The sequence below is a fragment of the Halorubrum tropicale genome, from assembly GCF_001280455.1.
Lineage (GTDB): Archaea > Halobacteriota > Halobacteria > Halobacteriales > Haloferacaceae > Halorubrum > Halorubrum tropicale.
The window spans coordinates 57,672-114,510 of record NZ_LIST01000008.1; the positions used below are offsets into that span (position 1 = coordinate 57,672).

56 protein-coding genes and 7 pseudogenes (2 of these 63 only partly in view) are annotated in these 56,839 nt (G+C 54.9%); 29 read left to right on the top strand and 34 right to left on the bottom strand.

The genetic code is table 11. The features are described 5' to 3' along the window. From AMR74_RS15430 to AMR74_RS15445, 4 genes and pseudogenes are all read left to right on the top strand, one after another. Positions 1–929, top strand: the 3' portion of a protein-coding gene (locus AMR74_RS15430; protein WP_053772944.1) for a hemolysin family protein. It extends 448 nt beyond the left edge of the window; only the last 929 of its 1,377 coding nucleotides appear in the window; its start codon lies beyond the left edge, outside the window; the stop codon is at positions 927–929. Between the two features lie 41 nt (positions 930–970). Beyond that, a complete protein-coding gene (locus AMR74_RS15435; protein WP_053772945.1) occupies positions 971–1,420 on the top strand; it encodes a universal stress protein in 450 nt (149 codons plus the stop codon). An 18-nt stretch (positions 1,421–1,438) separates the two neighbouring features. Continuing rightward, the gene (locus tag AMR74_RS15440) at positions 1,439–2,503 is read left to right on the top strand and encodes an isocitrate/isopropylmalate dehydrogenase family protein (RefSeq protein ID WP_053772946.1); all 1,065 of its coding nucleotides are present in this window, start codon (positions 1,439–1,441) and stop codon (positions 2,501–2,503) included. Between the two features lie 77 nt (positions 2,504–2,580). Next, positions 2,581–3,405: pseudogene (locus AMR74_RS15445) on the top strand (IS5 family transposase). A 925-nt stretch (positions 3,406–4,330) separates the two neighbouring features. On the opposite strand, the gene AMR74_RS15450 reads toward AMR74_RS15445, so the two are convergent. The 3 genes from AMR74_RS15450 to AMR74_RS15460 all read right to left on the bottom strand — a co-directional run bounded on the left by AMR74_RS15450 (position 4,331) and on the right by AMR74_RS15460 (position 6,400). After that, positions 4,331–4,753, bottom strand: a complete 423-nt coding sequence (locus AMR74_RS15450; RefSeq protein ID WP_053772947.1) for a hypothetical protein — start codon at positions 4,751–4,753, stop codon at positions 4,331–4,333. 145 nt (positions 4,754–4,898) lie between these two features. After that, on the bottom strand, positions 4,899–5,288 hold the full coding sequence (locus AMR74_RS15455) for a Rieske (2Fe-2S) protein (RefSeq protein ID WP_053772948.1): 390 nt from the start codon (positions 5,286–5,288) through the stop codon (positions 4,899–4,901). Positions 5,289–5,290: 2 nt separating this feature from the next. Beyond that, the gene (locus AMR74_RS15460; RefSeq protein ID WP_053772949.1) at positions 5,291–6,400 is read right to left on the bottom strand and encodes an amidohydrolase family protein; all 1,110 of its coding nucleotides are present in this window, start codon (positions 6,398–6,400) and stop codon (positions 5,291–5,293) included. A 267-nt stretch (positions 6,401–6,667) separates the two neighbouring features. On the opposite strand from AMR74_RS15460, the gene AMR74_RS17730 reads away from it, so the two are divergent. Beyond that, the gene (locus AMR74_RS17730) at positions 6,668–7,459 is read left to right on the top strand and encodes an IclR family transcriptional regulator (protein ID WP_077152382.1); all 792 of its coding nucleotides are present in this window, start codon (positions 6,668–6,670) and stop codon (positions 7,457–7,459) included. 515 nt (positions 7,460–7,974) lie between these two features. Here AMR74_RS17730 and AMR74_RS15470 read toward each other — a convergent pair. The 4 genes and pseudogenes from AMR74_RS15470 to AMR74_RS15485 form a co-directional block, all read right to left on the bottom strand. Continuing rightward, positions 7,975–8,342, bottom strand: a pseudogene (locus AMR74_RS15470) (calcium-binding protein). Between the two features lie 121 nt (positions 8,343–8,463). Next, a pseudogene (locus tag AMR74_RS15475) lies at positions 8,464–8,766 on the bottom strand (deoxyhypusine synthase family protein); the annotation flags it as partial. 279 nt (positions 8,767–9,045) lie between these two features. Then, on the bottom strand, positions 9,046–10,926 hold the full coding sequence (locus tag AMR74_RS15480) for a cation:proton antiporter domain-containing protein (protein ID WP_053772952.1): 1,881 nt from the start codon (positions 10,924–10,926) through the stop codon (positions 9,046–9,048). A 286-nt stretch (positions 10,927–11,212) separates the two neighbouring features. Next, positions 11,213–12,823 (bottom strand): SufS family cysteine desulfurase, encoded by a 1,611-nt coding sequence (locus AMR74_RS15485; protein ID WP_053772953.1) that lies wholly within the window; start codon positions 12,821–12,823, stop codon positions 11,213–11,215. A 299-nt stretch (positions 12,824–13,122) separates the two neighbouring features. Here AMR74_RS15485 and AMR74_RS15490 point away from each other — a divergent pair, with 299 nt between their 5' ends. Then, complete coding sequence (locus tag AMR74_RS15490; protein WP_053773001.1) at positions 13,123–14,004, top strand: M48 family metallopeptidase; 882 nt, start codon at positions 13,123–13,125, stop codon at positions 14,002–14,004. Between the two features lie 59 nt (positions 14,005–14,063). Continuing rightward, positions 14,064–15,341: a hypothetical protein gene (locus AMR74_RS15495; protein WP_053772954.1), complete on the top strand. Its 1,278-nt coding sequence runs from the start codon at positions 14,064–14,066 to the stop codon at positions 15,339–15,341. 118 nt (positions 15,342–15,459) lie between these two features. Here the strand turns inward: AMR74_RS15495 and AMR74_RS18725 are convergent, their stop codons facing one another. Further along, positions 15,460–16,005: a hypothetical protein gene (locus AMR74_RS18725; RefSeq protein WP_139043025.1), complete on the bottom strand. Its 546-nt coding sequence runs from the start codon at positions 16,003–16,005 to the stop codon at positions 15,460–15,462. Between the two features lie 783 nt (positions 16,006–16,788). On the opposite strand from AMR74_RS18725, the gene AMR74_RS19245 reads away from it, so the two are divergent. The 4 genes from AMR74_RS19245 (at position 16,789) to AMR74_RS17745 (ending at position 19,436) form a co-directional block, all read left to right on the top strand. Then, positions 16,789–17,013 carry a hypothetical protein gene (locus AMR74_RS19245; protein WP_077152383.1) on the top strand — a complete coding sequence of 75 codons (225 nt, stop codon included), beginning with the start codon at positions 16,789–16,791 and terminating at the stop codon, positions 17,011–17,013. Between the two features lie 222 nt (positions 17,014–17,235). After that, positions 17,236–17,874, top strand: a complete 639-nt coding sequence (locus AMR74_RS17740; RefSeq protein WP_077152384.1) for an ArsR/SmtB family transcription factor — start codon at positions 17,236–17,238, stop codon at positions 17,872–17,874. Positions 17,875–17,946: 72 nt separating this feature from the next. After that, positions 17,947–18,912, top strand: a complete 966-nt coding sequence (locus tag AMR74_RS15500; protein WP_053772955.1) for a hypothetical protein — start codon at positions 17,947–17,949, stop codon at positions 18,910–18,912. 242 nt (positions 18,913–19,154) lie between these two features. Beyond that, positions 19,155–19,436 carry a PadR family transcriptional regulator gene (locus tag AMR74_RS17745; RefSeq protein ID WP_077152385.1) on the top strand — a complete coding sequence of 94 codons (282 nt, stop codon included), beginning with the start codon at positions 19,155–19,157 and terminating at the stop codon, positions 19,434–19,436. Positions 19,437–19,585: 149 nt separating this feature from the next. Here AMR74_RS17745 and AMR74_RS17750 read toward each other — a convergent pair whose 3' ends face one another. Together AMR74_RS17750 and AMR74_RS19665 are read right to left on the bottom strand one after the other, a co-directional pair. After that, positions 19,586–19,996 carry a TRAM domain-containing protein gene (locus tag AMR74_RS17750; protein ID WP_082356901.1) on the bottom strand — a complete coding sequence of 137 codons (411 nt, stop codon included), beginning with the start codon at positions 19,994–19,996 and terminating at the stop codon, positions 19,586–19,588. A 55-nt stretch (positions 19,997–20,051) separates the two neighbouring features. Next, on the bottom strand, positions 20,052–20,204 hold the full coding sequence (locus AMR74_RS19665; RefSeq protein WP_240471198.1) for a phage terminase large subunit family protein: 153 nt from the start codon (positions 20,202–20,204) through the stop codon (positions 20,052–20,054). A gap of 117 nt (positions 20,205–20,321) precedes the next feature. Between AMR74_RS19665 and AMR74_RS15515 the strand changes: the two genes are divergently transcribed. Then, a complete protein-coding gene (locus AMR74_RS15515) occupies positions 20,322–20,930 on the top strand; it encodes a TetR/AcrR family transcriptional regulator (protein WP_053772958.1) in 609 nt (202 codons plus the stop codon). A 99-nt stretch (positions 20,931–21,029) separates the two neighbouring features. Here AMR74_RS15515 and AMR74_RS17755 read toward each other — a convergent pair whose 3' ends face one another. Beyond that, the gene (locus AMR74_RS17755; RefSeq protein WP_240471200.1) at positions 21,030–21,986 is read right to left on the bottom strand and encodes a squalene/phytoene synthase family protein; all 957 of its coding nucleotides are present in this window, start codon (positions 21,984–21,986) and stop codon (positions 21,030–21,032) included. Positions 21,987–22,268: 282 nt separating this feature from the next. Here AMR74_RS17755 and AMR74_RS17760 point away from each other — a divergent pair, with 282 nt between their 5' ends. Beyond that, positions 22,269–23,018 carry an SDR family NAD(P)-dependent oxidoreductase gene (locus AMR74_RS17760; RefSeq protein WP_077152387.1) on the top strand — a complete coding sequence of 250 codons (750 nt, stop codon included), beginning with the start codon at positions 22,269–22,271 and terminating at the stop codon, positions 23,016–23,018. A 208-nt stretch (positions 23,019–23,226) separates the two neighbouring features. Here AMR74_RS17760 and AMR74_RS15520 read toward each other — a convergent pair whose 3' ends face one another. Then, positions 23,227–23,556, bottom strand: a complete 330-nt coding sequence (locus AMR74_RS15520; protein ID WP_053772959.1) for a hypothetical protein — start codon at positions 23,554–23,556, stop codon at positions 23,227–23,229. 909 nt (positions 23,557–24,465) lie between these two features. On the opposite strand from AMR74_RS15520, the gene AMR74_RS19840 reads away from it, so the two are divergent. Together AMR74_RS19840 and AMR74_RS19845 are read left to right on the top strand one after the other, a co-directional pair. Continuing rightward, positions 24,466–25,098: an IS630 family transposase gene (locus AMR74_RS19840; RefSeq protein ID WP_077152388.1), complete on the top strand. Its 633-nt coding sequence runs from the start codon at positions 24,466–24,468 to the stop codon at positions 25,096–25,098. Next, positions 25,056–25,475, top strand: coding sequence for an IS630 family transposase (locus tag AMR74_RS19845; protein WP_053772962.1), 420 nt, complete (start codon positions 25,056–25,058; stop codon positions 25,473–25,475). The genes AMR74_RS19840 and AMR74_RS19845 overlap by 43 nt, the downstream gene beginning before the upstream one ends. 33 nt (positions 25,476–25,508) lie before the next feature. On the opposite strand, the gene AMR74_RS19250 is transcribed toward AMR74_RS19845, so the two are convergent. From AMR74_RS19250 to AMR74_RS19680, 3 genes are all read right to left on the bottom strand, one after another. Continuing rightward, complete coding sequence (locus AMR74_RS19250; protein ID WP_167551929.1) at positions 25,509–25,667, bottom strand: hypothetical protein; 159 nt, start codon at positions 25,665–25,667, stop codon at positions 25,509–25,511. Positions 25,668–25,857: 190 nt separating this feature from the next. Continuing rightward, the gene (locus AMR74_RS19675) at positions 25,858–26,115 is read right to left on the bottom strand and encodes an IS110 family transposase (protein ID WP_276203083.1); all 258 of its coding nucleotides are present in this window, start codon (positions 26,113–26,115) and stop codon (positions 25,858–25,860) included. Between the two features lie 9 nt (positions 26,116–26,124). Continuing rightward, entirely contained in the window at positions 26,125–26,349 is a 225-nt protein-coding gene (locus AMR74_RS19680) for a hypothetical protein (protein ID WP_053772964.1), read from the bottom strand. 291 nt (positions 26,350–26,640) lie between these two features. Here AMR74_RS19680 and AMR74_RS15550 point away from each other — a divergent pair, with 291 nt between their 5' ends. Then, positions 26,641–27,147, top strand: a complete 507-nt coding sequence (locus AMR74_RS15550) for a metal-dependent hydrolase (protein WP_053772965.1) — start codon at positions 26,641–26,643, stop codon at positions 27,145–27,147. A gap of 53 nt (positions 27,148–27,200) precedes the next feature. Here AMR74_RS15550 and AMR74_RS17775 read toward each other — a convergent pair whose 3' ends face one another. From AMR74_RS17775 to AMR74_RS17780, 3 genes and pseudogenes are all read right to left on the bottom strand, one after another. Continuing rightward, positions 27,201–27,482 (bottom strand): helix-turn-helix transcriptional regulator, encoded by a 282-nt coding sequence (locus AMR74_RS17775; protein WP_077152389.1) that lies wholly within the window; start codon positions 27,480–27,482, stop codon positions 27,201–27,203. A 156-nt stretch (positions 27,483–27,638) separates the two neighbouring features. Continuing rightward, positions 27,639–28,418: a transcriptional regulator TbsP domain-containing protein gene (locus AMR74_RS15555; protein WP_053772966.1), complete on the bottom strand. Its 780-nt coding sequence runs from the start codon at positions 28,416–28,418 to the stop codon at positions 27,639–27,641. Between the two features lie 185 nt (positions 28,419–28,603). Further along, a pseudogene (locus AMR74_RS17780) lies at positions 28,604–28,890 on the bottom strand (transposase); the annotation flags it as partial. Between the two features lie 138 nt (positions 28,891–29,028). Here AMR74_RS17780 and AMR74_RS17785 point away from each other — a divergent pair. After that, positions 29,029–29,421, top strand: coding sequence for a DoxX family membrane protein (locus AMR74_RS17785; protein ID WP_077152390.1), 393 nt, complete (start codon positions 29,029–29,031; stop codon positions 29,419–29,421). Between the two features lie 299 nt (positions 29,422–29,720). On the opposite strand, the gene AMR74_RS15560 is transcribed toward AMR74_RS17785, so the two are convergent. Continuing rightward, entirely contained in the window at positions 29,721–30,890 is a 1,170-nt protein-coding gene (locus AMR74_RS15560) for an AI-2E family transporter (protein WP_053772967.1), read from the bottom strand. A 213-nt stretch (positions 30,891–31,103) separates the two neighbouring features. Between AMR74_RS15560 and AMR74_RS17790 the strand changes: the two genes are divergently transcribed. The 3 genes from AMR74_RS17790 to AMR74_RS15570 all read left to right on the top strand — a co-directional run bounded on the left by AMR74_RS17790 (position 31,104) and on the right by AMR74_RS15570 (position 33,917). Then, positions 31,104–32,273, top strand: a complete 1,170-nt coding sequence (locus AMR74_RS17790; RefSeq protein ID WP_082356903.1) for an NAD-binding protein — start codon at positions 31,104–31,106, stop codon at positions 32,271–32,273. Positions 32,274–32,565: 292 nt separating this feature from the next. Further along, the gene (locus AMR74_RS15565) at positions 32,566–33,267 is read left to right on the top strand and encodes a hypothetical protein (protein WP_053772968.1); all 702 of its coding nucleotides are present in this window, start codon (positions 32,566–32,568) and stop codon (positions 33,265–33,267) included. A 62-nt stretch (positions 33,268–33,329) separates the two neighbouring features. Beyond that, on the top strand, positions 33,330–33,917 hold the full coding sequence (locus AMR74_RS15570; protein ID WP_449272055.1) for a hypothetical protein: 588 nt from the start codon (positions 33,330–33,332) through the stop codon (positions 33,915–33,917). A gap of 866 nt (positions 33,918–34,783) precedes the next feature. On the opposite strand, the gene AMR74_RS15575 is transcribed toward AMR74_RS15570, so the two are convergent. Beyond that, positions 34,784–37,255, bottom strand: a complete 2,472-nt coding sequence (locus AMR74_RS15575; protein WP_053772970.1) for an efflux RND transporter permease subunit — start codon at positions 37,253–37,255, stop codon at positions 34,784–34,786. 3 nt (positions 37,256–37,258) lie between these two features. Further along, positions 37,259–38,890 (bottom strand): COG1361 S-layer family protein, encoded by a 1,632-nt coding sequence (locus AMR74_RS15580; protein ID WP_394348196.1) that lies wholly within the window; start codon positions 38,888–38,890, stop codon positions 37,259–37,261. 202 nt (positions 38,891–39,092) lie between these two features. On the opposite strand from AMR74_RS15580, the gene AMR74_RS15585 reads away from it, so the two are divergent. Continuing rightward, positions 39,093–39,785 (top strand): TetR/AcrR family transcriptional regulator, encoded by a 693-nt coding sequence (locus AMR74_RS15585; RefSeq protein WP_053772971.1) that lies wholly within the window; start codon positions 39,093–39,095, stop codon positions 39,783–39,785. Positions 39,786–39,965: 180 nt separating this feature from the next. Here the strand turns inward: AMR74_RS15585 and AMR74_RS17795 are convergent, their stop codons facing one another. Both AMR74_RS17795 and AMR74_RS17800 read right to left on the bottom strand, forming a co-directional pair. Continuing rightward, a complete protein-coding gene (locus AMR74_RS17795) occupies positions 39,966–41,645 on the bottom strand; it encodes a histidine kinase N-terminal 7TM domain-containing protein (protein WP_321163990.1) in 1,680 nt (559 codons plus the stop codon). An 86-nt stretch (positions 41,646–41,731) separates the two neighbouring features. Further along, the gene (locus tag AMR74_RS17800) at positions 41,732–42,532 is read right to left on the bottom strand and encodes a UbiA family prenyltransferase (RefSeq protein ID WP_240471206.1); all 801 of its coding nucleotides are present in this window, start codon (positions 42,530–42,532) and stop codon (positions 41,732–41,734) included. A gap of 371 nt (positions 42,533–42,903) precedes the next feature. Here AMR74_RS17800 and AMR74_RS19685 point away from each other — a divergent pair. After that, positions 42,904–43,044, top strand: a pseudogene (locus tag AMR74_RS19685) (hypothetical protein); the annotation flags it as partial. A 489-nt stretch (positions 43,045–43,533) separates the two neighbouring features. Beyond that, positions 43,534–44,418 (top strand): annotated as a pseudogene (locus AMR74_RS15600) (IS1595 family transposase). Between the two features lie 45 nt (positions 44,419–44,463). Here AMR74_RS15600 and AMR74_RS18240 read toward each other — a convergent pair. Next, a pseudogene (locus AMR74_RS18240) lies at positions 44,464–44,915 on the bottom strand (IS5/IS1182 family transposase); the annotation flags it as partial. 113 nt (positions 44,916–45,028) lie between these two features. Then, positions 45,029–45,691 carry a hypothetical protein gene (locus AMR74_RS15605; RefSeq protein WP_053772974.1) on the bottom strand — a complete coding sequence of 221 codons (663 nt, stop codon included), beginning with the start codon at positions 45,689–45,691 and terminating at the stop codon, positions 45,029–45,031. Between the two features lie 16 nt (positions 45,692–45,707). On the opposite strand from AMR74_RS15605, the gene AMR74_RS15610 reads away from it, so the two are divergent. Continuing rightward, complete coding sequence (locus tag AMR74_RS15610; protein WP_053772975.1) at positions 45,708–46,172, top strand: CPBP family intramembrane glutamic endopeptidase; 465 nt, start codon at positions 45,708–45,710, stop codon at positions 46,170–46,172. A gap of 58 nt (positions 46,173–46,230) precedes the next feature. Here AMR74_RS15610 and AMR74_RS15615 read toward each other — a convergent pair whose 3' ends face one another. After that, positions 46,231–46,827, bottom strand: coding sequence for a TetR/AcrR family transcriptional regulator (locus AMR74_RS15615; protein ID WP_053772976.1), 597 nt, complete (start codon positions 46,825–46,827; stop codon positions 46,231–46,233). Positions 46,828–47,056: 229 nt separating this feature from the next. Here AMR74_RS15615 and AMR74_RS15620 point away from each other — a divergent pair, with 229 nt between their 5' ends. Continuing rightward, a complete protein-coding gene (locus AMR74_RS15620; protein WP_053772977.1) occupies positions 47,057–48,487 on the top strand; it encodes an alpha/beta hydrolase in 1,431 nt (476 codons plus the stop codon). Between the two features lie 52 nt (positions 48,488–48,539). On the opposite strand, the gene AMR74_RS19970 is transcribed toward AMR74_RS15620, so the two are convergent. The 7 genes from AMR74_RS19970 to AMR74_RS15645 all read right to left on the bottom strand — a co-directional run bounded on the left by AMR74_RS19970 (position 48,540) and on the right by AMR74_RS15645 (position 51,470). Further along, on the bottom strand, positions 48,540–48,650 hold the full coding sequence (locus AMR74_RS19970; protein ID WP_205625975.1) for a 2-oxo acid dehydrogenase subunit E2: 111 nt from the start codon (positions 48,648–48,650) through the stop codon (positions 48,540–48,542). Continuing rightward, entirely contained in the window at positions 48,647–48,814 is a 168-nt protein-coding gene (locus AMR74_RS19975) for a hypothetical protein (protein WP_205625976.1), read from the bottom strand. The genes AMR74_RS19970 and AMR74_RS19975 overlap by 4 nt, the downstream gene beginning before the upstream one ends. Positions 48,815–48,835: 21 nt before the next feature. Further along, on the bottom strand, positions 48,836–49,450 hold the full coding sequence (locus AMR74_RS19445) for a 2-oxo acid dehydrogenase subunit E2 (protein WP_205625977.1): 615 nt from the start codon (positions 49,448–49,450) through the stop codon (positions 48,836–48,838). A 576-nt stretch (positions 49,451–50,026) separates the two neighbouring features. Continuing rightward, positions 50,027–50,248 carry a hypothetical protein gene (locus AMR74_RS15630; protein WP_053772978.1) on the bottom strand — a complete coding sequence of 74 codons (222 nt, stop codon included), beginning with the start codon at positions 50,246–50,248 and terminating at the stop codon, positions 50,027–50,029. A gap of 23 nt (positions 50,249–50,271) precedes the next feature. Then, complete coding sequence (locus AMR74_RS15635) at positions 50,272–50,691, bottom strand: hypothetical protein (RefSeq protein WP_053772979.1); 420 nt, start codon at positions 50,689–50,691, stop codon at positions 50,272–50,274. 17 nt (positions 50,692–50,708) lie between these two features. Beyond that, positions 50,709–51,104 (bottom strand): HVO_A0114 family putative DNA-binding protein, encoded by a 396-nt coding sequence (locus tag AMR74_RS15640; protein WP_053772980.1) that lies wholly within the window; start codon positions 51,102–51,104, stop codon positions 50,709–50,711. Positions 51,105–51,173: 69 nt separating this feature from the next. Beyond that, positions 51,174–51,470 carry a toxin-antitoxin system TumE family protein gene (locus AMR74_RS15645; protein WP_053772981.1) on the bottom strand — a complete coding sequence of 99 codons (297 nt, stop codon included), beginning with the start codon at positions 51,468–51,470 and terminating at the stop codon, positions 51,174–51,176. Between the two features lie 127 nt (positions 51,471–51,597). Here AMR74_RS15645 and AMR74_RS19255 point away from each other — a divergent pair, with 127 nt between their 5' ends. Then, positions 51,598–51,765 (top strand): hypothetical protein, encoded by a 168-nt coding sequence (locus tag AMR74_RS19255; RefSeq protein ID WP_167551931.1) that lies wholly within the window; start codon positions 51,598–51,600, stop codon positions 51,763–51,765. A gap of 178 nt (positions 51,766–51,943) precedes the next feature. Here AMR74_RS19255 and AMR74_RS15650 read toward each other — a convergent pair whose 3' ends face one another. Further along, positions 51,944–52,225, bottom strand: coding sequence for a helix-turn-helix transcriptional regulator (locus tag AMR74_RS15650; protein ID WP_053772982.1), 282 nt, complete (start codon positions 52,223–52,225; stop codon positions 51,944–51,946). A gap of 1,202 nt (positions 52,226–53,427) precedes the next feature. On the opposite strand from AMR74_RS15650, the gene AMR74_RS17820 reads away from it, so the two are divergent. The 3 genes from AMR74_RS17820 to AMR74_RS15660 form a co-directional block, all read left to right on the top strand. Further along, on the top strand, positions 53,428–53,697 hold the full coding sequence (locus AMR74_RS17820; protein WP_077152393.1) for an AbrB/MazE/SpoVT family DNA-binding domain-containing protein: 270 nt from the start codon (positions 53,428–53,430) through the stop codon (positions 53,695–53,697). A gap of 15 nt (positions 53,698–53,712) precedes the next feature. Continuing rightward, positions 53,713–54,063 carry a type II toxin-antitoxin system PemK/MazF family toxin gene (locus tag AMR74_RS17825; RefSeq protein ID WP_077152394.1) on the top strand — a complete coding sequence of 117 codons (351 nt, stop codon included), beginning with the start codon at positions 53,713–53,715 and terminating at the stop codon, positions 54,061–54,063. 505 nt (positions 54,064–54,568) lie between these two features. Next, a protein-coding gene (locus AMR74_RS15660; RefSeq protein WP_053772984.1) for a hybrid sensor histidine kinase/response regulator crosses the window boundary here: on the top strand, positions 54,569–56,839 show its 5' portion. 228 nt of this gene lie beyond the right edge of the window; only the first 2,271 of its 2,499 coding nucleotides appear in the window; it begins with the start codon at positions 54,569–54,571; its stop codon lies off the right edge, out of view.

Below are 56,839 nucleotides of genomic sequence, written 5' to 3' on the forward strand. Positions count from 1 at the left end.
CTTGGGCGTTGCGTATTGCCAAGCCGCTAAAACTCAGTGAGTACCTCCTCCTCCCGCTGGTCGTCCTGTTCGACTACCTCACACGAGTAATAAACAGAGCCACGGGCGGACACACGTCCATCGAAACCTCCTACGTCACACGCGAAGAGATCCGAGAAATGATCGAGACCGGTGAACGAGAAGGTGTCCTCGACGAAGATGAACGCGAAATGTTCCAGCGTATCTTCCGGTTCGACAACACCATCGCGAAGGAGGTAATGACACCGCGTCTCGACGTCACTGGCGTCAGCAGCGACGATGATCTCAACGAAGCGATAGTGACCTGTATCCGGAGCGGACACCAGCGGCTCCCCGTATACGAAGGGAGCCTCGACAACATCATCGGTGCTGTAACGCTTTCCGATCTCGTCCGAAGTTGTCAGTGTGAGGATGGTAGCCCTGAAAGTATCGATCACTATATCGAGGAGGTTCTCCATGTGCCGGAAAGCAAGAACGTGGACGACCTGTTCGAGGAGATGCGTCGCGAGCCGGTCGAGATGACCGTTGTCAAAGACGAGTTCGGAACCACGGAGGGGATAATCACCACTGAAGACCTCGTCGAAGAGATCGTCGGTGATATGATCGATGCCGAGGAGGAAGAGCCGATCACGGTACTTGATGAGACGACTGTCGTTGCGCAGGGAGATGTGAACGTCGAAGCACTCAATGATGTACTTGACACTGACCTCCCGGAAGAAGGAGAGTTCGAGACGATTGCAGGATTCGTCTTCAACCGAGCCGGTCGCTTGGTTGAAACGGGGGAGTCATTCACCCACCGCAATCTCGATATCAGGGTTGAACGAGTCGATGCTAACCGTATCAGGCAAGTTCAAATCACAGAACGGTACGACGAATCGTCTACAAACCAACCGGTGGAGTCACGGACCTGAGTCCGCTGAACTTCACACCAAATTAAAAACGGAGTAAACAGATGACGATACTCACCGCAATTGGAGAAGAACTACACACAAACAAGCTACTCGAAGTTGGGTACGACCTCGCGACGACGTACGACGAGCAACTGGAGGTCTTCCATGTCATTCCGAAAGAAGATTTCAACAGCCACAAGTCAGCGATCAAAGACTCACCGGGTTCCGAGAATTTCACAATCAGTCGAGAGGCTGAAAGTGCTGCCGAGATCGCCCGACAGGCCGTTCACGAATCCCTTGACGAGTACGACTTCGATCGAATCGAAACCCGTGGGAGTGTAGGCGATCCGACTGAGAAGATATTGGCTGAAGTCAGTCACAGTGATCCCCGCTTCCTCGTCATTGGGGGGAAGCAACGGTCACCCGTCGGGAAAGCTATCTTCGGGAGTACGGCACAGAGTTTGCTACTGAACGCGTCTTGTCCGGTCGTTTTGGCAAGTAAAGAAGAGTAGACCAATAGCAGGTTCACGATGATTAAGTTAGGCGCTCTCGATGGTGATGGAATTGGTCCGGAAATCGTTTCGGCCGCAGTTCGTGTCGTTGAGGCGACAGATCTTGATGTAGAGTTCATAAACTATCCAGTCGGGTGGGAAGCATACGAGGAGTACGACTCGACGGTTCCGCAGGTCACGCTCGATGGACTCAAAGAATGTGACGGTTGGCTACTTGGGCCAATATTTGCGGGCGAGTATCCAGAAGACGATCTCGCAGATCGTAACCCGAGCAGCACACTTCGACAGGCGTTCGATCTCTATTCGAACGTCCGCCCGATTCGCTCGTACACCGACACCGGTTCCGGAGAGATTGATATCACGATCTTCCGACAGAACACGGAGGGCTTCCTCGCCGACCGCAACATGCACGTCGGCGACGGCCGGTTCATGCCAACCGGGGACGTTGCGCTGTCGGTGCGCGTGGTCACACGACAAGAGAGCCGACGCATCGCGGAGGCTGCCTTCGCCTACGCGGCTGAGCGCGATATAGATGTCACGGCTGTCTCGAAGAAGAACGTCCTCCAACACGGCGGCACCCTATTTATCGAGGAGTGCGAGAAAGTCTCAGAACAGTACCCCCATGTGGGGTTCGAGACGTTCATCATTGACGCCTTCTCGGCGGAGCTGGTGATGAACCCGACCGAGTACGATGTCGTCGTGACGACGAACCTCTTCGGCGACATCCTCTCAGATGAGGCAGCCGGAATCGCGGGCAGCCTCGGGTTGGCACCAGGTCTAAATCACAGTCATGACCACGCCATGGCGCAGGCTACACACGGTGCTGCACCCGACATCGCAGGTGAAGGGATCGCCAATCCGACATCAATGATCCTCTCGGCGGCCATGCTGCTCGACTGGCTCGGTCGACGCGAGACCGAAGATATTCCTGAGGCTGCGACGGCAATAAACAATGCTGTCGCTCAAACTATCGATTCCGGCGTTCGGACGCCCGACATCGGTGGTAACGCGACGAACGAGGAGTTCACCGACGCGGTCATTGCGCAACTCCAAATCGAAACTGGGTCGAAGAAAATGGACTAAAATGCTCTGTTGAAGAGCGATCTTATCAGCCGATATCGATGGTTTAGAAGGGTGAAGCCGAGGAAATCGAGCTTGGTATGGAGATCGATATCCTCGACTTCATTGAGCAGTGTCGTCACCTAGCTAAACAAGCGTTGGGGAAGCACGCGGGCGAGCCCGCCAGCGGCGGGTTCGCCCGCTGGGTTCACGTCGTCCTCCACTGTTTTCGGGTGGAAGAGACCCACAGCTACCGTGAAACGCCGAATCGGCTGAAGTACATGGACGAAGTTCGTGACGCTCTCGGCTTAGATCGGGACAATCTCCCCGATCACACAACGATCTACAAGTCGTTTGATCGACTGAAAATGTGGGTGTGGCGGGCGCTGCTGCGCGTTTCCGCGCAGCAGCACCCGCAGTCTGACCACGCTGCGCTCGACAGCACGTTTTTCGACCGCCGACGTGCGTCATCGTACTTCCGCCAGCGGGCAGGACGCACGATACAGACGCTGAAGGTGACGACATTGACCGATGTGGAATCGCTTGCCGTTCTCGATGTCCACATCAACGCACGGTGGAAGCACGATACGAAGACCGGACCGCAGGTCGTCCGCCGAAACGCGGACGACCTGCAGTCCGTCGCCGCCGACAACGGCTTCCAAGACTGGCATACCGAGTACGAAATCGCCGCACACGGCGTTGAGTACCTTGTTCACTATCGCGGTTCGTCAGCGAAAGCAGCTGCGAACAACATGCTCAATCAGGCAAATGGCTACGCTTAGCGGTGGATGGCCGAAACATCCTACTCGACAACAAAGCGCTCGCTCGGCGACGCCGTGCGAGCGCTGGGCTGGTATCGACAGTTCCGTGAGATTGTCTTGATGTTCGCCATCATCAACATAGAACCGCTGTGTGAGCCGCTGTGACCGTGACTCAGCATCTATTCAACACAGCAGACTAAAAAGCAATTCAGTATACAGTCACCAACGACCCGCGGTTTCATAGTGATTACGGCGAATAGTTCCATGGACGGTATCGAAAGACGTCGATACAGCAGCTCTCATTACCTACGCGGATCGCCACGGCGGTAAAGACTCGCCGTAATCACTATCAGACATGAGCATACCTGATGAATAGGATCACATAAGATCCAGACATAGAGAAGGTGTTTCGTCGTGGGATCAACGGTAGCGTACGGCCGTATCAATCGTCGTTGAGGTGGATCACTATTTCATCGAGAGGTTGATTTAAACCTGAGCTCAAAATCAATGTATACAGCTGCCTTTTTATCCTACTATAAGCGCTAGACAACAGTAATTGATGTCCAGTCCGTCATCAAATCTAAAAGTAGTAATACAGCCAAATAAAGTCAAAAAACGGGCTTCGTCGCTATCGCTGCTTTCACTCGATTATCGAGTCGATGACGACAGTGACTGATATGTTCATCTTTTCAAACATCTTTACACCTAAGTATTTGTAGAAATAAAGCACGCATCAAATCCATCCTCCGAGGTTGTGGAGTTGCGAATGGCGGTGAAAACGTTCACCGGATCGACGCTATTCGAGCCAGTACCCGATAGAAACAGCCGAGATTACGTTCTAACAACTATAAAATATCCAGAACTATTACAATATCTAAATTTATCTAGCGAAATATAACTCAGCAACCAGTGATGCCTCTCTCGAAGGGCTAACCCAGACTAAGTTCTAAATGAGTGTGATCAGCTCCCTGTCCAGCCAATCAAGAAACTGGCTGAGCGTTACCGTGGCTTCTTGCTTACTGAACGAACATGTGGCTGAAGCCTTCATGAGGCCATCTACTGATTAACCGAACACGGATCGTGTAGCGATCTAAGACAAGTTTGAGGCATCCTCTCCTTCCAGGTGGTCACGGACCACGCGTTCGAACTCACCGCTCGTCATCTCGTAGCGGGTGTAGGCGTCGGCGGTGCGTTCGCGGTCAACAGTCGTCACCACGTCGCCATCAGCGTACACGCTCCAGGCATCTCCGTACTGGACCCCGACACCTATGAATCTAATTTCGGCATCGTACGCCGACTCGAGTCGGGAGACGACCGGTGGGACGAGTACGCCATCCGAGAACCGCGGCGGACTGTACGGCCGGAGGTCGTGTTCGCGAAACTCTGTTATCGCGTCGGCCCACCAGTCCGGAAGTTCGTTGATGTCGACGCCGTCATAGGGCTGGTCGCGATCTAGCCAGTCTCGGTGGTCGCTGCTGTCGGTGCGCGTCTCGGTACCGTCTCGTCGAGCCATCGTGTCTAATAAATGGATTATATTTTCTGCCGTTCCGGATGGTGCGAACCCGAGAGAGGCAATACGTGTCGGGACACGATGTGACTCTGTCGGGTCAACCTCGACAGCTTCGCCCGTCAGCGCGACCCCGTCACCGTGGCCGTTACTACAGTTTGATGTAGAGTTCGCCTTCGTCTACGCGGACATCGTACGTCGGGAGGCGGTACTGGTCGCTCGCGGTGTGGGATCCATCAGTAATATCGAACTCCCACCCGTGCCACGGACAGGCGACGATCTCGCCTTCACAGGACCAGATTAACTCATCTTCCTCGTCGACGTCAAGCGTCCCGCTCAGGAGGCCTTCACAGGCCGGTCCACCTTGGTGGGTACAGTAGTTCGAGAGTGCGTGGAAGTCTCCGTTGGAGTGGAAGACCGCAACTTCACGCCCCTCAATGTCAACGATGACTCGCTCGCCTTCATCAAAATCGTCGACGGAAATGACGTGATGTAGGTCGTCTCGGTCCGTTATGGCGTCGTGGGCGTCTTTGGCTGCCATGGTTAGTCGAAGTACAACCGTTCTGCGGTCTTGCCGTAGATATTCTGAATCTCTTCGTTCGTGAATTCAGAGCGGAGAATTTTCAGCAGTTCGTCTGTGTTGTCGAAATCGAAGTGCGGGTAGTCCGATGAGAACATCAGGCTATTCTCACCTTCGAAGAGACGGATGATCTGATTGAGGTACTGCGGATCGTCCGCTCCCTCGACGGGCTGGCTGGTGAGGTAAAATTGATCTTTGAGGTACTCGCTGGGCATCTTATCCAGCATCGGGGCATCCCATTTCGCGCCCATGTAATCGTGGTCAAACCGGCGCATGAAGTAAGGGTACCAGCCGAGACCGGACTCTTGAATGACAAAGTCGAGGTCAGGGAACCGTTCAGGGACGCCCCGCGTCAGCATGTCCGCCAGGTTCGTCTGGTGCATCATGTTGTGCGACGTAGCGTGGACGGGCAGCGCACGGTTCATCTGCTGCCACGTCTGTGGGAACCGAGTCATCATCGTCCCGGCAGCGTTGTGCATCTTTATTGGAAGCCCGGCACGCTCACAGGCGTCGTAGAGTGGGTAATAGGACTCGTCGCCGAGTAGCGGATCGACCGACCCGCTCGGAATCATCACCGCAACGATACCGTCCTCGTCGGCCCGCCGCTCGACCTCTTCGGCCGCTTTGGTCGGCTTCTGAGGGGCTACAAGCGCCGCGCCGTACAGTCCCTCGTCAGGGTCGATGATTTCGTCAAGCAACCAGTTGTTGTACGCCGTTGCGAGCGCCGCCGCCAAGTCATCGTGGTGGACGGCGCCGAGGTAAAGGTTCTGTGTCGGCGTGATAATGGCTTTATCCCATTCGATGAGGTCTTTTCCCTTCTTGATGTCGTCGACTGTCCGGACAGTCTCGGAGTCCGCCTTCCCCATCGTCACGGAGTACACCATCCCGTGTGCGGGATAGACTCGCCCGAGGTAACCGTAGTCGTCACCACTCTGGCTGTTCAGCATTTCGTCGAATGGGCTTTCGAGATACGGGAGAATGTCCGATTGCCGCTCCGTCAAGTGGAAGTCGGTGTCGACGATGATCTCAAGATCATCGAGCGACCGCACCGTCTGTTTCGCTGTCGAACTCATCAGATCCATCGTGGTCGATAATGTATATATAATCGGGGGCGATTAGCGACCGTGAAACGCCGAATAACGGCGTTTCTGGCCGTCTTCGTCGATCGCGATTTCCAAGCCCAGAGGGAGAGACAGCATCGCACGGCATCTCCCTCGAACAGGCCATTGCCGACACGCATCCCGATTTTTCAAATATTTGTTCACTCATCGGAAACGATTATACGATCCTGTTCTCTGATAGGGAAGGTATTTTACGCTCGCCATGTGGTCTATAGACCGATGGAAGACTGGATACCTGGTGGTACAGACCCAGATATCGAAGGATCGACGATACAGAGTATCGACACCTCGTTCGCTATCATTACAGCACTTCGGGAACGAGACGGAGCGGGCGTGACCGAATTGGCCGAAGTGACAGACCTCTCAAAGAGTTCAGTACACAAGCACCTACGCTCACTCATGAAACACGGCTTCGTCGTGAAAGATGGTGATGAGTACCGCCTCGGACTCCGTTATCTCGATTTGGGGGCTCACGTTCGCGCACAGATACCGGGGTCGACAGAAATAAAGCACAAACTCCGCGAACTGGCGAGCGAGACGGGTGAGAGTGCCCAATTCGCGGTTGAAGAGCGTGGCCAGACAGTCGTCCTCCACCGCGATGTGAGCCACGGTGGCGTCTACTCGCGGGGACGCGTCGGACGTCGCTTCTACATACACCAAACTGCCGCAGGCAAGGCTATTCTCTCGCAGTTCTCGGATCTGTGGGTGCGCGAAATCCTCGAACGACACGGCCTCCCGAAGGCCACGCCGCACACCGTCAGCGACGAAGCGGCGCTGTTCGAAGAACTCACAGAAATCAGAGAGTGCGGCGTCGCGTTCAACAGCGAAGAAAGCACCGAGGGTCTCCGGTCTGTGGCTGTTCCCGTCACTGGACCCGACGGCGACGTCCTCGGTGCCTTCGCCGTCGCTGGGCCCACCCACCGAATCACCGGCGAGCGGTTCGAGACGGAGATTCCAGATCTCATCCGAAGCGTCGTCAACGAACTTGAATTGAATCTCGCGTATTCCTGATACTTGGAGACTAGACGGCCAATGGCCTCTCGAGCAGTTTAGCGGTCCAGAGAGCGCTTCGACGAGGGTGTTGAGCAAGAAATAACCAATCAATTGATGGATCTATCTTCGATTTACACCGCTGGAGCGACCATATCCTCGGTTGGGTGTATTGTGCATCCGTGTTCGGTTAAGACTGTGAGTGGCGAATTTCCAAGCAGCACACACTTCCCGATTGAATCAGACCGCCCGAATTCAATCATTCATCCACCACCCAAATATTACTGACAGTGTTAACCGAAAATCAGATTCTGGACGCCGGAATATCTGATGACCAAACTGGCGAAGGTTCGGCAGATTGAGGCCGACAACTTCGTGTTAGCTGCCCCCAGGGTGACTGGACTGGTCCGACGAGCACTTCGGAGACGCTCTGGAATCGTGTGCTGTGGCTCAAAATTGGATGAGCCTCTACGATGTGGTCGAACTAGCCGAGGAGTACGTTTCACCTGTCGAAACAAAGCGCGACTGATCGGCGCTCAGCCCAATCGGCCGTTGTCGCCGTTCCAGTAGTGCCAGTCGTCGACTGTGTCCCGAGTGTCCTGATCGACGTTGAGCACTTCGAGTTGTGACAACGGGACACTGAACTCTCTGTCCATCCACTCCACGAGGACGACTTTCTCACCACAACTGACAACTTCGTCCGTAATCCCGACGACAGGCACCGCTTCGCCCTCGCACAGCGGTGAGCTCGTTCGCTCCTCGATACACCGCGCTTGGAAGGGGAACGTCATCTCGCGTTCGAGGTGGTAGCACCAGCTGATTGCTCGCTCGTCTGCGGGTACGCGTCGGTGAGGATCTCCCTCCGAATGCGTTTGTCCCGCTGTTCGTCCGTCTCCTGTGTCATGGTCTCTTTTCGTCAACGACTGCAGCCGTGTCGGTCGACGTGATCACGTCGCCGTCCAGCACCTCGTCGAGTCTCTCAGGCTCATAGACCTCCTTGACGATACAGTAGTAGTGCGATGGCGTCCCGAAGTCGTGATGAGCACGTCGACGTACCCCTCTCGAACAAGGTAGGCGACAATCTCACGCAGCCCCGACGAAATGATATTCGAGGTACACGTGAGGTAGATTGTGGCATCGGTGTCTCGCATTTGTTCCGCAATGTCGATCGCTTCCGCAAGTTGTGTCGCCTGAAAACCAGTTGTCCGATAAGCTTCTAGCATCTCCTGAAAATCGAATTCTCCACGGAAGTCATAGCCCTCAACGTCTGCTGTGGCTAACTCCTCGTCACTTCCGGGAACAACGTGTTCATGAGACTCGTCGTCCATACGAATATTTTACCAGAAGGAACTTTGAATCGTTCGAGATTGGTCGGCGTTTCTAATGACCCCGCAGTGGATTAGGTTCGTTCTTCAGTTAGCACTCCACGCCGATACTTCATGTGAATATCAGAGGTAGTGGAGGGAATACGTCGAATGCGCTCCCAAATGGAGGTCAACTTCCATTGGGGCATACTACCAAAACGGTGAATTTCTCCTCGGAAAGATCGAGACTACCTCGTAGGAGAGCAGCGATCGATGTGGTGGTTCACTTCACACTCGTAGGTCTCAGGCTCCACTGACCAGTTCCATCCCCTCCCGAACGGCCTCGCGTTGCCCGAGGAGTGTGACGTGGTCGCCGCGCTCAATAACCGTCTCCGCGCCGGGGACCTCGACCGACTTCCGGTCCCCGTCACTGATGACGGCAATCAGACAGCCGTCGGGTAGCATCGACCCTACCTCCTTAACCTCCTTGCCGAAGAACGCCTCGTTGGTGACTTCGAGCTGTTGGACATCGCCGTTGTGACCGACTTCGGTCATCCAGTGGGCCAGGTCCGGCCGCTCGATCTGGTTGTCGAGGGCCCACGCGGCCGACATCGCGGCCGAGATGGTACCCACGCCTAAGTCTTCGAACGCATCGACGTTGTCGGAGTTGTTCGCCTTCGCTATGACGCGTTCGACATCGAAGTTCGTCTTTGACAGCTGTGCGACGAGGAGGTTCGCGTCGTCGTCGCCGGTGGCGGCGACGACGATTTTGGCGTTGCCCGCCCCCGCTTTCCGTAACAACTCCGTGTCCGTTCCGTCGCCGATGACGGTGGAGAAGCCGTCGTTTCGAAGCGATTCGACCGTCGCCTCATCGTGCTCGATGATGACGACGTTTTCGCCGCGGTCTTCGAGGCGCTCGGCGAGCGCGCGGCCCACCTGTCCGCCTCCGACAATGATGACTCTCATGGGTATGACGTTGAGGTACTGCGCGATGTAGCGTGCCAGTCCGCCCTGGACGAGGGCGGTAACGAAAATGACCAGGAACACCGTCCCGATCAATAGGTCCGCCTGCTGTGCGAGGGCAGGATTGTTGAGCTCGATGGCGGCTGCTCTGAGATCTGTGGCGAATAGCGTCGCGACCGACGCCGGGATGATCCCGCGCGGCCCGATAGCGCTGATGAAAACTCGCTCCGAGAGAGTGAAACGGTCACCCACGGTTGACAGGAACACCAAGAGCGGCCGGATTACCACGGCAACGAGCACCACCACACCGATCCCTGCGAGGCCCACATCGAATATCGCCGCTGGCGGCAACTGGGCGGCGAGCGCGATAAACACAAATGCTAACACGAGAAGCGTAATATCGCCTTTGAAGTTGGTGATGTCCTCTTTGTATGGAATGTCCATATTCCCTAGAGCGAGACCGGCAGTAGCGGCAGCGGCAACACCGGCTTCACTTGCTAGCTGGTTCGCAGCGGCAAACGCGGCCAACGCGCCGGCGAGCACGAGCAGTCTCGCGTTCCGCGGCGCCGCGCCAGGAGAGAGGTCCACGTACCGAAGCAGGTAGTAGAGGACGCCCGCGACGATGAGGCCGACAAGGAGTCCGTCGCCAAGTCGGAGCGCGAAGCCGCGGACGAGGCCCTCTGCGGTGACCGTCGGATCTACGGCTTCGAAGAGCACAACGGCCGTGATCGCGGCAGTCACGTCGTTGACGATCCCTTCGGTCTCGAGGACCGCCGCGACTTGGTCTCTGACCGGAACGACCTCGAGAATCGGGGAGATGACTGTCGGCCCCGTGGCGACGAGCAGCGCACCGATAACGAACGAGAGCGTCCATGGTAACCCCTCTAGGAATCGGACTGCTACTGCGGTGCCGACCAGCGCGATGACAGCACCGATCGTCACGAGCCGAATAGCTGCCCGTGGTGCCTTCTGGATGCGCTCAAACTCCAAATGGAACGCGCCCTCGAACACAATGATCGCGACCGCGAGCCCAACGATCGCTGAAAGGGAGGTCCCAAATGTCTCGCTGGTCACGATCCCGAGTCCCGGTCTCCCGATGACCACCCCGACCAACAGAAAGAAGATGATGCTCGGTACTCGGAGCCGAGCCGCAAGAATTTGTGCAAGGACACCAAGTCCGATGATCCCCGCAACCAGTGGTATCAGGAACTCCTGTGCCACACTGGGGTCACCTATGTGAATGACTACTAATCTGCCGGGATAAAAGGTGGTTGGTCCGTGGTTTTCATCGCGTTAAGCCAGAACAGCTCTGGTGAAATCCTCTTGTTCGTCTCTGGTGGAATCCTCAAACAGGGATATGTTCGTAGAATCGTGGTGAGGATTTCAACAAAGCCACCAGAACATGAGGCGGTCGAATTTACCAGATGTGTTTGTAAATCGAGCGGTCATTGTAGAGTTAATTCAGGCGAAAGCGAAGGCTTTGATTCGTAGTTGAGATGTTGACGGCCTACGCGCTGTATTCCTCGACGTACTCGCGGGCCGCCTCACGGATGACGTCCTCAGGGCCTTCGACGCATTCGCGGCGGAGGTCGGGGTACTGCCCGTCGAGCGCGCGGGCGACGTGCCCGTCGAGGTCGGCAACGGCCTCGACAGCCATGCCCTCCAAGTCCTCCGAGAGGAGGCTGGCAACGGCCCGACTGACCGCACAGCTCCGGCTCTCGAAGGCGATCTCCTCGATGCGCCCGTCAGTGATCGTCACGTGGAACTCGCCGTCGTCGCCGCAGGTTGTCTCCTCAGAGGACTTCACGAACGTCGGGTCGGTGAGCGCACCTGAGCTGCGAGGGCGGTGGTAATGGTCGCTGATACTGTCGTGGTAGCGGTCGGAGGCGAGGTACGCGTCTAGGTCATCGCGCGCCGAGTCGACGACCTCGAGGAGGCGGTCCACGTCTGCGCAAGTGTTATACACGTAGAAGGATGCGCGGGCGGAGCCGGGGATGTCGAGCCGGTCGTGGAGCGGTTGCGTACAGTGGTCACCGGCGCGGATGGCGATGCCGCGGTCATTTAGGAGACTAGAGAGGTCGTGCCCGTGGACACCTTCGACGTTGAACGAGACGAGGCCGGTGCGCTCCTCGCCGACACCGGGGCCGTACGCCCGGACGAACTCCCGGTCCGCGAGCTCTCGGAGGAGGTACTGCGCGAGGTCGTTCTCGTGGTCGCGGACGGCGTCCATGCCGAGCTCAGCGAGGTAGTCGACGGCCGCGCCGAGCGCGATGCCCTCCGCAATGGGAGGCGTGCCGGCCTCGAACTTCCAAGGCAGCCCGTTCCATGTGGAGTCAGTAAGCGTTACGTTCCGGATCATCTCCCCACCAAAAAGGAACGGGTCGAGGTCCTCTAGCAGCTCACGCTTTCCGTACAGCCCGCCGATCCCGGTCGGTCCGGCAAGCTTGTGCCCGCTGAACGCGAAGAAGTCCGCGTCCATCGCTTCCACATCGACGGGGCGCGTCGGCGCAGACTGGGCGCCGTCGACGATCGCGTACGCGTCGTGGTCGTGCGCGAGGGCTGCGAGGTCCGCGACGGGGTTGACCGATCCGAGCACGTTCGAAACGTGGGGTGTACAGAGGACCGCGGTGTCGTCGGTAACGATGTCGCTGGCGACCTCCATGTCGAGATGGCCGTCGGTCGTGACGGGAATGTGGCGGACGGTCGCGCCCGTGCGCTTGGCGATCTGCTGCCAGGTAACGAGCGAGGCGTGATGGTCCATCTCCGTCGCGACGATCTCGTCGTCCTCGTCGAGGTGTCGGCTGAGGCCGTACGCGACGAGGTTGATACTCTCGGTGGTGTTCTTGGTGAAGACGACCTCCTCGCGGCCGTCGGCGCCGAGGAAGTCGGCGACGCGATCGTGCGCCCGTTCGTAGGCGAGCGATGCCTCGTGGCTCAGCTCGTGGATCCCACGGTGAACGTTCGCGTTGTATCCCGCGTAGAACTCCTCGAAGACGTCGTACACTTGGCGAGGGGTGTGCGTGGTCGCGGCGTTGTCGAGGTAGGTGAGCGGATGTCCGTTCACGCGCCGGTCGAGGACAGGGAAATCCGCACGTATTGCTTCGGCGTCGAAACTCATGATACTACCAAGAAATCAATTCTGATTAAATAAACCATGGGTGAGATTGAGACTCAATGACGCAGTTGGCCGCGCTCACATGACTCGCGAGATTATCTACTTCTTCGCCGACACCCTGATCAATAATTCGAATCCGGCGGCTCCCTGCCAGCAACTGGGAAACGACCTACGGTAGAATGTACATGCTGCGTTCAGATGTTGCTTCTCAAAATCTTTGACTATATTGTCAATATATAAGTAAGGTTTTATACTTCGGCTACATACCGCTCGCTATGCGACATCTCGGACTTAAGATACGGATGGCCGTCGTCGGCACTATCCTTTTCGCGTTCTATTCCGTAGCCGTCGCTGTAGCGTGGTATTTCTTCGGGCAGAGTCAGAGCATCCTCGCGCTTGCCATTGTCGGCAGTATTCTTCTCGTGGGCATCCAGTATAAGGTTGGAAAGTGGGCCGCGCTCAAGAGCGTCGGCGCTGAACAGATGGATAAACAGCAATATCCAGAAATTTACCTGTTCGTCGAGAAGGTCTGTAATGAGAAGGATCTGAAGATGCCGAGTCTAAAGACCGCGAACATGGGCGTGCCGAATGCATTCGCGGTCGGCCGCCGCGGCAACGGGACCATCGTTGTCTCCCGCGAACTCATTCAATTGCTTGACCGGGACGAACTTGAGGGCGTCCTAGCGCACGAACTCGCACATATCGACAACCGCGACGTTATTACGATACAAATCGGCCAAGGAATCGCCTCGATCGTCAGCATTGTCGCACAGTACATTGTGCTGTTTACGGGCGACAACGACATCGTGGATTTCTTCCTTGCCATCGTAGTCGGGAACCTCGTACAGTTCTTCGTGATGCCATTTGTACTCGCCATCAGCCGACACCGCGAGTACGTCGCGGATGCCGACGCCCGCCGCGCAATCGGCTCCGGGGATCCGCTCGTTCGCGCACTTAAGAAGATCCACCAAGGAAATCAGCACGCCTCTCGATCTACAGATCAGCGTACTGGTAAACCAGTAAATCAGCGTACCAGCAGATACGAGAAACCGCGCCGCCGTGATCAGGGTTCCCACCAACAAGTGGCTACTCTCTGTATCTCTAGCCCTGATCGCAACCTCATACAGCGGGCAATGTCCACGCATCCACCGATGGAGAAGCGCATCCAGCGTCTCCTATCATAGATCCCTTTGTCTGAAATTGAGACTGACCTATGCCGAAATCGGCTTCTGACTCAAACCGTATGATGATCCCTGACAGATCTATCCCTGTGTTCATCAAATCGAGGGCAAACACCCTCCTGTCTCTGGTCTTTACGCTCGTGCTAGGTGGGACAGCCTATACAGGATTCGTGACTGGTCGATATGAATCAGTCCTGTTTAGTCTAGTAGCGATCGCGATTGTCATCATCCCAGCTGTAATAGCTCGCGACCCGACGGTGACGCCTCCATGGTACTTTCTACTTTTAATCTGCCTTCCCATTCTCTGGGACGTCAGGACTGTTTCCTCCCTTCGACTAGGAGTCGTCCCCAGTCTCTCTCTCGCGACCCTCGGCCTTCTGTTGATGGTCGAAATCCATTACCTGACGACGCTCCGACTGGCCCCGTGGTTCACCATCGTACTCACCGGTGTTTTCACACTCGCGATGGCGGCTGTCCTCAATATCGTCCGCTGGATCTCCGATGTTATGTTCGGGACGACGTTTCTGCTCAACGGGCGCACGCAGGACGCGATCAATACGGCGGTGATGATCGAGTTTGTTGCCGCTGCTATCGCCGGAGTCATCGCTGGCGGCATCTTCTATCTACACTTTCGACGGTCGTCAGTTTCGACTGATAATCAATTGCGGGTTGACCCGCCGACAGCCGGAACGGAGAGAAACGCTCAATCACACGTCCTGAGCGACAGGTTAGGTATCTCACCACAGCAGCAACGACAAGCCGTCCGCACGATGCAAGTAGGGTTAGCGCTAGTGTTTGGATGCGGACTCTGGACAGTCCAAGTTCCGCTCGTAATAAATTCGGGGGTTGCACTGGTCATTACCTTTGTCCCGGCAGTGATAGAACGGGACTACGGTATCCCAATCGAACCCGCACTCGCTCTTTGGCTAACTGGCGCAGTTTTCCTCCACGTTCTCGGGACCGTCGGGCTCTACGGCTTGATACCGGCATGGGATTCACTTACTCATACACTTTCGGCGACAGTCGTTGCCGCAGCAGGGTACACGTTCCTCAGGACGATCCACCTCCACGCCTCATCAATTCACTTCCCTCCTTGGGCGATGTTCGTGTTCACTCTCATGGTCGTCCTCGCGACCGGCGTAGTCTGGGAGATACTCGAGTTTGCCCTCGATCAAAGTGCGCTCCTCCTTGGGGTTGACCCCGTTCTCGCGCAACACGGAATTGACGACACGATTATCGACTTAATCTTTAATGGGATTGGTTCGATACTCGTCGCAATGTGGGGTACGGTGTATCTCACAACAGTTTCAAAGCGTCTCGCTAATCAGCTCGCACATTGACCCCTCCCGCGCCTAAAGGTGCGGGAATCATTGGGAGTAGCTTTTGATGAACACTTATATAGGTCCATTCGCAGCAAAAAAAGCGACGACACTTTCAACAAAGACCAGTAATCTGAAATTATATCCACTCATAATATCCCATATTCTGCTCAAAATAGGCCTCAGTTAGGTCCAGAAGTGGTTCAATATCTACGAAATCCGGAAGTTCGTTGAGAGCGTGTATAGCTCCTCTAAAATGCCTTGCGCCGTACTGGCAGAGTTCGGATTCGTCGTACTGTAGATATTCAATAGATGGCACAGACTTGTGCTCGTTCAATTCAAGGATGTTAAACGCATAATGTGCAGAACTAAGGGCCCGGCCCAAGTTAGCGAACTCGTCAGTAAGGGTAGTGTTGCCTCCTGCAAGCTTGGCTCCAACAGTTGTTGCGCCTTCACCTAATGTGCCAACGATCTCGTCAAGATATGTATACGTATCAATGGGTTGGGTTCGTGTAGTATTGAATGAATCTATCAAAGATTTTGATGTCCCAATGATAGCCTCAAGAGCTTTTTCGAATTGCGGATCATTCGCCTGTAAAAAGACTGTGTAAGCCGAGGAGTTGAGATAATCTCCCGCCAACAGCATTTTCACTGGGTCCCTAGTGAGAGAGTTGTGTTGACTCACGTGGAGTTGGTTGAACAGTTCACTTCGCAGTTGACAGTATCCGTGGAGTAGCTCAGTTGCGGCCGATGCCGATAATACTACATCAGCAATCGGTTGATCAGCAATTGTAGCATAAGAAAGAGCCACCAATTGTCCGTACCAACGGTCCGGACACGAGTCAATAGCTGAGTTAGCCAGACCTACCGACTCGTCATCAACGCTTCCTAACGCAACTTCTAGACGTTCGTCGATTGTGTTTCGCCGCTCGTCGATAGTTGATAGTGTAGTCATTCTGGTTCAATCTCACCAACGTATTTGGCACCATATTGTCGGCAGAAATGGTAACTTTTTTTGATGCTTATGGTAGATCATCCTAATAGTTCTAACCAATAGCTTATCGTCCATTTTGCAGGATAGCAGATTGACTGTATTGTCAGTATATATGTTTTTTGTTTTGGCTACGTGTCTTCTGTTTTGCCATACACTATGTTACCATGACTACTAGAGCTGTAATGTCAATCTTCTTGTGGACCGGACAGGAGAAGTACCAATCTGGTCTTAGATTCATACTGAAGGTGGTCTCAATGACCTGTAGACAAGATAGCGTGTAGTGAGAGTAGTCTTACACCGCTTCGAAAAGTCGTCATTGACCCGATAGCCAGGCAATTGTACTTAGCCCAACGTTTGTCCCTAGCTCCCGAGGTTTCGTCCAGCGACATATATTAATTGTTTTGTACACCAGAAATGCCTTTTGAAAAACCACCAGTTTAAATATTGAATAGATATTCAGTAACAGATAGGTCAATGTCAGAAACAGCCACAACAGACCAGACAAATACACGTCAGTACCTCATACTTGGGGCAGTTAGTACAATCATTTCGGTCGTTCTGATCCCAATAGCAGGGCTTGTCTCAATCTACAGTAGCTATAAAATCCATGGCAAAACACGAAAGTTGTACACTTACCTGATGGGCGGCATTGGTGCCGCCTCAGTCTTAGTTTGGATTGCGTACCTGATGACCCTGTGAACTAGCCTACCTTACCAATTTACAACCGTCTCCACGGTCGGGTGAGTATCCTAATCCGATATTCGAAAGACGGCAAAAATGGATCTGTGGGGATGCTACTCTTTAGATATTTCAGTGAACAAACTCACGAAACCTGATTCGACTTTTTATTCGGCGCATCAAATTCAAATAGTTCTTTGAGTCTTCCGTAGTGTTATTGATACGTAAACGGATAGGACGACTATGGCCTCATTACTTCCTCTAAAACCAACAGCCAGGTCAGCATCTGATCGTGGGTTAGAACCGAGACTCGTTGACTTCGAAGACAAATCTGCGGAACAGATTCTATCGGCAGTCGCGTCAACAACGGCCCGTCGTATCCTTAGTCGAATTTATGAAGAACCGACGACGGCGTCGGATATTGCTGCCGAGATCGACTCTTCAGTACAGAATATCAGCTACCACCTTGACCGGCTTCAAGACGCAGAGTTAGTGGAAGTGATAGAGACGTGGTATTCCGAGCAAGGGCGCGAGATGGATGTGTATGCTCCGACGAATAGCGCGCTTGTCCTTTTTGCGGGAGCAGAACGAACAACTCCGTCACTTACAACCGCGTTGCGTCGTGTCTTTGGCGCAGTCGGGATCGTCGGTGTTGTCAGTGTCATCGTCCACGCACGCTGGTCAGTATCAACACCCGTACCAGTGTCTCGGGGCGGAGAACCTCCACAGCCGGATCCAACTCTGTGGGAGACACTCGTTACGTTCGGAACCGGCCCGGGTGGATTCCTTTTAGCGGTCAGTATCCTTGTGATCTTGTCTCTCTTTGTGACGTGGTACTGGCGGACCTATCGTCCAACACGAAGTCACACTCACGCAGCGTGAGAGCGTTTCTAGGACTCAAAGACGCATTTGAATCTGGGATAGGACGATGTCTCCCCCCGCTAATGGTAGTGTATGAAACGTCGACTGTTTCTGGCAAGTGCTGGGATTGGCCTCTCGACCGCAGCAGCGGGTTGTACCTCCCAAGCAGCATTGAGCCAATCATCCGAATCAGACTCAGAAGCGGAATCTAATATCTCCAAGAGCACAGAAAACGAGACCGATCAAAGGTCGGAACAGACACGTATCGAAGCTGGCGACACCGCTGAGAGATCTATCGGGACCGCATCGCTCGAAGAGCGTGGTCTCAGAACAGCTCACCACGTCGCATTCGGAAATCCCACGGAGGCGACCCATCACGGAATCATTACAATTTCGACCGCCAGCGAGACAGTATTTGAGGAATCGGTGGAGCTCCAAGCAAACGCGAGTATCGTTGCGTCGCTTACCGATCTCGGCACGTACACCGTTCGGATCACGGTTCCTGAGTTGGATGCGACCGAGGTAGTCACTCTCGACCCTCACCAATTCACCTGTAACGTAACCAAAACGACGGTCAGCGTTCATGAGGATGGCACGCTCGGCTCCACGAGTATTTCGACGCGGATGGCGTGTCCCGGTGTTGTTTCCGAAACGGCTCCCTCCGACGAGGTTGTGTCGCACACACTTGGTGACGAGCCAGTCCCCGCTGACACGGGGCAATTCACGCACACGTTCATGCTCCGGAATCCGTCGGACGAAACGTGGACGGCCAGAATGCTCGTTGAGGCCGACTCGACGGCGCAATTTGATGGGCTCTACACGGTCGAACCTGAGAGCACAGTACTACTCACCCTCACTGAGAGCGGTACATACACGCTATTGGTTGATGTACTCGAAACAGGGATGACGGCCAGCGAACAGGTAACACCCGAAAATTTCGACTGTAACCAGTCGTCAACACGGGTAGAGATTGATTCTGAGGGAGAGCCCATGATGAATACTCTGTCAACCCTCATGGCTTGCCGCACCGAGACAAATTCCACGAACGAGTCGTCCTAGTATGAGGGCGTCATAGAACGCGTGGCACACCAAAGAGCAGGGTGAACGCTGGGATGGATGAGTTCAGCGACCCTGTAAGATGATCCTTCGGTAGAGTCGTTCTTTAATGAAGCTGGCTCTGTTGAAATACTCAGCAAGAAATACATTTCGGCCCGGTTCCGGTCAGTACAGGTAAATAAGAGAGATGAGACTACAATTCCAAAATCAATAGTGTTTCAAAAGATGGAAAATATTGTTGAGGTATGTATGACCTCACTGGGTTTCAGCGAGATCTGCTGTACGTAGTTGCTGGCCTTGATGCCCCGCACGGACTCGCAATCAAAGAGGAACTCGAGGAATACTATGAGAAGGAAATCCACCACGGCAGACTGTATCCGAATCTTGACACACTTGTCGAGAAGGGACTCATTGAGAAAAGCCAGCGCGACCGGCGAACCAACGAGTACACAACCACTCGTCGCGGGAACAGAGAGATTGAGGCACGGGTTGAGTGGGAACGTCAGTACGTCGACCACGACAACTGATTGACCCATCATAATCGAGGTTAGGGGGCTCCGTAGCACGGTTGAAATCCTGTTCTTCCGACGCAATATCGTATGAAACAGTTGGTTGCTGAAGAGTGAGTATCGGTCACGCAGTCCCGTCCGCAGACAGAGAGAATGAACGCTTTAGACTACTCGTAGTAACTGATGCGCTCGACAACTTCAGCGAAGGCGACATTTTCGCGTACATCGGTAATCTCGATTGTCACACGTTCAGTTTGTTTCGTGTCAGGAACAATAACAACGAACCCATGGTCAACACGCGTGATGCCATCCCCTTGGTCCCCAATGTCTTCGATTTCGACGGTGCGTTGTTCACCCTCTTCAACAGGTGGCGTTTGTGTCGATTGCTCGGGTTGTGGGTTAGCGTCAGTATCGTTCTCGTTGATCGTGGGTGCCGACAGCACGGCCACACGGTACGTCTCATCAGCCTGCAGCCCCCCAAGACGGACCTCTTGCTCCGGTATTTCAACTACATATGACCCATCGCGGTCTTCGATCTTCCCCGAGAACAGACAGTGAAGTTCTTCTGAGATCTTCATTTGAATACCGTACACAGTAGACGGGGCGTAGCGCACTTTACTCTGCTGTCTGCGACTACTCCGGGGCTACAACATCCCCGCATGCCGGACACTCAGTCCATACGCCCTCGGTACCGTCGTTCTTCTCGTACTCAAGAAGAACCCACGCTTCCGAGATCTCTTCACCACATTCTGGACAGCGGCCGAGTGGCGATTCGTCAGCGTTCATCGGAGTGGAAAGAGCGTGTGACAGTGTTCCTTCCAACCGAATTTCAACAGAGCCAACAGAGTCCAATTCGCAGAACAATCAAAAGGGACAGGCCGTTTGAAACAACATGTACATCTAATGAGTTTCGAAAACTACGGCGACGACATGGATCCCGGAAAACGGGACATCATGGAAGCTACCCACATCGCCGTCAAGAAACACGGCTACAGCGACCTCACTATCCAGCACATCGCCGATGAATTTGACCGTAGTAAAGCCCTTATTTACTACCACTACGACGGTCGAGATGATCTTCTCGTTGATTTCCTCAAATACATTCTCGGTGGATTTCTTGCGACCCTCCCCGAAGAAGGATCGTCACCTCGCGAGGAACTTGACGATCTTATCGAACTTCTCCTCCCAACGACGGTCAACGAAGAACCCTATCGACTGATGTTGTCGATGTTCGAACTTCGAATGAATGCACCACACGATGAGGCAGTTCGTGAGCAATACCTAGAAGTCGAAGAGAGGGTAAGGATGGTTCTCGAGGACATTCTTCGTCGTGGTATCGAATCCAACGAGTTTGTCGACGTCGACGTTGAGGTGGAAGCAGAAACACTCCTCTCACTTCTTATCGGAATTCGTGCCCGACGCCTCACAGTGTACAACCCAGAGCAGTCGATTGAGCCATTGAAAGCCACAATCGATGCTTACCTCGACCGTATTTCAACGGCAGTCGAATAAAAACGACGTGACTGGTTTTTCTGCCACCAGTTGAGCTCATCAGAGTCCACAAGTCCCGTTTGTCGCCCCCGGAATCAGGTGGAGAGTGCTTGGGGACTGTCAGAGAGCGAGACGAGGTGGTAGCTCTTCGAGCGGGTTGTCAGTAATCTGTTCTCGGAGGGAGGTGAGACACTGCCGATCAGTAGCAGACGCCGCATTCAGGATGGTCCGAACCTCTGTGCGCGATACCTTCACAGTCTCCGGAGCAAATGCGGTTCCGGGGTTTGTCCGGAGTTCTCGAAGAGTCCCAACAGCTAGAAGATATGGAACTGCCCATGCGACGACGGTGTTTCCGTTGCCCAAGGGCATTTCTTCGATGTAGGATTGAGCAGCGTCGAGGTGCTGATTAGCCAACTCAAGGACTCGTGAAAGCACCGATATAGCTTCGTCCCGGTAGTCCGTATGAATGATTTGATCTTGTGGAATTCCTTCGGCTGCTAGCCACTCACCTGGGAGGTACACGTTGTTTTCGATTACGTAGTCCTCGTGGACGTCTTTTGCAATGTTCACCAATTGTAGGAGCCGACCGAAATGTTCGGCATTCCTTCGCAGGGCCTCCTCGCGGGAAGTCGTGAGTGGTTGCTTTGCGAGGAGGTTCGTGATTAGTGCCCCAACAGTACCGGCGACGTAGTGACAGTAGCTTCGGAGTTCAGTATGCGTTTGGATTCGAATTCCCGACTCGTCCGCGTATCGCCCGGTGAACCGAATCATCCCCGTGATCATTTCACGGATAGGAGGTCGCATTGCCTCCTGTGTCTCCTGTGAGAACTGTTCGAAGGCGGCCATAACGGTCGCCGTGTTTCCGACAAGTGCCCAGTCTGCTACAGAAGACCGAGTTGGCATGTACTGTCGGGCCTGACGGGTGAACACTTCGCTCGACGTTGGTGATTCAGGGTCGAGGCTCGCGTAGTAGGTCCTCAAGAGCCTTTGTTGAGTATCCGCCGAGATGTGGGTTGCATCCTCAATCGTATCCGGAATTCGACAAAGCAGGTAACCAACGCAGATCTGGTCGGCCAACGGTGGCTCGAGTGCATCGATGGTGAGAGCGAATGTGCGCGATACGTCTTGGACGGCGTCGTGGCAATAGGCAAGTGGAGGCTCAGACGGGGCTGATTGATGTCGCGTCATGTGTTTGAATTGGTAGTCGCTCAGCTGTTTGAACTCGTTAATGTGAACAAACAGTTAATATATAAATATACCGTCTTCTCTTGGCAACAGAATGGCGACGAGGACAGAGAAATTTGGAGTTTACTGGAAATACCAAAAACTACTTGACTATATATTCAGTATAAGTACTTGATGTACGACTATGAGAACTCTGTCGCACTCGTGACTGGCGCCGGTTCCGGCATCGGCCGCGCAACTGCCAACCGATTTGCCACTGAAGGAGCTACAGTCGTCGTTGCCGATATCAACACGGAGGCTGGGCAAGAGACTGTTGAACAAATCAAAGAAGAGAATGGCAATGCAACCTTCATCGAGGTCGACACCAGCCGCAGTGAGTCAATTGAAGCTCTCGTCGATGCCACGCTCAACAAACACGGGAGACTCGACTACGCCGTCAACAACGCTGCGGTCGGAAACACACCAGCCGAAGTCCAAGAAATCAATGAGGAAGAGTGGAACCGCATCCTCGATATTAATCAGACTGGCGTCTGGGCCGGTATGAAATACGAACTCCCCGCATTAGAGGACACCGGCGGCGGCGCCATCGTCAACGTCTCTTCAAAGGCTGGACTCCGTGGGAGCCCCGGGCGGGCACCGTACGCCGCCAGCAAACACGGCGTAGTCGGTCTAACACGCACAGTAGCCTTAGAAACCGCTACAGATGACGTTCGCGTCAATGCGGTCTGTCCGACAATTGTAGAGACGCCAGCCTTGGAGTCGATGTCTGAAGCAGAACGCAGTTCAATTGTCGAAGAAGTTCCGATGAAGCGGGCTGCGACTCCAGAGGAGGTTGCCAACGTTATCGTTTGGCTGTGCTCCGATGAAGCGTCGTACATTACCGGGCAGTCACTCCCGGTTGATGGCGGCGAAACTCAAAAATAACGCAGATAGTGCGGCTCTACAACTGTCACAGGAGGTCTTTTGTCACGTCTGCGAGTTCCTCCTCAGTGGCTCTGTTGAGATCCTATTCTTCAGACACAGATTCGCCTGAAACAGCCGGTCGATGAGAGTTGCGAACTGACCGCTGATTCACTCATATCTGGTTGAGAAATTTATTGACGGCGCATTCTTTTATTCGTCTCTTACTTCCTCAGGAGACTGGTGCTTCGGAGGGGTACACGACGAGACCATAGACTAGCGAGAAGACTACCTGTCCGAGCGGGATACCACCGAGTGTCAAAACACCAACTATAACAGCATATTTTTTGGCGTCAGATAGCACCATCTCTGAGTTCGTCAAACTGCGCATTATGAGGTATGGATACACAAGGGTTACAACGATAAAATATCCCAGCGAGAAACGGTAGATCCCGTTTTGGAAATACTGCGGGTCCTGTGCGACCAGCGTAAGTGTCAACAGTATCGCTGGGAACAGTATCGTTGTAATCGGGAGAAATAGCCATAGGTCGTACTGATCCATCTCTCCTAAGTTTCTTTTGATTATTTAATAAATATTTGAGAGAAGATAAGCTAAAACACGTTTGAACCTGAATGATATATGAGTGGTATTGAACGCAGTAAGCCAGAATATATCACCTTTTGAGGATTTCAACAGAGCCCTCGCACCGTATTTCCGAACTTTTCAGCTCCGCGGTGAAGCGTTCCGAAAAACGGGCAAGAAGCGCTGAAAAAGATTCTTGGAACTGCGCTATGACTCACCAACAATCTCCGCCACAAGAGCGAACAGTGAATTATCCAATCTACCGCGCTTGGGCCTGTCCGGCCCTTGGTTGTCGAGTTGGGGACTTACGCCTTCATCTGCTAATTATCAGGTAACTGGTTGTCGTGTTTGACCAGTTTTCTGAAAGAGAGCCAGCCGCTCTGGAGGGCCCTCCAGACCTCCAGAGAGCTTTTCTCCTGGTCCCACTTGACGTTGGGCCGCGATCCAAGAGAATCACAGCGAGGGAGATGGCGTCGGAGTGGGGTTGCTGGTGTAACCAGCACTCTAACTAAATAATTAGTCAGTATAAAGCTGCCGGAACTTGACAACGCCTACCGGTGGAGCAGGCCGAGTGACTCAAGACAGACTTCGAGTCGGGTCACAGTACTACTGCTGGCAACTACTGTTAGCGCGAGGTGCTGTCAATACCGAATGAATGAATTCAACTGTTAGTATCCTCAGTCGTCGTGAACAGCCCAGCAACGATCGTCTCGATCAACCATCTTCGATGGCCTCGTAGTGCCGTCGAGGGCGACAGGCGCCTCGCGCGCCTGCGTGACGAAATAGTATGGACCGGAAAAGGTCCCATATTATACAGAATCAAGGAGAATACCTGTGTCTTGAGTAGTCTGCGAAAGAGTTGACCCCTCTCAAAGCCTCTAGGATGCGATGAAGGGCAGTCAGCGTGGTCTTCTCGTGAGACATTTGACCGAGGTGGAACTTGATCAGGCGATCGGCGAAGCTCAGAAGGCGGACGAGACCCGTCTCGTCCGACGACTCTGCTACGTGAAGAATATCTACGTGGGCGATACACGCGAGCAAGCAGGCGACCGCGTCGGAATCTCTCGAGCTACGACACGTCGATGGGCTCGCGCATGGAATGATGGCGGTGTCGAAGGACTCCGTCCCAGATTCGGCGGCCTGCCGCCGCCGAAGCTCTCCTCGGCACAGTTCGAGGAGCTCTGTGAACTCCTCGAAAAAGGCCAACCATGGACGCTACGGCAAATTCATACACTCATCGAAGATCGCTACGGCGTCACCTACCACCCAGCACACCTCAGCCGTAAGCTTCGCCAAGCCGGAATGAACTACGCGAAGCCTCGTCCGATGGATCCATGCAGTCCTGACGATGCAGACGAGATTCTCGCCGAGCGCCTCGAGGCGGCGCTCGGCGAGGATGAGCAACCGGAGGTGGATCCAGTCGTACTGGGCTTTTTTTCGATGAGGCATGGCCACAGCCATTCGAGAATTCTCAACGAATGTGGTCGTTCGACCGGACCGTCACCATCGAAAAGCCATTAGTGACGTTTCCATGGCGGTCGATCGGGTTCTATGCGCTGACTGGCCAGAGCGTGATCATGTACAAAAAGCGGCTCGTCAAGGAGACGATAGTGGAGGCGCTCGAAGAGATCCGCGAGCAGAATCCGGTCGGGCGGATTCTGCTCGTAGCAGACAACTACGGCTCACATCACGCAAATCTCACCCAACAGCGTGCCGACGAACTCGGCATCGAGTTCGTCTTCATCCCACCGTACTCGCCGACGCTGAACGCAATCGAACCGCTGTGGAATGATCTCAAGCGCGAAATTTCACCGAAAATATTCGAGGATAAAGATCAATTTCGTGAGTATCTCACCGAGATGTTTCTCCGAGGCTCTGTTGAAATCCTCAAGAAGTGATATATTCTGACCCGGTTGCGCTCGATATACTGATCACAGCATTCTCACGACTACCTGACCAGTTGTAGTAGAAACCGCTAAGAGAAGCCCCATTTTCACGGAGACACGATCGGTGAGAAAACTAAAGGAGAGGCCGACGATAGCAGACGCGACAAAGCTGTAGACGATAGTTGCTGACAGAGAGAGGGCCATAGTTGATTCAAACCCAACGAGTTCATAAATCTCTTATGGCCAATAGGTACGTTCAGCGACCAGCTGTTTCAGACAAGAACCTGTCTGAAGAATGGGATTTCAACAAAGCCTTCTCCGGTTGAGTCACCGGCTGAGCTTCGCCAGTGACTGGATCGAGACATTCCTTCCAGATGTTCAGAGGTTACGCTGATCACTCGGCGAGGATTTCTCTCCCGTTCACACTAAACGGATCCCAGTCGTAGGTGATCCCGTGTTTGTCGAGAACAGCGTGGACTTCGTTTTTGAAATCCGTCCGCTTCACGACTAATCGCTTCCGGCCGCGCACGAGTGCGCGGCGCTCCCGGTGCTCTTCGGGCGGAACGTAACTCTCAGCGATCATGCCGGCTCGGCGAAGTTGCGCGAGCAACTTCGCGTCGAGCCGGTCGTTTTTCGCCTCAGCATAGCCGATCGCCTTGGTTTAGCTCGGATCTGCGACGACCACGTCAAGATGTTCGTCGAGGGTGTCGTAGACCGTGTAGTAGTTGCTGGTTGCTTCGATCGCAGCTTTGGCTCCAGCGTATTCTTTGGCGACTTCGTCGAGATTCGCGTTTGCGACGCGAATCTCTTCGACGACCTCGGCATCGTCGTCCAAAACAGCGACGTGTGACTCATCTTTATGAAGGTCGATTCCGAGGTAGTACATGGTTCCTCTGGAGTGGGAAATGCGTGAAGGGAGCCACACCTATTCGGGCTCGCCGCCCGGATGCTGATGGCATCCGGGCGACCTCCCATGATAGTGCGTCCTTGGCAGGTAGGCCAATCAGAGCCACGCGTTCTAAGATGCTGTTGAATCATCGGCCTTTGACCACCCCAGTACCTCTTCACGCACGCTGGGGACTTAGCAGGCTTTCATCCCCTCAGAGCGGTTGCGAGGGTGACTGTCACCGGAAATGCCGAAGGGCTATTACCGATAGCGTTCGTCACCATAGACGAGATGCATCGACCAGGACACTACGGTGGGTCGCTGCTTGCGTACGCACCAGTCGGCTTTCTCGTAGTCGCGGCCGGTGCTGTGGAGCTAGCGATCGCTGGCGGCGCCGTTACAGTCGCTGGAGCAATGATCCCCGACTGGGATCAACGTGTACCGTTTGTCCGCCACCGTGGGCCAACGCATACCGTGTGGTTCGCACTTCTTGTCGGTACCGTTCTCGGCGTCGCTGGGGCTCTCGTCGGGAGTAGTATGGGTGTCGGCAGTGCGATCGCGCTCGGCGGTTTCGGATTTGTGGTCGGCGCCATAATCGTCATCGGACACCTCCTCGCGGATGTCCTTACGCCGATGGGCATTCGTCCGTTCGAACCGCTCCGAGATGACACGTACACGCTTGATGTCGCGAAGGCAGCGAATCCCCTCGCGAACTACGCGCTCCTCGCCCTTGGGGCCGTCACCTCAGTGATCGCGTTCCTTGCCGGCAGTGTTGTTGCTGGCGCCCTCGGCGTCTGAACAGCAGGTGAAGCCCTCACAACGCCGAGAGTGGTCCGAGTACGGCAGCTCAGTCACTCACTGTGGTCAATATACCTGGCTTCCCATTCAGCCCGAGCTTCAATCTCTCTCGTGCCTCGACGGGTGGTGCTGTACTCGTTGGTCCGTCGATCGCGCTGCCCCTTTTCGATGAGTCCCTTCTCAACGAGCGTATCGAGATTCGGATAGAGTCGGCCATGATGGATTTCTTTTTCGTAGTAGTCCTCGAGTTCGTCTTTGATCGCGAGTCCGTGAGGGTCATCGAGTCCGGCAATGACGTACAGCAGGTCTCGCTGAAACCCAGTGAGATCGTACATATCATATGTTACGTGTTCGAGTTTTGAAATACTATTGGTCTGGAGACCGCGTGTTCTGGAACCCGTCTCACTCCCTCTAGGCGGTGGTTTTGTCTGTTTGCTCTCACGCTTGAGTTGGAGAATGAGCGTATTCCCGTCGCTGTCGTCGGGTGGATGCTACAACGTGGACCGGAACTCGGTAGAGAGCGTTTTCAGGTCTACCGTAGCGATTTTGTCAGTTGCGAGAAGTCGAAGGCGTGGGCGGCCAACATCTATTGGGACTTTTTCAGTCTCGATGAGGTCAGCGTCTTCGAGTGCTGATTTGGCCCGTGAGAAGGTTGCTTTCGAAGCGATACCCGTATCTTCTCCCCACTTCGAGATGTCGTAGAGGAGGACTTCGTTGCGGGCTGCGAGGATGAGTATAATCTCGACGATACTGAGGTATTCGTTCCTCTTGGAAATCTCTTCAGCGTGTGCGAGGACTTGGTTGAGCTCGTCTGCGACGTCGTCGCCGATCTCTTCTCGGAGCGTTTCTTTCACTACTGAGAGGGCGGGTGTCCGGAGGTGATACTGCTCGGCGGCTTCGAATCTGGAGTCAAACTCACTGTAGACTGTTGAGATCAGTTCGGGGTCCGAGCTCGAGATACTGTGCTTGTCCATCACAGGAACGACAGCCTCAGACTCGGTTGTGAAGATGGTATTCTGGACTGGCTCCGTGAGTGTCCGGAGGCTGAGTTGCTCCCGGTGGATGAGTTCGGCTATTCTTGATGCCGTGAGGAAGCTGTAGAGGGCGTCTTTGATTTCAGCGGAGTCTGCGAGGAGCCGGACCTTGGGCTGATCCTCAACGGTTACTGCTTCCTCTGCGAAGGCTGCGATTTGTTCAGAGCGGGGATTGATATAGAGTGCTGGCTCGTCTCGGTCGGGGATCATCTGTGTGAAAATATGTTGTTTGGCCATTTTCTGTTACTTTGCGGAGATGTACTTAATAGATATGGTATCTGAGTGTTGGACTCCTTCGCCAGTTACGGGATAGCGCTGACTATCCTGTTTCGAGTACGCTCTTGACATCCTCCCGCGTCTGAAGACACGGGAATCCCACGGCAACGCGCCGCTGGGTTGGGATATTAGGGTTTGCAGTCTACCACTTCTACGTATAGCTGCCTGAGACTCGTGTTGAAGCGGATGTAGATGTAGACTGCGAGAAACTATTTTCTGAGTACCACCGCAGAATGTTCGAAGATCGTGCCGGTCTGATCGTTGAATGTGCGGTCGTAATCCTTACACAGATACCGCTGAAACACGCGATAGCTGCCGTACCGAATCACAGATTCGCCACGGCAGGCGGGCAATAGATGCCGTCGCGCCAGCGAACCTGCTGTAACAGGTTCACGGCGCGACGCTCCGAGACGAGCGTCTTGATAGGGAACATCGTTCGTCGGGTGACGCGGTCGTGCCACCCTGGCCTGTTGTGACTTCTGGCTCCAGCTGAGAACTGAGCAACAATCCTCTACCCAAGAGCGTCCGACGATCATGACTGTTAAATTGCTCAGCGATTTACCAAACAGTAATGTCTGAGACTGATACTGACGACACAGAAACACCACCTCTCCCTGGCCGTTTGCTGTTCGGGACTGGCCTTGTCGCGCTCGCTGTGCGGAATTTCGCTAATCATGAAGGACGGGTGGCATACGCCGATGCCAAAGGGGTCCCCGACGCAGAGAAGTCCGTCCCGGCAGGAAGTGCTCTCCTCCTCGGCGGGGGGATTGGAATTGGCATGTGGAAGGCCCCCAAACTCTCGGCGAGCGCTGTAGCTGCGTTTTTGCTAGGTGTGACGCCATTCATGCATGACTTTTGGGCAGTTGATGAGGAAGAGCGTGACGGAGAACTCACATCGTTCCTTCAAAATCTCACGCTTCTTGGCGCAGCGCTCGCATTCCTCAACCGTTCGAGAGACGACTAACGCTCACACCACCCACTCTCTTGTACGATTGAATGGCGGTGAGATCTCCATCGTCATTCGTCTTTAGTTAAGCTTGGAAGTAATATACTCAGGTAGAAATATACTTGGTAGTGTTGGACCATACTGATCAACCGAGCCAAACATTGTATCCACTGAAATCAAGCAATAAACCGACTCTAGAAACACGAATTTCTCGCCGTAGCGAGAGTAAGTCGGCAGAATTCGAACAGAACCTGGGCCAAGACAGGATTACTTAGAGTATTAACTAAAGACGGATGACATTGCTATTAGAGGGCTATTCAGTAGTCCGTGAGACTTGATTGTTCATGTGGCTGTCTGCCGGTGAGCACGTACGATGCAACAGTTCTAAAGAACTCTGCGAGGAGAACAAGCAGTATTGGGCCAAGAAAAATCCCGTAGAAGCCGAACGCGATCGGTCCGAGAATATAGGCAAACATTAGTAGCCCAACATGTGTCCGGTTGCCGCTCACATACGGGCGAATTAGAAAGTCAGGAATTGTATCAACGACTACGAACGCTAAAACGAGAAACAGGAGCACGAAGCCGAACGCGCTTGCCTGACCACTGGTGACAGCAGCTATCGCGAGAATTGCTCCGACAGGGAGGTACACAATTTTCATTCCCACAACAGGAATTAAACTTCCTGCTCCAGTGAGTGCGCCGACTAGGGGCGCAAATGGAACGTTTACTGCTCCTGGTGCAACGAGATTGTATCCAGAAAAGACAAGAATTCCGATGATACCCGTCACAAATGCGTTTAAAATATTACCGAAGAGAATGGAAGACAGTTCATCATCAACAGCTACTGCGTATGACCCGACAACACCTGATTCATCAAAATTGTCGAGGAGCCAGTTTACAAGCCGTGAGCCGTCGGTAAGCATATAATATGTCCCGGCCAGAAGAATGAATCCATGGAGTGCTGCGTTTGCGATGAACCCGACTGAACCAGTCAGTGTAGCAACTATTTGTTCGACCCATGTCTGAACTGCGGGGTCGTTGAGGATTGCTACGACTTCCTCAGGACTCAGCCCCAGTATGTCACTAATTTCTAGTCCTACAAGTGGACCCGGGAGCCCACTCCCTTGTGCCGACTGTAGTGCGGAGATGTATGCTGCACCGGGACCATCCCCTCCAGCGAGCCGTTGGATTTCGGGTACTACCAGTACAAGGGTGTATGTGAGCAAAAAGAGAAACGGCAGTAGGAAAATAGCAATTGTAACCATAGCAAGACCTTGACGCCGATAGGGAACTCGACGGCCTTGGAATCGCGACGGAAGCGAGAGGTTCTCGAGTTTATGATAAATTGGGCGGCTTGCGTAGTAGAGAAAGATTGTAAATATGAGCGTCGCCTGAAACTGGATTAAAACAAAAATGACAGCAGCTAATAATCCTAACCCTCCAATTCCGAAGATGATCCGCCGTCGTAGTCCTGAGCTATATTCCATTTACCTACTAATTGCCACATTACAAGAAAGGTATGTTGATGTGGCGTGGGTGACTTCTTGTTTGTCAGGACTTAAGATTCTATTCCTCTAGCAAGAACTTATGGCCAGAGTGAATCCAATTGATCTCGTGTTACGTAAGATCTCGCTCAAGATGGTGGCTTCACAGCATCAGAATTGTCTGAGAATCCCGATACGTAATTACGTGATAGAACTGTGATTGACACAGCAAAATCCGTTTCAATTAGTTATATAAAATCCACGAAGGGAATTGTACAGTTAGTTGCTGTACTTTCTGTTTTGTCAATTGTAACAGGTGTGGCGACGCTAACAGGAGCCGCAAAAATTAATTTTATTGCCGAGCAGTTGCCATCAAGTGCGATAGAGTCTGCTGGCTTTACAGGGGCGCTAACTGGGTTCCTTCTTTTTCTCACCAGTTACGGTCTTCGGCGACGCTGGCGGGCTGCATGGTACGCATCTCTTTTTCTCGTTCTCACGGTAACGATTCAGGGAGTTCTTCAGTCAAGCGCATTTTCCACACCGCTTGTACTGCTTTCTTTTATTGTATTTATAGTATTATTGACTAAAAAAGAGGTGTTCGACCGAAATATCACACTAACTGACACACAAATCGCTGCGGGCTTAGCTCTGGTCGGTGCGCAGGCGTACGGTACGATTGGAACGTATTCACTTCGCAATGATTTCCGTGGAATTGACACTCTATTAGATGCATTTTATTTTACGATTGTAACTGGAAGCACGGTTGGATACGGCGACGCCACACCTGTTCCGGAAAGCGGATTTGCCCGCTTGTATGCCCTGTCAGTCTTAATCGTTAGTACGGTTACGTTCGCTGTCGCGCTTGGTACACTCTTAACTCCCGTCATTGAGAACCGCTTCAGCAAGGCATTAGGAATGACTAACGACGCTGAACCTGACCAGCTTTCAGATCACATTGTTATCGCTGGGTACGATCAATCAACAATCCCGATTATTGATGATTTACAGGGTGATTGCCCACTGTTGGTGATCTCTGACACCGATAAGGCACTAAGTGTTACTGAACCAGATGTTTTAGAGCTACATGGTTCTCGGACATCAAATGCGACATTCGAACGTGCTCGGCTAGATGTAGCGCGTGCCGTCGTTATTGCTACAGAAAACGATGCAGAAGACATCATGACAGCCATCACCGTGAGAAATCAAGACGACGATATCTGGATTGTTGCTGCGGCGACAAATAAAGAGAATATCGAGAAATTCCGCTTCGTAGGGGTCAATACGGTAATCAGTCCGGCTCTTGTGGGCGGAGAGTTATTGGCAGAATCAGCTCGGAGCCAACAAGACGCTGCAACGGAGGTTGTTCAACGATTGCAAGACAAGTAATCAAAGAAAAATGGCTAGAACTATGCGGCGAACGACCAGTATGAGACTCGCAGCGACTCAAGTGAAATTTTCTTTGCTGAAGTTCTCCGCAGATGTCATATTCTGATCAGAAAACGGTTGGTATTGATGTTATACCAAACGATTCAGCACCTAGTGACGATAATAATCTAACGTTTAGATACTATTTGCCATCAAGGACTCACGTCTGAAAAATAGAAGTAGCAAACAATGGTACGTATGTCTGGCGTGCTACAAAGACAATTCATATGTGAGGACCGAACCGAGTATGAGTATGGATTCTGACGAATCCGCTTCGGACGCCAGGGATGGAAACTCTGGGGTTGAGGTCGGTGGAGGCGCTCCAGATAACTCCGAACCTGACGTTCTAGAAGAAGGCGCTATTGAGGGCCGTCTGGGGCAGTTTCTCCGTAGCGGACGGACGAACGCGTTAGTTGCGTGGGCGATGGTGACAGTACTCGCAGGAGTGTTCGTCGAGAGCCTGTTCGACTTTGACCTCCTCCCAATGGTTATCGTCGCCGCTATGATCGTTGTTGTGCTCGCACCGGCAATCTCGGCTCGAAACGCGAAAGTGATGCTCCCATGGGAGGTACTTGGGCTGGCGCTGTTGCCAGTTCTGGTGCGAGCGCTCTTTGGGGGAGAAGTGGGAACTTTCGCAGCGTATCTCGCGCTCGCCGCGTTCGCGCTGATCATCACTGTAGAACTTCACATGTTCACCACGCTGCGCGTGACACACTGGTTCGCTGTCGTCTTCGTCGTGATGACGACGCTGGCGACAGCGGCAGTGTTGACGGTCCTACGGTGGAACGCCGATCGGATGCTCGGTACCAACTTGTTGACGACAAACAAGGCGCTGATGATCGAGTGGCTCTACGTGACGCTGGCTGGGCTCGTCTCCGGAGTCCTCTTCGACGCGTACTTCCGGCGGCGCGAAGCATACCTCCACCGAGCGATAGGATGGGTGGTGCGCCGATGAGTGTTCGAGGCGCCCTCCGCGCTCGCTCGTCCCCTCGGACACATCGGCGGCTCACGAGGGTGATGCAGGTTCTCTTAGTTACTATCGTCGGATACGGCGTGCTGTTCGGCCAGCCGAAGGCGATCACCAATGGTGGGATTGGCCTGTTCGTCACGTTCATTCCGGCGCTGCTTGAACGCAACTACAACATTCCTCCCAACCCATGGCTTGGCGTGTGGATTACGTCAGCGGTGTTCCTCCACACGCTTGGATCGGCATGGTTCTATGCGCTGATCCCGTGGTGGGATCACCTCACGCACGCTCTCTCGGCGTCGCTGGTCGCCGGCGCAGGATACACCACGCTGCGAGCGATTGACCTCCACAGCGACCAAGTCGAGATCCCAGCGCGCTTCGCGTTCGTGTTCATCTTTGTGGTGGTGCTCGCATTCGGAGTCGTCTGGGAGCTGTTTGAGTTCGCGCTTGACATCGTCGCCGCCGAGACCGGTATCAAGATGCCGCTCGCTCAGCATGGGCTCGATGACACGGTTCTCGACCAGATGTACAACTCTGTAGGGGCACTGATCGTGGCGACGTTCGGACAGGCGCACCTCACTGGAGTCGCGGCGCGGATCGAAAAAGGGCTCTACGGGGCGTTAGACGAGGGTTCGTGAACTACCTCGGAGAAAAGTATCGAGGCTTCACCGTTTTGAGCTCGTATTGCCACTAGTAGGTGAATTTAACTGAAGGCGCGTTTATTTCGACCTTCGTCGTCGATGAATTGGATCTATCCACCTAGTGATCTCGATCTTCTCGCTCTCTGCCAAGATTCCATCTCCGAATTCTCTCGGCAGCGGTCCTGAACCGAGCACAGGAGGACCTTATACAGAATCAAGGAGAATACCTGCGGCTTTAGCCGTAGGATGAATCCGACAAAACTCTACACAGTCCACTGTTCGATGACAGTCCTGAGTTTCCAAAATCCGTAGTTTCAACTTGTGTTGTTTCGTAGCAGAGGGTAAGGTCAGATCGGCACGAAGCGATTCCGAACGGTCTTCGGAGGCGGTCTACCCGCCACTAATGAGACAGTATCCGGAACACCAACACGGTGAACACGAACGCGGACACGTTCGCCTCGTGCCTGTTGGTCGAGCAAGTTCAAAGGTAACTCCAAGTCCGTCGAAGCGACGTTGAGTCCCTGCTGGCAAAAACAACAGATGGGAGTTAACGATGCCGAGGATAAGAGTAACGGCGGTTTGGCACCGCCAGTCAGCCGCCGTTTCGTGATGGGTTAAACGGTTCCCGAAGAAGAAACTGGAGTCATGGTTGCGAACCTGAAACTCCCAACGCTCAGGATTCCTGGGTCTTCAGGCGCAGGAGGATGTCAGCCCGATGCGTTCTGTGGATTCAACGGAATAGCTGGATTCATCTCACAGAGACACAGATGTTCTCCTCTGTTCTCGATAAATTCGTCAAGAGGTGTCCGGTTCCCCGTATTCTTCCTACCTCTGAGACGGGGGTAGAAAATATTTCTGGGATGTCAGCCTGAGACTGACAGATTAATCCCACTCCATACGCCTTGGTAGCGTTCCCACAACAACACTGCTGGGGGGAGCGCTATCACGGTAAACACGAAAGAATAGATCACGCTCACCGCCATCAAGAGGCCGAAGTCCCCAAGCACGGGTGTGATGGCGAGCGCGAGCGCACCCGTCCCGAGCGAAGTGGTGAGCATGCTCCCGAGCAGGGCGCCGCCCGTCCCCGAGAGCGTGATAATCATCGACTCATAAGCGTCGGCGCCGGCGTTGTACTCGTCGATGAACCGATGTGTGGCGTGTACTGAGTACGCAATTCCGAGCCCAATTGAAATCGATAGAATTGTTCCAGTCAGCGCGTTGAGTGATATCCCGAGGTATCGCATTGTCCCAAGTAGGAATGCGATTGCGATTAAGATCGGGAAGAGATTCGCTATTCCGAGGAGCGGCTTGCTCTCCAATACGGCGTAGGCAATAACGAGGAACAATCCTGTTAACCCCATCGCGATGATTAGTCCCTGAATCGAAGAATTGAAAATGATATCAGTCACTGCGTCGAAAACGACGATCTGACCGGTGGCGGTCGTCTCGTACCGGAACTCTTCAGCGAACTCCCGAGTGTCGGCCGCGGCCTCACCCTGCGAGGCCCCGGAGTCGATCGCGTAATCGACCTGCGCACTCCGTCGATCCGGCGTGAGGTACTGCTCAGCCCGATCGCCGGACGACGATGCGAACAGCACGTCGTAGATACGGTCGAGATTTTGGTCGGGTATTCCGTTTCCGTCGATATCGTTGCGGGCGACCAGTTTGGCGAACTCCGGATTTCGTTCGGCATGCGATTGAATTACAGTCACAATACTGGTTGGCTGGGCGCTCCCACCATCACCGACTGCAAGTGAGCCTGATGCATCGTCGTTCGGGTCCGCGAGAGCCTCAAGCGCATGGCCCTCTTCGAAGTTCCCTTGGACGTACAACTTTACTGTTTGATCTTGGTTAGTTGAGAAGCGGTCTTCAAGCAGGTTCAACGTCTCAGTGACAGTGTACTCACTCGGTGCGAACGGCTCAGGGAGGCTGGTCACATAGTCCGGTTGCTCCTCCGGGGGAAGGAAGTCCTCGGTCTCGAAAGAGGTGTCGACGCCGCTGCCGTACGCCGCGGCCATCCCCCCTGTCACGAGCAGCACGACCACGAACGCGATTGGCGCGTACCGGCTAACCTGTGCCGGAAACGTCAGGAACTTCCCAAGCGTCGAGTCCTCGGAGGAGATCGGGGCCGAGTTGAACTCCGGGACTCCGTACTGCTCTCGCAGCCTGTCGACGACCAGTTTTGCTGCCGGCAGGAACAGCCCGAAGATCAGGAAGGTGAAGGTGATCCCGACCGCCGAGGCGATTCCCATGTTTCGGATCGGCGTGAGGTCAGAGATCACGTTCGCCCCGAATCCGAACACAGTGGTTACAGTGACAATGATGAACGCGATCATTAGCTGGTTATTCGCCTCGCGCATCGCCTCTGTCGCCTCATAGCCGTCGACGACCTCCTCGCGATAGCGGTTGATGATGTGGATCCCGAAGTCGACCCCGACCGCAAGCAACAGCACGGGAACGGTAATCATCTGTTGGTTAAATGGAATTCCAGAGAACCCAAGGAACCCAAACGTCCAGATGATGGTCATCAGAAGCGACAGCAGCCCGAGCGCGAGGTCGATCGGATCGCGGTAGGCGACGACCAGGAACAACAGCAGCAACAGCACAACGACAGGCATCACGATGGTGAGCGAGTCACCGATGACGTTGGCCGTCTCGGCGTTCGTCACGCCGCTGCCGAACGCCGTGAGATCCCCGGGCTGATCAGCTGCAATCGATCGGATCGTCGTTTGAACCTCTTGGAGGTCCCCATCGGAGAACCCTCCCGGCACGTCGTGTGAGATGATCGTAATCGACGCGCTTGCGCTCACGCTCGTCGGATTGAAATCTGTCGCAACCGTCCCCGTAAACCGCGGATTTTCTGAGAGGCTGCGAACGACCTGTCTGACTCGGGTCGCACTCGTCGACTCCAAGACGCGCCGCTGTTCGGCTGCCGTGGTCGCCGACGGGTCGATTGTCTGTGCGACGACCGTGGCCGGGCCGTTGGCCGAGGCTACCCGGAGGTCGTCTCGCGACTCGACCTCCTCTAAGACCCGGAGTTCTCTGAGTAACGCCTCTTTTGTCAAAACGTTACTTCCCGAGTGGATGAGTTGTGTGGACTCATCATCGGATTCGAATGGATCTTCGAATTCTTCGTTAACCGCGTCAAGTGCCTGCTGTTCCTCGAGACCATCGGTGAACGAATCGGTGGCCTCAGTGTCCGTGCTGACAAGGCCTATCCCGCCGGTAAACACCAACGTGAGAACGAGGAATATGATGATGACTCGGCGCGGGCTGTCGACGATGGCGTCGTTAACTCGCCGTGTCCACGCCTCGATCCGCTCGCCGAGAGACATCGGTTACTGCCGCCTCCGGTAGACGACAAGCGCCCCCGTCCCGACGACCAGGAGTGCGACGATGATAACCGGCAGCGGTAGTCCACCGCCCTCACTCTCGGTCACGTCTATCGGGACACGGTAGGTGTCTGTCAGCTGGCTGTCTCCGTCCGCGTCATCGTACCGGAAGTCAAGCGAGATTGGGTACGTGCTACCTGGCGTTGCAGAGCCCGTCGTGGTCAACTCGAAGGTCATCGTGGTGGGTTCCCCGGGCTCAAGTGATTGAACATACCCCGTGTCGGTATCACCTGTATCGAGCGGATCGTCGGCGAACAACCGTGCCTCGACGTCGCTGGCAGTCTCGTTGAGATTATTCGTTACGGTGACATCGATGGTACGAGTCCCGTCTGACTGGATAGTGCGGTTCTCGACCGCAACGTCGAAGCGGTCACGTTCGGGAGCGACTTCGGCGTCGACGACAAGTTCCTCGAACGCTCGCGTCTCGCCCTCCTCGTTGCGGTACTGCACAGCCATGTCGAGCGAGCGTAAGCCGGCCTCAGCCTCACCACCGATTGCGATAGGCAGGGAGAAATTCGCGGATTCGCCGGAATCAAGCGTCCCTACAGCAGTCGACCGCTCTGCCGGGATCACGCTCTGGGAATCGCCAGCGTACTGAACAACAACGCTACGGGCCGGAACAGGACCGTCGTTGCGAACGGTGCCGACCAGTTCGCCGTCCTCGGCAACACGAAGCTGTGACTCCACGTCAGCAAGTGCGAACTCCTGTTCGGCAAGCGGGAGGATCCCGAGCGAGAGCCCATCGTCGGTGCGGGTGATCCCGTCGGGGTCTTCGAACTGCACGGAACCGGCAAGCGTGTATTGCTGGACGGGTAGATCGGACGCGACGCCCACATCGTATGCGACAGATGTCGTCTCGCCGGGTTCGATCTCCTCGATCCGAACAGTGTTGGACTGGCCGTCGCTTACTGTGACGCTGCTACTTTGCGTCCCGAAAGTCACGTCAGCATTATGCGCCGTCTCCGCGCCGACATTCTCGATCGTCGCCTCAACGGTGCCGCTGTCACCGATCTGGGCGTCGCTGTCGATGTCAACGACTTGGAACCGGGCGTCGTCGCGCACACGGACTTCAACGTCGCGGGAGACGGTCACGGTCCGGCTCTCGCCCGAAGAGATGTAGCCGTAGGTGAGATCTAGATCCAGCGAGTATGTTCCGGGCTCGACGCCCTGCGGTACGTTCAGACTCACCGGTAGTTCACCGGGGGCGCTTGTTGTCACGCTACCGATCGATGTCTCACCCGACTCAACAGATAGTGGACCACTCGCTTCAACCTCGGCGCGGACGTTGCGCGCCGTAGTGACAAGATCGCTGTTCGCAGCGTTCCCGAACCGAAGGTCTCCGTCGTTGGCGATCTGAAGGGAGATCTGATTCGTCCGGCCGGGGACGAGGTTCGGGTTCGGCGCGAACACGTCAAGGTCAGGAGACCCACCGATGTTCGAGGCCTGTGCGGGCGCTCCAACTCCGACACTGGACGCGGCGTCGGAGCCGGTTAGCTCGGCGCCGACAGCACCGATGCCGAGACCACTAGTGAGGAGAAGCACACTCACAAGCACAACGGATAGGGGGCGAGTCCGCATGCGCTACCGCACCTCGATAGTCGTGGTGTTTGTACACCGGGATCGAGGGAATTCCGCTGTGGGACTACTCGGCGAGAAGTGGCAAGATCGTTGCACACTCACCACTTCACCCGAGAACCAATAAACATTTTGTTCTTGGAATCTCATGTCCCGGTATGGAACGAAAAAACGAAGCTGTCGCAGCTGACACGAGGAAGCAATAATGGCGCGCTTTACCGATGAAGATCGCGAGCGTATCCGCAAAGAGTTGACTGAAGCGGGCCACAAACTTTTCGCGCAGTTCGGTTTCGATCGAACGCGTGTGAGTGATATTACGGAAGAGGTGGGAATCGGTACTAGTACGTTCTACCAGTTTTTTGACTCGAAAGAGCAACTGTATCTTGTTGTGCTGGTCTCTGAGCGCGATCAGTTATTTGAAGAACTCAAAACAGTCGTCGGTGAGGTGGAGACACCACAGGCGGAAGCTGAAATGATCCTGCGGACGACGCTTAACCAAGTCCGAACGAACCCTCTTATTCGGAGGCTGTTTGTGGAGGGTGAGATACGACGGATCGATGAGCAGTTGGATGGAACAAACTACGATGATGCCACCAGTACAGGAGGCGACAATGACACGGGCACCACTAGTGAAGACTATAGCGACAACAAACCCGACACAGCTGCCGAAGCAGATTTCCGCGTGTTACCGCAGCCGGAAGCATGGGTTGCGCACGATGATGTCCGGATAGACGATCCGGATATCATACGAGGACTCCTACGGTCGCTGCTGTTCGTCACGCAAGCACAGAACACACCTATTGTCCTGAACGAGACCTATGATGAGGTTGAGGAGGCACTGATCGACACGGTTATCACTGGATTGTTCGCAGATGAATCGATGTCTTCTACTGTTTGATTCAGAAATTCAGGTTAGTGAACGGTGAGCATTCGCCTACCGCTCTCAGCATTTAAAGAGGAAATTCACGCTGAATGCCACACATTTCAGGGTGTGTTAGGTTACTAAGTAAATCTGTCAGGTACCCGTTTATTTAATACGTCTGTGTGGGACTACCGAATCATGGGAAGGAAGACAGTCTCATCCCACGTTTCCGTTCTGGTTCGCTGACGGTTCCTTTTGTGGGAGTGATATACTGACGACAGCTCCGGCCACTTCCCTTTCGCTAAACTGTACACGACCGCCGAGGAGGTCGGTTCCCCATTTGATAATCCACAGTCCGAGCCCACTCCCATGGTGAAGCACAGATTCCGTTCCTTCAGAAAGTACGGATCGTTCGTACTCGGGTATCCCCGGCCCGTTATCGCGGATTTCGATCTCTATCTGCTCACCTACGCTGGCAACAATCTCAACATGTGGGCTGTCACTGTTGTTGTGTTCGGCAGCGTTTTCGATAGCGTTCGAAAGCACCGGACTAACGAGAACATCGACAGCTACGTTCTGATCAGGACACTGTAGCTCAAATGTAACGTCCGGAAAGCGTGATCTCACCTCTCTCAGTCGCTCTTCAAGGATTGTCTGCATCGACCTGAGTTCAGGTTTCTCTCGAGCACGGCTGAAAAGCCGGATCGCCTCGCGACCCTTCTGTCCCAACTCATCGATTTGTAGGGCGCTTTGTTTTACCCGATCTGCTGCTTCCGCTGGTAGGCTCTCGCTGTACCCAAGTATTAGGTTTGTTTCTGTCTTGATGTTGTGACGAAGCACGCGATTGAGAACCTGCAGGCGCTGTTCTTGGCGTAAGAACTCAGTCACGTCCTGTAACGTCACCATGCTCCCAGTGACCTGCCCTCGCTGTGTAGTAATCTCGACGGTTTTGACCTTGAAATCCCTCTTGCCAGACTTGGTTTGTATCGTTAGAAAGTCTTCAAACGACCCGGAATCTGGGAACGCCTCATACTTTGGGATCGTCTCTGCCGCAGATGACCCGAGCAGTTCATCTCTTTGCACATTGAGCATCCTTAGCGCCGGTTCGTTGACGTTAATGACGTTATCATTGAAATCAAGAACAACTATGCCCTCTTGGGCACCATCGAATACGAGTCCTTGGGCACTGTTGTTCGGTGCCGGGTTCGTTCGCAGCAAACTGTACCGCCGAATAGAGATCAGGTAAATGACGCCAGAAACTGAAAATGCGATTGGTGTCGGGTCGATAGGGGTTTTGAGAACACCTGCGAGGTAACAGAAGTTTATCACCCAAGGGATAAACAATGCTCCAATCAGTGTACATGCCTGATTCCGAAACGCAGTCATCTGGTCCAGAGCCAACCCGATCAACAGAGCAGTGCCCACGCTACCCAGTAAATACGTATAAGCGGCGACGATCCAATACCAGATGCCACCGTTGTTGTTCTGGACGACGCTGAGATTTTGTGTTTGCGCGATACTGATCTGGAGGAGATCTTGAGCCGGCCCGAGAATGGCCAAAATCACGGTCACCACCGGGACGACTGCGAATGTCGATACATATCTCCAGTTCAAAAAACGATCGCGACCGGTGTATGATAACGCAAACAGTATCCACCCGAGTGGGATTGCAACGACACCGATCCACATCATGTGCATCCAGAATAGCTTCGCCTCTATGGCAGGTGCTCGGAGTCGAAAGACGAGCATGAGCGACCAGAATACCTGTCCGGCAAGCAGGAGTACGAGAGGTCTTGCCCCCGGAGTTTGTCCCTCTCTCCACGCTAAGATGGCCGAAGCTGAGCCAAGAACGACAGAAATGTGTAGCACAAACAGCAGAAAAATAGTATTCGACACAGTATTACAAGGACACCAATGTATACTAACTTTATGTCTAAGAAATTAAACTACGTGCCTTCAATAAAAAAAGAGAGCGCCGTGGATTACCCGGAGATAGCGATGAACAGTCCGCACGCCACGAACACGTAGTTCATCTCACCGAGCAACTCTAGGCGACGGTAGTCATCACTACGCCCAATTCGACTGTTAAGGAAAACCGCCAACACTCGTCCAGCAAGAAGGACCACCGCGAAAAGTGCTGGGAGGAATCCGCTAAGAAACGCTCCAACGACGACGAGAATTGAGAGCATGTTGATGATATACAATAGATGGCGTGTCCGTTTGACGCCGACGACAGTCGGAAACGTTGAGACATTATTCTGTGCGTCATCTTCGATGTCACGGACGTTCGGAATTTCAGTGTTGACAAAAATGTCTGCGAAGAAGTAAATCACCAACACGATGGCAAGCGGCGTGATTACGGCGTCAGCAAACACAATTGGCAGGAACACCATTGCTGTCGCCCACGCTAGTGCCACAAGCGTAGAGTTAAGCACAAAGATAGCCTTCAGGCGCTCGAGTGGCACAAGCGATCGTTCAGACAAATCCACTACGTACAAGATCCAAGTCACACCTGGAACGAGGGTGACCGCAAGTGCGAGTGGACCACCAAGCGCTGAGAGAGTAATTGCAAGTCCGTATGCTCCAGCAGACGTAATCGAAAGCAGACGCCTGTGTCGCCCGATGAACGCACTTCGCTCAGATGTCGCTTGTGGGTCATATCGCACATCGCTGATTCTGTCACCGACGTAAACACCGTAAGCAACCAGTCCAACGACGATGGGTGCCAGGGATGGCTCAAGCGACAAGATCACCATCGTGACGAGTGTTCCCGCGATCCCCATGCCCACAATATCAAGTTGGAGATAAATACAGGCTTTTCGGATACGATGCCACAGTTCGACTGATAGACGAAAACTGCTACCGGTTCCGGTAGTTTCTCTGCCGGAACTCGTCCGTTCTAGTTTTTTCTTTGACATTCTGTTAGGGACACCGCAAGAAAACACGCTGTTGCTTCCCTGGGTGTCCGCTATAAATTACTTCCAACTGACAATAAAGATAGATAGAGACCCTTCAGCAGATCAACAGTCTGTTTGCGGGGCCCTCAACTATCTATTTTGTTGATATATCGTGATTGCGGTTCGTATCCCTTAGGAGAAATCAGTATGAACTGGTTGGATGATTACAGCAACAGAACGACCAGCTCGACGAGTTTGCGAGCGTGATCTCCCACGACTTGCGTAGCCCGATCAACGTCGCACAAGGTCGTGCGGCGCTTCTTGCCGAACAGGGAACATCAAGCGCTCCGTCAACTAGTGAATCTCTCCGCCTTACAGCGATTCAGCACAGCCATTGACATCCTCCTCCGCGTGAACGCGAAGGAATCCCGAGCGTTAGGAGTTTCAGGTTTACAACCATGACTCTGCCACTTAACGGGAACCCATTTAACCCAGCCATCGTGGTCAGCGGTTGACTGGCGGTGCCAAACCGCCGTTACTCCTATCCTTGATGTCGTTGACTCCCCCCTGTTGTTTTTGCCAGCAGGGAGTCGTTGATACTTCGGCGGACTCGGAGTTACCTTTAAGACTTGCTCGACCAACAGCCACAGTGACGAACCCTTCTAGGATTCGTGTTCACCATGTTGGTGTTTCGGATACTGTCTCATTAGTGGCGGGTAGACCGCCTCCGAAGACCGTTCGGAATCGCTCCGTTCCGACCTGACCGTACCCTCTATTGCAAAGTGATAATACTAGAACGCTCTTGCGTAGGAGATTGTGGATACTGCTGAGCGGTAGCTGTGGAGTCGAAGAGGACAAGGGCACCGCGTCAGCGGTGCCCGACACGGATGATTCCGCTCGATGTGTTTGGGTCGGAATCGGTCGCAGCGGACCTGTTGGCGCAGGTTCGCTGGCGTGACGGTGTTACCTGTCCTCGCTGCCGTTCTGACCGGACGGTCAGAAACGGCAGCTACAGAGAGTTTCAACGGTATCTCTGTAAGAATTGCGACCGCACGTTCAACGACAAGACGGGCAGGATATTCGCTCACTCGAAGTTTACACTCCGCCGGTGGTTGTTTTCGATCTACGCGTTTCGCCGGTTTAACACGAGTCCCCGCCAACTACAGTACGAGATTGATGTGACTCACAAGACATGCAGCGGCGCATCGAGCGCTTCGCCAGAGCGCTCGATGCGCCTTCCCTCGATCTCGTTGGCCCGGTCGAAATCGACGAAGTGTACGTCTCTGCCGAGAAGAAAGGCCGCGAGCGCGACCGGGAGTCGCGCTCGCGTGGCCTGTCCGCTCGCGGGCGTGGTTCATATAGCGGCGACAAGCCACCCGTGTTTATTATCGCCGACCGCGGCACCGGACAGCGGTACGTGATCCCAGCGAAAGCCGCAGACGAATCGACGATTCGACTCCTGCTGGCCGATCGGCCAGCAGGAGTCGTTGACCGTCTATACCGACGGCTTTCGAGCGTACGAACCGCTCGAAGAAGACGACGCGTTCGACCGCGAATACGTCGTCCACGGGGACGGCGAATACGCCGATAACGAGGTCCACGTCAACACCTGCGAGAGCCACGCGTCGCTGACGCGACGGTGGCTCTCGCCTCACCGAGGTATCTCGAAGGACAAGCTGACACAGTATCTCAGAGCGTTCCAGCTTCGGCGAAAAATATACCGAAAAACGGGGCGAGACGCACTCAAACACGCTGTCCGAGCGACGCTCTGAAATCAACAATGTGCTACGCATGAGCGTTTCCGTTTAATGCGAGAGGTTTACCGTCTCTTTCTGACTGCGCTGACCGTAGAGGTTGATGTTCAGTCGAGCGTTCCACGCTTTGTGGAGTAACGAGAACTCGCGGTGTTTGATGAGCGGGCGAACACCAGTTTCACGGGCTAACGCACGAACTTTCTGATCGTCGTATCCTTTATCATCAAGAAGAACCGCTACTTCTCCGGTGTTTCGCTTGATGAGAGACGGCGAAATCTGAAAACCGAGAGATTGAGTAGAACCCGCCAAACAGCCATATTGAGTCGATTAAACGCCTTACACAATGTCGAAGGAGAGGGGAAGTTCCTCAAGCTTGATGACGCTTTGAATCCGGGGCATCTCGATAAGTTCGTCAAGAAGCGTCCGGACGTCGTATTCTTCCGCACTTTTAAACAGAGGAGAACAACGTGTTGATGAAGTGTGTACCGCTGGTTCGAGAACTTTGTCGCTGATCGATCACCCCAGTCTCCCCGTCCGTACTCGGAGTATCCGAACCGTCGTTCGCTTTCGGGACGGCTCCAAGGACCTGCTGCCGGAGGGGCGCTGCAGCGAGGGAGCCGGTGACGTGTCACCGATCCAGAACCGCGAGCGACATACCGTTGTAGCTCAGGCGCTGGCGGTCGTACTCGATGATCCGGTCGTACCGGCCGAGCAGCGGCGCGGAGTTATCAGCCTCGACCGCTCGAAAGGCGTCCTCGAAGTCCAACACGTCGCAAAGACGTGACGGCTGTCGCAGGGCAGCGTCGGCAGTCATGTACCGGTAGACCGAGGAGACGAACATCTCGCCGAGCGCAGCGCCGGCGAACAACGGGACATATCGGTCGGCGGATCCGAAGCAAGCCCGATGGAGGTTGACCACCCAGCCACCGAGGCTGGTCCCCGACAGGACGACCGGCCCGTCGGCTCGGTCGGTGATACGTTCCGTGAGCGCTTCGAGCAGGCCGGTCGAGGCAGCGAGCATCCCGACGAAGTTCTCCAGATCGCCCATCGCTCTGGCGTACTCTCGACTCGGTCCGTCGTGAAACGGGGCCCTGACGGCAACGAGATTGACCGGCAGCGCCTCCTCCAGCCCGAGGAACAGTCGCCGGAAGGAGTTCGTGCTGAACCGCCCGACGTCGAACGGACGCTCCCCACTGCCGTGGTGATACACGAGCGTCGGATACTCGGGGCCCAGCCACTGCCAGGGCAGATACGCTGTCTCGAACGCCCCGAACGGGGTTTCGACGGCCACGTTGCATCGACCGGCGGTGCTCGGGTTGACTGTTAGCCTCGGCGTCGTGTTCGTCGGCATCGCCGTCGGTATCTCCGTGGCGACAGCCATCCGCTCACGGGCGATGACGCTCGGTATCACCGCGTACCTCGGCCTGGCTCTGCTCTGGGACCTGCTTCCCCAGGGCGCACACCTCATCGTCGAGGGCGGCCCGCCGAGCGGGACCGTTCCCGACTGGTTCCTCCTGCTCGCGTTCGGGTTCGCAGTAGAGTCCTTCCAGGAGGAGACGCTGTTCCGTGGGTTCCTTCAGACCGAACTGGCAGACCGCTACGGTGAGTGGAGCGCGGTCGTCCTCCTGGCCGGCGCGTTCTCCGCCGCCCACGTCGGCTACTATCCGTTCAGTGCGTGGTACCTGTTCGCCGCCGGCCTCGTTTACGGATGGCTCCGAAAGCGTCGGGGGCGACTCCTCGTCCCGAGCATCCCCCACGGGCTCCTCGGGTAGTCGATTCGCCGAGGATATGAGCTACACACTCCCTCGCTCGAAGGCGGTGTAGTCGAAGTCACGTGGTGACGCTGGTGGCGATCCACTCGAAGAGGAGATCCCGGACGCGTGGATACTGCTCCGCGCCGAACTCGGCCCGGTGGAGGGGAAGATAGGCAGCGTAGAGAACCGTCATACCGATCGTCTCCGGGTCACCATCCACGACGAGGTCCCGGTCCTGCCACGCTTCGATGTAGGGCACGAGCAGCGAGAGCTTCCGGTCATGGGTGTCCTTGAGTTCCTCCGCTGACAGCGCAGCATGGACCCGCTCACGGTCCGACCGTGCCACCGTGCGACGGAACAGCGGATTCTCCACGATCGCAACACTCGCCCGCTCGAGAAACCGGCGTACGGCGGTCTCCGGATCGTCCTCGTGTGCATCGAGTATTGCTTCCAAGTCGTCGTGTACGCGTGCTGCTTCCCGTCGAAGGACTGCCGCCAAGAGATCGGCCTTCGAGTCGAAAAACGAGTAGAAAGTCCCGGTGGCGATCCCGGCATCGGCAGTCAGGTCCGCAATCGCCGTGTCCTCCAGCCCGTCAGCGAGGAAGCGGTCGTACCCACTATCGAGTAGACGTTCTCGAATCCGCTCTTTTTCTGCTGGTGTGAAGCGTGGCATAGTGGTTCCGGGCAAGTTGACGATCGCCGAGATCGCGAGTCCCGGCAGACTTCGTACTGGGTCTGTAGACGCCACCCCATTATGAACACACTGGACCTCTGTTCAGTTGGAGCAGTAATTTCTTATCCGAATAGCTGGGATACGGCGAAATATTCCGAATTAAAACTCACTGAACCATATGAATCAAACCATAATTAGATTCATATAGTTTGTTGGTACAGAGTTCAGTATGGAGGAACGCCTCGAGACGCCGCTCGTACACAAGGTACTCACGTCGCCGCTGGGGCGACTGTTTCACTCACGGTTGTTCGAGCGATTCAAGACCAGCGCAGTGGACACCGAATTTCGCGTGCTCCGAGCGCGTGCCGCTGCCGATCTCGCCGGGACTGACATTGATACATTCCTCGACGAGCTCGGCGTGACTGGACCGGTTGACGACTCGTTTGCGGAGAAAATCGGGGATGCGCTCACCAGCCACGCCGACGCCAGGTCCGAGTACAAGCGGGTCGCTGCGGAGTGGGACGATCTGTTCTGGGGCGATAGCGAGTCGACACTCGACGAACGGACACGCCTGGAAAAGGAGCGACGCGAGGCAGGTACTCGGTGGGTGTCGCCCCAGAAAACGTTCAAATTCCTCACGAAAAACGGCCTGGTCGAGATCGTCGACTTCGACGTTCCGGACCCATCGGCTGCGACCGACCGCTGGGGATCTCGCTCGGCCGAAGACGTGTACGGACCGCCCGAGAACCACCCCGACATCGAAACGTCGCGCACGATGCGCGGGCCAGGAACACGTGAGTATCTGGTCCGCTTTCCGTCACCGTCACAATACGTCGACGACACCGCCTACGCGCGGGTATACGAACCGTTCGAGACACTGACGGACCAGTCGCTGCCGACACTCGTGTTCGGCACTGGGCTCGCGATGGCCTGCGATGCCATCGAGTACTGGACGGAAGAGGAGTATGTGGGCCGGTCGCTCGCCCCGAGAGGCTACCGGATCGTGCTCCCCATCCCGCCGTGGCACGGGCGGCGCGAAATCCCCGGGTCGTACACGGGCGAACCGTACCTCGCACGGATGCCCGAAAGCGCGGTCGAACTGTACGCGACACAGGCGACGGAGATCGCCGTGCTAACCGAGTGGGCGCGGTCATGTGGCGCGCCGACGGTCGGCGTCGGCGGGATCAGTCTCGGTGGCATCGTCACGACGCTCGTCGCGTCACACGCCGACACGTGGCCGACGGAATGTCGACCGGACTTCGCCGTCCCGGTGGCGGCGTCGGCACGAGTCGACGACCTCCTGTTCGACAGTTCTCTCACCGAGATCCTCGGTGTGACCGATGCGCTCCAAGCTGCGGGCTGGACCGCTGAGACGATGGATAACCTCGGCCACCTGCTGCGCGCGCCGGATTCTGCTGGGATCGACCCCCAGCGTATCTACCCAGTCGGTGGGCTGCGGGACGAGATGACCCACTATCAGCCGACAAAGAGGGTCTTCGAGGAGTGGGGTGTCCCGACGTCGAATTTCACCGAGTGGGACTGTGGCCACTTCGGTGTCCTATTGCGGGTGATGCGGACCCAGCAGTTCCAGCACCTGTTGACGACCCTCCTGGATGCACCGCGACAGAGCGCGGGACTGGACGCCACGGCGCGTCTCTGAGACGCGCTGTGTCGCACCGCCCGCCGTGGCTGGGGGTCAAGACACTTGGCCATCACTGGTCCTGCGGCCATTCCACCCCGTGAGCACTCTCCACGAGTTCCCGCAGCCGCTGGACGAACCGGGCGGCTGGTGCCCCATCGACGACGTCGTGATCGAACGTCACCGTGAGATCGAGAACCTTCGGGTCGCGACCGCGCCGTCGACGACCATCGGTTTCTCGCTAATTCCACCGACGGTCAACTGGAGCGTGTAGTTCGTCGGACTGACCGCCCACCCGCCCCCTTCACCGAACATCCCGACGGAGGTGACGGCCACGGTCCCAGCCACGTCCGTCCAGCGCCTGGGGAATCACTGTGGGAGTTGCCACACCAGGCGGCGAACGAACCCGGGAAGCCGAAACGCCAGTTCGGCCCACCGTGAGAGGTCCGTCAGGTCCGGCGCCTCCTGTGCCGCCCGGATCTCGTCGTGGATCGAGCGGACCGAACGTTCGTTTGCTTTCCTGATGACGTGGGAGACTCCCATCTGTTCGCCCCTGATAGTCGTCTCGACGAGGACGTTCACGTCGACGCCCTCGAACACGTGGACACGACCGCGCCAATCCCGATACGCGTTGACGTGTGGATGGTCGTCGATCGCGCTGGCGAGACAGGCGACGAGAAACGCGGTGAACGAGAGCAGCTCACCAGTCTCCGACCCGATGGCCGCGATACGCCGGCGCGCCTCGGTCACGTCGACCTCGATGAGCCCGTGGACGTTGCTTCGTCGACCCGCGGTTCGCATGTAATCGACCGTCCCCTGTCGGCGGGTAGGGAACGGATCGATCCGGTCTCCGCTGTCGCTCATGTTCTTTGTTCGTCGGCGGACGGCATACCTCTTGACGTCATCTGCCGCCGCTCCGAACGCGGCGTTTGGCAACCGTCCCTGTCCGGGGACAGGACCAATGACCACGAGTATTGCTGTCATCACCTGGGATTACAACCTATACCCGTGGAGAATAGCTCGCCACCGTTGGGCGCTCGAGTCGACCCATAGATACCGTTCTCCATCCCCGAAGGACTCGTTGAGGGAGGTCTCGTATAGTGTTCGAACTGCTTTTCGATGCCCCTTATTCGGCGAGAACAATCAGCACACCAAGACACTCGATACTGACCGTCAAGACATCCCAAACGCTGAGAACGGAGACAAAGATGGCCGTTCTGTGGGGCGACTGTTCCTGTTGATAACCGTGACCAGGATCGTGAGTTCCATTCTCGCGTCTATAATCGCTCAGCGGCTTCTTGGCGATGAGTCTATTGGGGCTGCTTGAATAGGTGTCTCGAGCAGCCATCTGTCTGATAGCAGCTGCTCCGCTGGCGACCACCCGGCTCAGCCACGAAGAGGTCGAAACCGTATGCATTGAGATGGTCAGTCTCAACTACCATCTGGGGCCGCTTCGATCCTAAGAGAATTAATCTTAAGATTAATCTTAGGGATAGGCCGGTGGTTTCTCCGGGAGGAGCAGCTGCGAGCTGAGTATCAGGGCGCGTCGCTGTTTTGTGGTCACCACCCAGTGGCCATGTCCCAGAGGAGGGCGACGTCGACGACACCGAGGATAACCCCAGCCAGTAGCCATGCATCAAGTAACGATGTGAGGTCGAAGATCGGGCCAGAAACTGCGAGCTCAAAGGCCGACACCAAACTCGTCACCTCAAACAAGAGCACCCCGAAGATGGCCCAGAGCACAGTCGCACCAGCGGCGATGAGAAGCTTGCTCTCGCTCATCTTTGACGCCCTAGCGACACCCACTACTGTCCATCGTACCAGGGCGGCGCACCGAGCGCGTCGGCGTAGCAGTCCAGGTGACACGGTCGCTTCCGGTTATCCGGCCATGCCCTGTCGAGCGGAACCTGCTCACCACAGAGGCCACACTCGGCGGTGTGGCCTGCCTGTCGGGCATCGGGAGAGAGATTTCGCGCCTCGATGTAGAGCTCGTGGAGCGTCCAGGGCGTGAGGCGGACGGCGACGCGCTTGGCCGGCTCAGGATCGCCGTCCGACATCGCGGCCGAGAGCGTAAGCACCCAGTCGTCACCGGGCTCGCCGTCGGTCGCTGGCCCGAGGGCGATCGTCCCCGCGAGGTCGTCGTCGACGTAGCACCAGTCTGCGTCCCGATCGACGTGGTAGTGGCCATCGGGGCGCTGATCCTCGGGATCGACGTCGTCGCCCATCGTGTATCCTCGCTGAGTCAGGCGTTCGCCTTCCGGCCCTGTCCCGACCCGGTCGTGAGCGGGATGTCGGCGTCGATTTCGTCGTACCACACGACCGGCCGCTTCGCCCGGCCATCCTCTTCGAGTTCAACGAGGCCGTAGTCAGCTAGCTCGTTCACGTTCTCGAGAACCTCTGGCGGGTTCCGGTCAACAAGGCGCGCGAGCTCGCGGATGCTCCCCGGCTCGTGTTCGACGATCGCCTCCAAGAGCTCGAGGTTGGTCGAGCGGAAGACGCGACCGAACGTTTCGAGGTTCTCGATCGACAGCGTCGGCTCGCTGGGATCGACGTCCTCGCCAGCGTCGATCGCTTCGAGGCGCTCTTCGAGGTCGCTACGGTCGGCGGACTTAATCTGAACATGGAGTGTCTGGGTCATGGGTGGGGTGTGGGGTTGTGGGTCGGAATTAGTTGCGGGTCTGTACGTCAGTCACCGTAGTTGAACGGGCTACCAGTCGTCGCGCTTCTCTTCTGGGAGCGCCGCCCGCCAGGCGCGGAAGATCTCCGCAAGGCCAGGGTAGTCGATCTCGAAGGTCTCACTGCCGAGGTGGAGTTCGTGGACGCCGTGGTGGTTGTCGAACCGGATGATCGGATCGTCTGCGCCGGCTTCGCCGTAGTGGTAGGCGTACTTGATCCCGTCATCGAACCGATCAGAGGTCGGGACCGAAAGCACGCGTACCCGCGCAACGGTGCCGTCGGCGTAGGCTTCAATCTCGTCTTCGAGTACGGTGACATCATCACTCATCCACACATGTGCCGACGCACCCTGCTCCGATAAGTGTTAGGATAAACCCTAACAAGGCCAAGGAACGGATAGCACCCATGAACGCAACCGAGCGATCGCTCTGTCAGCTGTGAGGCTACACCCAGATGTGGCTGATGCGGTACTACTCGCTGTCGAAGTCGTCATCGACAGAGACCTGGGAGAGCTGTCCGTTGCCTGTCTGAGCTACTGCCCCGCTGACGCCCTTCTCGAACAGGTTCTCGATACCATCTTTGGGCACTCCAGTGAAAAACAGTGGATGATTCTTCTCGGCTAGGTGTTTGGTCGAGTCCCAAGTATAGTTCGGATTTTGAGAAGGCAGGAATTAAGATTAATCTTAATCTTAGTATTAAGGTGAAAGATTCCTTCTACGGTGTCTAGATACGCTACGTGGAGTTCACACGAGAAGAGCGTGAAATACTAGAGCCAAACAGTCCTCGAACGCAGCGGCTCGATCAGCCGTCGTGATCAATATAGTTGGCTTCCCATTCAGCCCGCGCTTCAATCTCTCTGGTGCCCCGACGAGTAGTGCTGTACTCGTTGGTCCGTCGGTCACGCTGGCTCTTCTCGATGAGTCCCTTCTCAACGAGCGTATCGAGATTTGGATAGAGCCGGCCATGATGAATCTCTTTTTCGTAGTAGTCCTCGAGCTTGTCTTTGATCGCGAGTCCGTGGGGGTCATCAAGTCCGGCAACTACGTACAGCAGATCGCGCTGAAAGCCAGTGAGATCGTACATGTCGCAATTTACTCATTCGAGTTTTGGAACACTACAGATCTGGTCCTGTATGGAGCTAAGAGATTCATCACTCTCCCCGTGGGTCACCAACCGGTATTTCACCATATTCTGGACATGAGACCCACCCCTGTCCGAATGCCCCGCCCATCCCTTGGTCCGGACTCCATTCGTGTTCATCCCCACAATGTGGACAGTCTACCAGCGGAGGGTCAATCTCAAGTGCCTCTTGCTGGATGAAATGATTTCCTTGGTAAGAATCACAGTACAGACAGACGTTCCCCCAGACTTTCTTGCCGAGTGTATTGCTGTAGACCCGTTCAACAGGGGTTTCGTAATTCGCTAGTATATCTCCGAGAGGCGTATCAAGATGATCTCCTCGTGGCCAGACCACAGGCGTTTGCTCGCCACACTGCCAGCACTGTGTTTCCCACGTCAGCAACTTCTGGCGATCAACTGGGAGATCGTCTGGGAGCATGATCGTGGAATACTACTCTGATTGACTATCTGGTTCTTTGTCTCTGGATGTGTTAGATTCCCTGTTTCCCCTTCCGATACGTCCCGGTCCGGACCTAAATCGCCCCTTGCCATCCCGGTTCTACATGATCTGTTGTAGGTTTAAGAAGTAGAAGCTACTATTCGCCTCGACTATCATCCCGAGCGCGAAGGCACGAAGCGTGTCTGGCTCAACCAGACCGACGTGAACGCCGAGGTGGGAGCTCTAATTGGTGAGGCGCAGTCCCCAACAAAGAGGGTCTCTTTTCGGCTCGGCAGACAGGCCGGCCTCCGGCGTGAGGAGGCCGCAAGCGTCACAACGAAAATAGGACGAGTTCGGCTCACAGATACGCTCAGAAGCACCGAGGAGGATGGGACCCTCGGTACCATGCCGTCCCTATGGGGTGGAGCTACCACCCATAGAAGACGTGAGAGGCAGATTGTATTGATGTTTCGGAAGGTTGTGAGCTGTCCCTCTGGGTAGGCCTTCGATGTGATCGGCACAGCTGTCGTTACAGATTTACTGTTACAGGCTCTAATAGTTGTTACAGGTACTAATACGTGTTACAGTCTATTCGAGGGTGTCATAGAATTCTTGTTACAGTGTTTATTTCTCGGAATTGGTACTGATTCAGCTGTCAGAACTTGCCTGCGAAGTGAATGACCATGCCACCGACATCTATATCAGTATGAAAAAAGTATGAGTGTATATGCCCGAACACAAACGGAAAGTCGGAGAACGGGGGCAGGTGACGATTCCGAAGGAACTGCGAGACCGTCGTGGCATCAAAGGCGGTGACGAAATTAAATTCGTCGAAGTGAACGACGAGATCATACTCAAACCGCCGACAGATGAAGAACGGCTTGCTGAAGGATATCGAAAGAGAGCCGAGCGGTCTCGTGAGTTGGCTGAAGAAATGGAAGAAGCATCCGCAGGAGCAACCGGGCATCTCGGTGACGCACCCGGCTGGAGCGAGTGAGTTCCGGAGTCAAGTGTGCAGGTACGCCGCGGCGACATTGTCATCGTTGAACTGAATCCCACGAAAGGGAGTGAGCAGCGAGGAAAGAGCCGGCCCTGTGTTGTCATCCAGAACGATGTTGGAAATCAGTACTCACCGACAACCATCCTCGCTCCATTCACAAAGCAGTACACGTCCGGAGATACGTACCCGTTCGAGGTGGAAGTACTAGCTTCGAATACTGCCCTCAATCACGATTCAGTGGCAGATCTAAGTCAAATCCGGGTTGTCGACATCGACGAACGTGTGAAAAAGAATATCGGATCTGTCCCGTCATCAGACATGGTGAAAATCGACTCGGCAATCAAAGATAGCCTCGGCATTTGAGCGAAAAGTTCCGTCAGTGTATCGCCTGTACTAAGCGATTGAGGGAAAAACTATCAACTTCTGAGTATTTCAACAGAGCCATTTAAACTGCTCTGTTGAATCCGATGACGGCACGGGGATCACAATCCCTGAAGGGCAGATTATCTTGCTCTTTACCGCCGAAGAGTTGGATCGATCCATCAAGTAATCTCGATCCGCTCTTTCTCTACCAAGATTCCATTCTTGAATTCTCTCGGCAGCGCTCCTGAACCGACTACAGAGTGACCCGATCCCAACGCCTTCTGCGGATTCACCAGAGCAGAGTAGTACCAATTTGATTCACGCACCGCAAATCGCAAGACTACAGCCCATCAATATATAACACACGAGCGTAACCAAGGCAGCGAGTGTCCGCTTCGTCGTCGGATTTCCGCCGCTATCCTAGTGAAATGCCGTATGTCGGCGACCCCCTGAATTTCTGGAGATACTGGAATAGTATTATTACCAGCCATGATGGTATTCATTCATGAATAGTGAAGCGGACATCCACGTGCTTCACGTCGACGACGAGCCGGACTTCGCTGAGCTGACTGCAGAGTTTCTGAAACGGGAGGACGATAACTTCACCGTCACGACAGCGACGAGCGCCAGTGAAGGGCTAGAACACCTCTCTTGTGGCGACTTCGACTGTATCGTCTCTGATTACGATATGCCTACACAGAACGGTATCGAGTTTCTCAAATCTGTCCGAAAAAACTCTCCTGATCTGCCATTCGTGCTGTTTACTGGCAAGGGCTCTGAGGAGATTGCTGGTGAAGCTATCTCCGCTGGCGTGACTGACTATCTCCAAAAAAAGCGCGTAGCTGACCAGTATACTGTATTGGCGAACCGACTGCGAAACGCCGTCGAACGATATCGTGCGGAGAAAGAGCGCAAACGCCAGCGCAAAGCCATTGAAACGGCTCAAGAAGGCATTAGCATCCTTAATCAGGACGGTGAGTATATCTACGTCAATCAGGCCTACGCAGACATCTACGGGTATGACCCCGACGAGATGGAGGGCAAACACTGGGAACTGATCTACCCCGACAGCGACACAGCGATGGTGCGGGACGTTATTTTGCCGACTGTCGCCGAAGACGGCTACTGGAGCGGGGAGACGACTGGGCTCCGGGCCGATGGGACGACCTTCGTCGAGGATCATACCGTTGCCCAGACGGACACCAGTGAGCTAGTCTGTTCGGTACGGGATCGCTCTGTGGAACAGGAACAGGAGATGGCACTCACTCAATTTCGAACACTTGTCGAGACTCTCAACGACCCGGTCTACGTACTTGATGAAACAGGACACTTCGAATACGTGAACGACGCGTTCATCGAAATAGTTGGGTACGACCGTGAGAGAATTATTGGAGCGTCACCAACACTAATTAAATCATCGGAGGTGGTCGACCGCTCGGAAGATCACCTCGGGAGGCTTCTTTCGTCGAACGGCCCCGATAGTGTACAGTTCGAGATTGAGGTCCAGCCCGCCAAAGGGGAGCCAATCCCCTGTGAGGATCACATGGGCGTCTTACCCTACGAAGGGGAGTCTTTCGAGGGGTCAGTTGGGATTTTGCGTGATATCAGCGAGCGTAAAGAGCGCAAACAAGAGCTTGAGCAGACAAATACTGTTCTTCGTACAATCGTCGAAAATCTACCGATGGGCGTACTCGTTGAAGACGCTGAACGTGACGTACTCATGGCAAACGACCAGTTAGGCGAGACACTTGGCGTCCCAATCAACAGCGAGGAAGTAATTGGACGCGACTGCGCCACAGCAGCTGAAGAATTTAAACCCCGATTCACCGATCCAGAGGCGTTCATCGAAGTGATTTCCGAGCGACTTGAACACCGGGAGTTGGCTCAAAACGAGGAACTCCAACTCACAGATGGTCGCGTGTTGGAACGTGATTACGTGCCCTACACCCTGCCCGAAGGCGAAGCGAACATATGGTTATATCGTGATGTCACGGCACGCAAGCAGCAACGTCAAGAACTTGAGCAGGCCAACGAGTTCCTTTCACAGACCCAAACCGTCGCAGATGTCGGTGGCTGGGAGCTTGACCGCCGAACAGGGTCACTCCGGTGGACCGAGGAAGTCTACCGGATTCACGGCGTCAACATAGACTTCGAACCAACAGTCGAGAACGCAGTCGGGTTCTATCATCCCGAAGATCAGACAACGATTCAGGATGCCGTCGAGCGAGTGTTAACTGACGGGGAACCATACGACTTGGAGTCGCGCATCGTCACAGCTGACGATGAGGTGCGATGGGTCCGTACCCGCGGAGAACCCTGGCGTGAGGATGGCAAAATCGTTGGTGTGCGCGGCACGTTTCAGGATATTACTCAGCGGATAGAACGCCAACAGAGACTAGAGGAGTTCGCCAGCGTTGTGTCACACGATCTTCGGAACCCGCTGAACGTTGCTACCGGGCATCTCGGCTTGGTGGCCGACGAGTGTGACAGCGACCATCTCGACAGTGTCCGCCGAGCACTAGAGCGGATGGAGGCGCTAATTGAAGATCTCCTCGCTCTGGCTCGGGATAATAAAGAGGTGACTGACACTCAGCCGGTTGATCTCGCGACGATAGCTGACAGGTGTCGGGAGAACGTTCAGATGGAACAGGGACGCGTAATTACTACCGTCGATCGAACCGTGTGGGCAGATAGTGGTCGTCTCAAGCAAGTATTTGAGAACCTGTTTCGAAACGCGGCTGAACACGGTGGGTCAGAGGTGACAGTGACGGTCGGA

Coding starts and splice junctions, on each gene's coding strand:
- AMR74_RS15435 (WP_053772945.1), top strand. CDS start 971: ATGACGATACTCACCGCAATTGGAGAAGAACTACACACAAACAAGCTA.
- AMR74_RS15440 (WP_053772946.1), top strand. CDS start 1,439: ATGATTAAGTTAGGCGCTCTCGATGGTGATGGAATTGGTCCGGAAATC.
- AMR74_RS15450 (WP_053772947.1), bottom strand. CDS start 4,753: ATGGCTCGACGAGACGGTACCGAGACGCGCACCGACAGCAGCGACCAC.
- AMR74_RS15455 (WP_053772948.1), bottom strand. CDS start 5,288: ATGGCAGCCAAAGACGCCCACGACGCCATAACGGACCGAGACGACCTA.
- AMR74_RS15460 (WP_053772949.1), bottom strand. CDS start 6,400: ATGAGTTCGACAGCGAAACAGACGGTGCGGTCGCTCGATGATCTTGAG.
- AMR74_RS17730 (WP_077152382.1), top strand. CDS start 6,668: ATGGAAGACTGGATACCTGGTGGTACAGACCCAGATATCGAAGGATCG.
- AMR74_RS15485 (WP_053772953.1), bottom strand. CDS start 12,823: ATGAGTTTCGACGCCGAAGCAATACGTGCGGATTTCCCTGTCCTCGAC.
- AMR74_RS15490 (WP_053773001.1), top strand. CDS start 13,123: ATGGCCGTCGTCGGCACTATCCTTTTCGCGTTCTATTCCGTAGCCGTC.
- AMR74_RS15495 (WP_053772954.1), top strand. CDS start 14,064: ATGATGATCCCTGACAGATCTATCCCTGTGTTCATCAAATCGAGGGCA.
- AMR74_RS19245 (WP_077152383.1), top strand. CDS start 16,789: ATGTCAGAAACAGCCACAACAGACCAGACAAATACACGTCAGTACCTC.
- AMR74_RS17740 (WP_077152384.1), top strand. CDS start 17,236: ATGGCCTCATTACTTCCTCTAAAACCAACAGCCAGGTCAGCATCTGAT.
- AMR74_RS15500 (WP_053772955.1), top strand. CDS start 17,947: ATGAAACGTCGACTGTTTCTGGCAAGTGCTGGGATTGGCCTCTCGACC.
- AMR74_RS17745 (WP_077152385.1), top strand. CDS start 19,155: ATGTATGACCTCACTGGGTTTCAGCGAGATCTGCTGTACGTAGTTGCT.
- AMR74_RS17750 (WP_082356901.1), bottom strand. CDS start 19,996: ATGAAGATCTCAGAAGAACTTCACTGTCTGTTCTCGGGGAAGATCGAA.
- AMR74_RS19665 (WP_240471198.1), bottom strand. CDS start 20,204: ATGAACGCTGACGAATCGCCACTCGGCCGCTGTCCAGAATGTGGTGAA.
- AMR74_RS15515 (WP_053772958.1), top strand. CDS start 20,322: ATGAGTTTCGAAAACTACGGCGACGACATGGATCCCGGAAAACGGGAC.
- AMR74_RS17760 (WP_077152387.1), top strand. CDS start 22,269: ATGTACGACTATGAGAACTCTGTCGCACTCGTGACTGGCGCCGGTTCC.
- AMR74_RS15520 (WP_053772959.1), bottom strand. CDS start 23,556: ATGGATCAGTACGACCTATGGCTATTTCTCCCGATTACAACGATACTG.
- AMR74_RS19840 (WP_077152388.1), top strand. CDS start 24,466: ATGAAGGGCAGTCAGCGTGGTCTTCTCGTGAGACATTTGACCGAGGTG.
- AMR74_RS19845 (WP_053772962.1), top strand. CDS start 25,056: ATGTGGTCGTTCGACCGGACCGTCACCATCGAAAAGCCATTAGTGACG.
- AMR74_RS19250 (WP_167551929.1), bottom strand. CDS start 25,667: ATGGCCCTCTCTCTGTCAGCAACTATCGTCTACAGCTTTGTCGCGTCT.
- AMR74_RS19680 (WP_053772964.1), bottom strand. CDS start 26,349: ATGTACTACCTCGGAATCGACCTTCATAAAGATGAGTCACACGTCGCT.
- AMR74_RS15550 (WP_053772965.1), top strand. CDS start 26,641: ATGCATCGACCAGGACACTACGGTGGGTCGCTGCTTGCGTACGCACCA.
- AMR74_RS17775 (WP_077152389.1), bottom strand. CDS start 27,482: ATGTACGATCTCACTGGGTTTCAGCGAGACCTGCTGTACGTCATTGCC.
- AMR74_RS15555 (WP_053772966.1), bottom strand. CDS start 28,418: ATGGCCAAACAACATATTTTCACACAGATGATCCCCGACCGAGACGAG.
- AMR74_RS17785 (WP_077152390.1), top strand. CDS start 29,029: ATGTCTGAGACTGATACTGACGACACAGAAACACCACCTCTCCCTGGC.
- AMR74_RS15560 (WP_053772967.1), bottom strand. CDS start 30,890: ATGGAATATAGCTCAGGACTACGACGGCGGATCATCTTCGGAATTGGA.
- AMR74_RS15565 (WP_053772968.1), top strand. CDS start 32,566: ATGGATTCTGACGAATCCGCTTCGGACGCCAGGGATGGAAACTCTGGG.
- AMR74_RS15570 (WP_449272055.1), top strand. CDS start 33,330: ATGCAGGTTCTCTTAGTTACTATCGTCGGATACGGCGTGCTGTTCGGC.
- AMR74_RS15575 (WP_053772970.1), bottom strand. CDS start 37,255: ATGTCTCTCGGCGAGCGGATCGAGGCGTGGACACGGCGAGTTAACGAC.
- AMR74_RS15580 (WP_394348196.1), bottom strand. CDS start 38,890: ATGCGGACTCGCCCCCTATCCGTTGTGCTTGTGAGTGTGCTTCTCCTC.
- AMR74_RS15585 (WP_053772971.1), top strand. CDS start 39,093: ATGGCGCGCTTTACCGATGAAGATCGCGAGCGTATCCGCAAAGAGTTG.
- AMR74_RS17800 (WP_240471206.1), bottom strand. CDS start 42,532: ATGGGGATCGCGGGAACACTCGTCACGATGGTGATCTTGTCGCTTGAG.
- AMR74_RS15615 (WP_053772976.1), bottom strand. CDS start 46,827: ATGCCACGCTTCACACCAGCAGAAAAAGAGCGGATTCGAGAACGTCTA.
- AMR74_RS15620 (WP_053772977.1), top strand. CDS start 47,057: ATGGAGGAACGCCTCGAGACGCCGCTCGTACACAAGGTACTCACGTCG.
- AMR74_RS19445 (WP_205625977.1), bottom strand. CDS start 49,450: ATGACAGCAATACTCGTGGTCATTGGTCCTGTCCCCGGACAGGGACGG.
- AMR74_RS15630 (WP_053772978.1), bottom strand. CDS start 50,248: ATGAGCGAGAGCAAGCTTCTCATCGCCGCTGGTGCGACTGTGCTCTGG.
- AMR74_RS15635 (WP_053772979.1), bottom strand. CDS start 50,691: ATGGGCGACGACGTCGATCCCGAGGATCAGCGCCCCGATGGCCACTAC.
- AMR74_RS15640 (WP_053772980.1), bottom strand. CDS start 51,104: ATGACCCAGACACTCCATGTTCAGATTAAGTCCGCCGACCGTAGCGAC.
- AMR74_RS15645 (WP_053772981.1), bottom strand. CDS start 51,470: ATGAGTGATGATGTCACCGTACTCGAAGACGAGATTGAAGCCTACGCC.
- AMR74_RS15650 (WP_053772982.1), bottom strand. CDS start 52,225: ATGTACGATCTCACTGGCTTTCAGCGCGATCTGCTGTACGTAGTTGCC.
- AMR74_RS17820 (WP_077152393.1), top strand. CDS start 53,428: ATGCCCGAACACAAACGGAAAGTCGGAGAACGGGGGCAGGTGACGATT.